Source organism: Nocardiopsis rhodophaea (assembly GCF_039530945.1).
Classification (GTDB): domain Bacteria; phylum Actinomycetota; class Actinomycetes; order Streptosporangiales; family Streptosporangiaceae; genus Nocardiopsis_C; species Nocardiopsis_C rhodophaea.
This window is the reverse complement of sequence record NZ_BAAAPC010000006.1, coordinates 203,421-261,091: the sequence shown is the minus strand read 5'-3', so window position 1 is coordinate 261,091 and position 57,671 is coordinate 203,421. Positions and strand designations below refer to the sequence as shown.

At 69.6% G+C, this 57,671-nt stretch carries 47 protein-coding genes and 2 tRNA genes (1 of these 49 only partly in view); 32 read left to right on the top strand and 17 right to left on the bottom strand.

Translation table 11 applies throughout. The features are described from left to right. The 5 genes from ABD259_RS09155 to ABD259_RS09135 all read left to right on the top strand — a co-directional run. Window positions 1–1,231, top strand: the end of a protein-coding gene (locus ABD259_RS09155) for a GTPase (RefSeq protein ID WP_344161462.1). 1,544 nt of this gene lie to the left of the window's left edge; only the last 1,231 of its 2,775 coding nucleotides appear in the window; its start codon lies beyond the left edge, outside the window; the stop codon is at window positions 1,229–1,231. Window positions 1,232–2,001: 770 nt separating this feature from the next. Then, a complete protein-coding gene (locus ABD259_RS09150; RefSeq protein WP_344104221.1) occupies window positions 2,002–3,345 on the top strand; it encodes a GGDEF domain-containing protein in 1,344 nt (447 codons plus the stop codon). Window positions 3,346–3,475: 130 nt separating this feature from the next. Then, entirely contained in the window at window positions 3,476–4,690 is a 1,215-nt protein-coding gene (locus ABD259_RS09145; protein ID WP_344161459.1) for a DUF4192 domain-containing protein, read from the top strand. Between the two features lie 39 nt (window positions 4,691–4,729). Continuing rightward, on the top strand, window positions 4,730–6,391 hold the full coding sequence (gene ettA, locus ABD259_RS09140; protein ID WP_344103981.1) for an energy-dependent translational throttle protein EttA: 1,662 nt from the start codon (window positions 4,730–4,732) through the stop codon (window positions 6,389–6,391). 143 nt (window positions 6,392–6,534) lie between these two features. After that, window positions 6,535–7,071: a globin gene (locus ABD259_RS09135; RefSeq protein WP_344161456.1), complete on the top strand. Its 537-nt coding sequence runs from the start codon at window positions 6,535–6,537 to the stop codon at window positions 7,069–7,071. A 46-nt stretch (window positions 7,072–7,117) separates the two neighbouring features. Here the strand turns inward: ABD259_RS09135 and ABD259_RS09130 are convergent, their stop codons facing one another. Both ABD259_RS09130 and ABD259_RS09125 read right to left on the bottom strand, forming a co-directional pair. Further along, window positions 7,118–7,576 (bottom strand): acyl-CoA thioesterase, encoded by a 459-nt coding sequence (locus ABD259_RS09130; RefSeq protein WP_344161453.1) that lies wholly within the window; start codon window positions 7,574–7,576, stop codon window positions 7,118–7,120. 168 nt (window positions 7,577–7,744) lie between these two features. Then, window positions 7,745–9,853, bottom strand: coding sequence for a prolyl oligopeptidase family serine peptidase (locus ABD259_RS09125; RefSeq protein ID WP_344161450.1), 2,109 nt, complete (start codon window positions 9,851–9,853; stop codon window positions 7,745–7,747). 360 nt (window positions 9,854–10,213) lie between these two features. Here ABD259_RS09125 and ABD259_RS09120 point away from each other — a divergent pair, with 360 nt between their 5' ends. Then, window positions 10,214–10,714 (top strand): HNH endonuclease, encoded by a 501-nt coding sequence (locus ABD259_RS09120; protein WP_344104224.1) that lies wholly within the window; start codon window positions 10,214–10,216, stop codon window positions 10,712–10,714. A 154-nt stretch (window positions 10,715–10,868) separates the two neighbouring features. Here ABD259_RS09120 and ABD259_RS09115 read toward each other — a convergent pair whose 3' ends face one another. Further along, window positions 10,869–11,630: an SDR family NAD(P)-dependent oxidoreductase gene (locus ABD259_RS09115; RefSeq protein ID WP_344161447.1), complete on the bottom strand. Its 762-nt coding sequence runs from the start codon at window positions 11,628–11,630 to the stop codon at window positions 10,869–10,871. Window positions 11,631–11,680: 50 nt separating this feature from the next. On the opposite strand from ABD259_RS09115, the gene ABD259_RS09110 reads away from it, so the two are divergent. Further along, entirely contained in the window at window positions 11,681–12,301 is a 621-nt protein-coding gene (locus ABD259_RS09110) for a MarR family winged helix-turn-helix transcriptional regulator (RefSeq protein ID WP_344103990.1), read from the top strand. A gap of 33 nt (window positions 12,302–12,334) precedes the next feature. Here ABD259_RS09110 and ilvD read toward each other — a convergent pair whose 3' ends face one another. Next, on the bottom strand, window positions 12,335–14,194 hold the full coding sequence (ilvD, locus tag ABD259_RS09105) for a dihydroxy-acid dehydratase (protein WP_344103992.1): 1,860 nt from the start codon (window positions 14,192–14,194) through the stop codon (window positions 12,335–12,337). Between the two features lie 335 nt (window positions 14,195–14,529). Beyond that, window positions 14,530–15,336, bottom strand: coding sequence for a nuclease-related domain-containing protein (locus ABD259_RS09100; protein ID WP_425573497.1), 807 nt, complete (start codon window positions 15,334–15,336; stop codon window positions 14,530–14,532). Between the two features lie 206 nt (window positions 15,337–15,542). Here ABD259_RS09100 and ABD259_RS09095 point away from each other — a divergent pair, with 206 nt between their 5' ends. After that, window positions 15,543–16,967: an amidase gene (locus ABD259_RS09095; RefSeq protein ID WP_344103995.1), complete on the top strand. Its 1,425-nt coding sequence runs from the start codon at window positions 15,543–15,545 to the stop codon at window positions 16,965–16,967. An 88-nt stretch (window positions 16,968–17,055) separates the two neighbouring features. Here the strand turns inward: ABD259_RS09095 and ABD259_RS09090 are convergent, their stop codons facing one another. After that, window positions 17,056–18,345 (bottom strand): MFS transporter, encoded by a 1,290-nt coding sequence (locus ABD259_RS09090; RefSeq protein ID WP_344161510.1) that lies wholly within the window; start codon window positions 18,343–18,345, stop codon window positions 17,056–17,058. Between the two features lie 210 nt (window positions 18,346–18,555). Between ABD259_RS09090 and malQ the strand changes: the two genes are divergently transcribed. Further along, complete coding sequence (gene malQ / locus ABD259_RS09085; protein WP_344161445.1) at window positions 18,556–20,646, top strand: 4-alpha-glucanotransferase; 2,091 nt, start codon at window positions 18,556–18,558, stop codon at window positions 20,644–20,646. A 155-nt stretch (window positions 20,647–20,801) separates the two neighbouring features. On the opposite strand, the gene pepN is transcribed toward malQ, so the two are convergent. Next, window positions 20,802–23,348 carry an aminopeptidase N gene (pepN, locus tag ABD259_RS09080; RefSeq protein WP_344161442.1) on the bottom strand — a complete coding sequence of 849 codons (2,547 nt, stop codon included), beginning with the start codon at window positions 23,346–23,348 and terminating at the stop codon, window positions 20,802–20,804. Between the two features lie 230 nt (window positions 23,349–23,578). On the opposite strand from pepN, the gene ABD259_RS09075 reads away from it, so the two are divergent. From ABD259_RS09075 to ABD259_RS09055, 5 genes are all read left to right on the top strand, one after another. Further along, window positions 23,579–24,187 carry a mycothiol-dependent nitroreductase Rv2466c family protein gene (locus ABD259_RS09075; protein ID WP_344104007.1) on the top strand — a complete coding sequence of 203 codons (609 nt, stop codon included), beginning with the start codon at window positions 23,579–23,581 and terminating at the stop codon, window positions 24,185–24,187. A gap of 162 nt (window positions 24,188–24,349) precedes the next feature. Further along, a complete protein-coding gene (locus tag ABD259_RS09070) occupies window positions 24,350–24,517 on the top strand; it encodes a hypothetical protein (RefSeq protein ID WP_344104009.1) in 168 nt (55 codons plus the stop codon). A 77-nt stretch (window positions 24,518–24,594) separates the two neighbouring features. Beyond that, window positions 24,595–26,016 carry an aldehyde dehydrogenase family protein gene (locus tag ABD259_RS09065; protein ID WP_344104011.1) on the top strand — a complete coding sequence of 474 codons (1,422 nt, stop codon included), beginning with the start codon at window positions 24,595–24,597 and terminating at the stop codon, window positions 26,014–26,016. A 117-nt stretch (window positions 26,017–26,133) separates the two neighbouring features. Further along, window positions 26,134–26,286 carry a hypothetical protein gene (locus tag ABD259_RS09060; protein ID WP_017620786.1) on the top strand — a complete coding sequence of 51 codons (153 nt, stop codon included), beginning with the start codon at window positions 26,134–26,136 and terminating at the stop codon, window positions 26,284–26,286. 352 nt (window positions 26,287–26,638) lie between these two features. Next, entirely contained in the window at window positions 26,639–27,106 is a 468-nt protein-coding gene (locus tag ABD259_RS09055; RefSeq protein ID WP_344104015.1) for a ribose-5-phosphate isomerase, read from the top strand. A gap of 490 nt (window positions 27,107–27,596) precedes the next feature. Here the strand turns inward: ABD259_RS09055 and ABD259_RS09050 are convergent, their stop codons facing one another. Next, entirely contained in the window at window positions 27,597–28,889 is a 1,293-nt protein-coding gene (locus tag ABD259_RS09050) for a GNAT family N-acetyltransferase (RefSeq protein WP_344104018.1), read from the bottom strand. Window positions 28,890–29,263: 374 nt separating this feature from the next. On the opposite strand from ABD259_RS09050, the gene ABD259_RS09045 reads away from it, so the two are divergent. From ABD259_RS09045 to ABD259_RS09030, 4 genes are all read left to right on the top strand, one after another. Beyond that, window positions 29,264–30,355 (top strand): PP2C family protein-serine/threonine phosphatase, encoded by a 1,092-nt coding sequence (locus ABD259_RS09045; RefSeq protein WP_344104229.1) that lies wholly within the window; start codon window positions 29,264–29,266, stop codon window positions 30,353–30,355. Between the two features lie 280 nt (window positions 30,356–30,635). Beyond that, window positions 30,636–31,976 carry a magnesium transporter gene (mgtE, locus tag ABD259_RS09040; RefSeq protein ID WP_344104020.1) on the top strand — a complete coding sequence of 447 codons (1,341 nt, stop codon included), beginning with the start codon at window positions 30,636–30,638 and terminating at the stop codon, window positions 31,974–31,976. Window positions 31,977–32,088: 112 nt separating this feature from the next. Continuing rightward, window positions 32,089–32,289, top strand: a complete 201-nt coding sequence (locus ABD259_RS09035) for an antitoxin (RefSeq protein WP_344104022.1) — start codon at window positions 32,089–32,091, stop codon at window positions 32,287–32,289. 156 nt (window positions 32,290–32,445) lie between these two features. Then, window positions 32,446–32,997, top strand: a complete 552-nt coding sequence (locus tag ABD259_RS09030; RefSeq protein WP_344104024.1) for a (2Fe-2S) ferredoxin domain-containing protein — start codon at window positions 32,446–32,448, stop codon at window positions 32,995–32,997. An 82-nt stretch (window positions 32,998–33,079) separates the two neighbouring features. Here the strand turns inward: ABD259_RS09030 and ABD259_RS09025 are convergent, their stop codons facing one another. The 5 genes from ABD259_RS09025 to ABD259_RS09005 all read right to left on the bottom strand — a co-directional run bounded on the left by ABD259_RS09025 (window position 33,080) and on the right by ABD259_RS09005 (window position 38,585). Then, a complete protein-coding gene (locus ABD259_RS09025; protein ID WP_344104026.1) occupies window positions 33,080–34,699 on the bottom strand; it encodes an MDR family MFS transporter in 1,620 nt (539 codons plus the stop codon). A 189-nt stretch (window positions 34,700–34,888) separates the two neighbouring features. After that, window positions 34,889–35,497 carry a TetR/AcrR family transcriptional regulator gene (locus tag ABD259_RS09020; protein WP_412759404.1) on the bottom strand — a complete coding sequence of 203 codons (609 nt, stop codon included), beginning with the start codon at window positions 35,495–35,497 and terminating at the stop codon, window positions 34,889–34,891. Between the two features lie 219 nt (window positions 35,498–35,716). Beyond that, a complete protein-coding gene (locus tag ABD259_RS09015; protein WP_344104231.1) occupies window positions 35,717–37,588 on the bottom strand; it encodes an ABC transporter ATP-binding protein in 1,872 nt (623 codons plus the stop codon). Between the two features lie 241 nt (window positions 37,589–37,829). Further along, window positions 37,830–38,333: an adenylyltransferase/cytidyltransferase family protein gene (locus tag ABD259_RS09010; RefSeq protein ID WP_344104031.1), complete on the bottom strand. Its 504-nt coding sequence runs from the start codon at window positions 38,331–38,333 to the stop codon at window positions 37,830–37,832. 178 nt (window positions 38,334–38,511) lie between these two features. Further along, window positions 38,512–38,585 (bottom strand) — tRNA-Gly (locus tag ABD259_RS09005). Between the two features lie 110 nt (window positions 38,586–38,695). Here ABD259_RS09005 and ABD259_RS09000 point away from each other — a divergent pair. The 5 genes from ABD259_RS09000 to clpX all read left to right on the top strand — a co-directional run bounded on the left by ABD259_RS09000 (window position 38,696) and on the right by clpX (window position 43,627). Beyond that, a tRNA-Pro gene (locus ABD259_RS09000) sits at window positions 38,696–38,770 on the top strand. Between the two features lie 300 nt (window positions 38,771–39,070). Next, entirely contained in the window at window positions 39,071–40,471 is a 1,401-nt protein-coding gene (tig, locus tag ABD259_RS08995; RefSeq protein ID WP_344104033.1) for a trigger factor, read from the top strand. A 331-nt stretch (window positions 40,472–40,802) separates the two neighbouring features. Beyond that, entirely contained in the window at window positions 40,803–41,366 is a 564-nt protein-coding gene (locus ABD259_RS08990) for a ClpP family protease (protein WP_344104233.1), read from the top strand. A 48-nt stretch (window positions 41,367–41,414) separates the two neighbouring features. Continuing rightward, complete coding sequence (locus ABD259_RS08985) at window positions 41,415–42,071, top strand: ATP-dependent Clp protease proteolytic subunit (RefSeq protein WP_344104035.1); 657 nt, start codon at window positions 41,415–41,417, stop codon at window positions 42,069–42,071. A gap of 284 nt (window positions 42,072–42,355) precedes the next feature. Further along, window positions 42,356–43,627: an ATP-dependent Clp protease ATP-binding subunit ClpX gene (gene clpX / locus ABD259_RS08980; protein ID WP_344104037.1), complete on the top strand. Its 1,272-nt coding sequence runs from the start codon at window positions 42,356–42,358 to the stop codon at window positions 43,625–43,627. Between the two features lie 93 nt (window positions 43,628–43,720). On the opposite strand, the gene ABD259_RS08975 is transcribed toward clpX, so the two are convergent. After that, entirely contained in the window at window positions 43,721–44,443 is a 723-nt protein-coding gene (locus ABD259_RS08975) for a DUF305 domain-containing protein (protein ID WP_344104039.1), read from the bottom strand. A 283-nt stretch (window positions 44,444–44,726) separates the two neighbouring features. Here ABD259_RS08975 and ABD259_RS08970 point away from each other — a divergent pair, with 283 nt between their 5' ends. Then, a complete protein-coding gene (locus tag ABD259_RS08970; RefSeq protein ID WP_344104042.1) occupies window positions 44,727–46,142 on the top strand; it encodes an LVIVD repeat-containing protein in 1,416 nt (471 codons plus the stop codon). Window positions 46,143–46,299: 157 nt separating this feature from the next. Here ABD259_RS08970 and ABD259_RS08965 read toward each other — a convergent pair whose 3' ends face one another. Continuing rightward, a complete protein-coding gene (locus ABD259_RS08965) occupies window positions 46,300–47,529 on the bottom strand; it encodes a hypothetical protein (protein WP_344161439.1) in 1,230 nt (409 codons plus the stop codon). Between the two features lie 144 nt (window positions 47,530–47,673). Here ABD259_RS08965 and ABD259_RS08960 point away from each other — a divergent pair, with 144 nt between their 5' ends. From ABD259_RS08960 to rodA, 8 genes are all read left to right on the top strand, one after another. Continuing rightward, window positions 47,674–49,023, top strand: coding sequence for a bifunctional folylpolyglutamate synthase/dihydrofolate synthase (locus ABD259_RS08960; RefSeq protein WP_344104046.1), 1,350 nt, complete (start codon window positions 47,674–47,676; stop codon window positions 49,021–49,023). Window positions 49,024–49,025: 2 nt separating this feature from the next. Then, complete coding sequence (locus ABD259_RS08955) at window positions 49,026–49,349, top strand: DUF4233 domain-containing protein (protein ID WP_344104049.1); 324 nt, start codon at window positions 49,026–49,028, stop codon at window positions 49,347–49,349. A gap of 360 nt (window positions 49,350–49,709) precedes the next feature. Then, window positions 49,710–50,120, top strand: a complete 411-nt coding sequence (gene ndk / locus ABD259_RS08950) for a nucleoside-diphosphate kinase (protein ID WP_344104052.1) — start codon at window positions 49,710–49,712, stop codon at window positions 50,118–50,120. 235 nt (window positions 50,121–50,355) lie between these two features. After that, the gene (locus ABD259_RS08945; protein WP_344104054.1) at window positions 50,356–51,390 is read left to right on the top strand and encodes a rod shape-determining protein; all 1,035 of its coding nucleotides are present in this window, start codon (window positions 50,356–50,358) and stop codon (window positions 51,388–51,390) included. Further along, a complete protein-coding gene (gene mreC, locus ABD259_RS08940) occupies window positions 51,387–52,328 on the top strand; it encodes a rod shape-determining protein MreC (protein WP_412759398.1) in 942 nt (313 codons plus the stop codon). Before ABD259_RS08945 ends, mreC begins: the two co-directional genes overlap by 4 nt. Next, window positions 52,325–52,858: a rod shape-determining protein MreD gene (gene mreD / locus ABD259_RS08935; protein ID WP_344104056.1), complete on the top strand. Its 534-nt coding sequence runs from the start codon at window positions 52,325–52,327 to the stop codon at window positions 52,856–52,858. Before mreC ends, mreD begins: the two co-directional genes overlap by 4 nt. Further along, a complete protein-coding gene (mrdA, locus tag ABD259_RS08930; protein ID WP_412759399.1) occupies window positions 52,855–55,038 on the top strand; it encodes a penicillin-binding protein 2 in 2,184 nt (727 codons plus the stop codon). Before mreD ends, mrdA begins: the two co-directional genes overlap by 4 nt. Before the next feature lie 88 nt (window positions 55,039–55,126). Beyond that, the gene (gene rodA / locus ABD259_RS08925; protein ID WP_344104058.1) at window positions 55,127–56,305 is read left to right on the top strand and encodes a rod shape-determining protein RodA; all 1,179 of its coding nucleotides are present in this window, start codon (window positions 55,127–55,129) and stop codon (window positions 56,303–56,305) included. 170 nt (window positions 56,306–56,475) lie between these two features. Here the strand turns inward: rodA and ABD259_RS08920 are convergent, their stop codons facing one another. Together ABD259_RS08920 and ABD259_RS08915 are read right to left on the bottom strand one after the other, a co-directional pair. Further along, the gene (locus tag ABD259_RS08920; protein ID WP_344104060.1) at window positions 56,476–57,012 is read right to left on the bottom strand and encodes a DUF4870 domain-containing protein; all 537 of its coding nucleotides are present in this window, start codon (window positions 57,010–57,012) and stop codon (window positions 56,476–56,478) included. A gap of 165 nt (window positions 57,013–57,177) precedes the next feature. Continuing rightward, a partial coding sequence (locus ABD259_RS08915; RefSeq protein ID WP_344161436.1) for a DUF4870 domain-containing protein occupies window positions 57,178–57,671 on the bottom strand: 494 nt, incomplete at its 5' end.

Below are 57,671 nucleotides of genomic sequence, written 5' to 3'. Positions count from 1 at the left end.
GCTGATCCTGCTCGACCTGCCGGACCACGACTCCGTCCGGGCCATGCACACCGCCGAGGCCGACCGCCTCATCGGCGCCGCCGACCTGCTGATCTGGGTCCTCGACCCGCAGAAGTACGCCGACGCCGCCGTGCACCACCGCTACCTCCGGGAGATGTCCGGATACGGCGCGGTCACGGTGGCGGTCCTCAACCAGGTCGACCGGGTCGAACACGACGAGCTTGAGGAGCTCCTCACCGATCTCCGTCGGCTGCTGGAGACCGAGTCCGGTGTGCAGCCGCGTGTGCTCACTACCTCCGTCCTCACCGGCCAGGGCATCCGTGGCCTGCGCGATCTCCTCATAGAGACCGTCACCGAGCGCCGGGCGCTGATCGACCGTCTCGTCGCCGACCTCGACCAGGTCATCGGGGGCTTCGAGCGCTACCAGGGCTCCACCGAGCCGCCGAGCGTTTCCGAGGCGGGGCGTCTGCGCCTGGTCACCGACCTGCTGGCGGCGAGCGGTGTCTCCGCCATCGCCGACACCACCGAGACCGCACACGAGCGCCGCGGATGCAGGCGTGTGGGCTGGCCGGTCACGCGGTGGGCGCGCAAACTCCGCCGGGACCCGCTGCGCGCGATCCGGATGGGGTTCCACAGCGACGACGACGAACGCGGCGTCGCCGGTCCCGTCGATGCCCACCAGGCCGAAATCGAGACCGCGACCGCCGAGATCGCCGACAGCGTCGGCGGCTCCCTGCCCGCGCCGTGGCCGAAGCGGTTGCGTGCCGCGGCCCGCAGCAACCTCCGCGACCTTCCGGTCGGCCTGGGCAACGCGATCAGCGAGACCGTCCCCGACCCCGCGGACACCCCGCTGTGGTGGCAGATCGTGCGGGTCGTGCAGTACACGCTGGTGGGCACGGCCGGAGCGGGTCTGGCCTGGATCGGCACGCTGCTCGCCAGCTGGATCGGGGGCGGCCTCACGGGCTTCGCCCTCCTGGACGACCCCACCTACCTCGGCCTGGCCGGTGCCGTGGCCGGAGCGACCCTCATCGTGGGGTGGCTGACCGATGTGGGCTGTCGCAACCTCGTGTCGGTCGCTGCCACCCAGCGGCGCGACCAGGTGGAGCGGGACAGTGCCGCGAAGGTCCGGGCCATCGCCGATGAGCTGATCATCGCGCCGCTGGAAGAGGAGCTGGGCCGCTACCGCGAGTACCGCGAGGCGCTCGGTACGGCCCTGACGAAGCACGACTGATCCGCCGCGATCCGCGGGGGAGGGGGAATGCGGTGCGTCGCGTCCCTGTCCGCACGGCGTGGCCCGCCGGCCCTCTCCTCCCGTACCGCCGGTCCGAGGCGGCCTCCCGCGACGGCCGCTCGGCATCCGAGGCCGCACCGTACGGCCATGGCGGCGCCGGGCGGGGCCGGACGGTCCGCCTGTCCGATGACGCGGGCTGTCAGACGCGCGCGGCACGTCACCGGGCCGACCGGTCCGGCCGGAATCACGCCGAGCTCTTGTGCTCCGAGGGATGGGCGCTCCGGGGCGCGGGGTAAAGGCGGCGACGAAGCACGGCGCCGGGCGGAGAAGCTTCTCCGCCCGGCGCCGTGCTTCGTCGAACCGCGATCAGACCCACTGGATTCCAGCGGACATAATCCCCCCAGTCTGTGTGCGGACTCCTGGTGACGCTGCCAGTGCGCTGCTGACGGATTGAGAGGAGCACTCGTGTCCGCCCGCGCCGTTGTTCGCCCGATTGTGGCCGGTTCGACCACAGCCCATGCGGTGCTGCCGCGTCGCGCTCGTTGCTCACGCTCCCGGAGCGCGACCGCCTGACCGTAATGGGTGGGCTGCAGCGTGCCTCAATCTAGCGGTTTTCTCACGCCAATACACAATCGGCGATTATGGTGTCACTGACTGTGATTCAATGTCGGGTCGTGACACCCTCCTCTTCCGTGTTCCCCGGGGGATCGAGGGTGGCGAAGGCCAGTGAGGCCATTCCGGGTGCACTGGTGGCGAGCGGGGGGATCGACGTGGCGGTGGTGGAGCGGATCGTTACCGACCGTGAGCGTTCCCGAGGATGCCAGGTGCGGCAATGGCCGGTCTTCCAACAGCCCCGCCCCCTGCTCGTCTTCATGGCGATGGTTCTGGCATGCGCGCTCTCCCTGATTGTGGTGGCGCTGGCCGTCACCCCCGCCCGCCGGGACGAGATGATCACCTTCTGCTCACTCGTGGTGTGCGCCGCGATCTGCGTGGAGGCGATGCGTCGACTGGGGACACCCAGCGGACTGACCCGCGATCTGCTGGGGGCCTGGTGGTTTCCGACGCTTCTGCTCCTCCCGCCGCTGTACTCCCTTATTATCCCCATTCCGGTCTATCTGCTGCTGCAATTCCGCATCCGAAGGACCGTACTCCACCGGCGCGTGTTCAACGCCGCGTCGGTGGCGCTGTCGGGCTTCATCGCCTCCTCCGTCTTCCACCTCGCCCTCACCGGCGACCTCGTCGGTCCGGCCGGGCTGCCGGGGGAGATCGGCCGGGAGATCCTCATAACGGGGTCGGGAGCGCTGCTCGCGGTCTTCTGCTGCGCCCTGTTCACCGTGCTGAACACGCTGACGATCGCGATGGCCGTTCACCTCAGCGCGTCCGACACCACTTGGCGCCGCCTGCTGTGGGACCGCGAGGCCGTCACCGTGGACAGTGTCGAGATGTGCGTCGGCCTCACCGTCGCGATCCTCTCCGGGCTGTCGGTCGTCCTCCTGCTCATCGCCGTACCACCGGTGATGCTGTTGCAGCGCAGTCTGCTGTACCAGCAGCTACAGGCGGCCGCCCGCACCGATCCCAAAACCGGGCTGCTCAACGCGGCGACATGGGAGCGCGAGGCCCGGGCCGAAGTGGGCCGCGCCGTGCAGGCGCGGCAGTCGGCGGCCGTGCTGGTCATCGACATCGACCACTTCAAGCGGGTCAATGACACCTACGGGCACCTGGTCGGCGACCACGTCCTGATGGGTGTGGCCTCCACCCTCGCCCATCAGCTACGCCAGGACGACATGATCGGCCGCTTCGGCGGTGAGGAGTTCGTCGTACTGCTGCCGGGGGCCGACATGGCCGAGGCGTGCAGGGTCGCGGAGCGGCTCCGGTCCAAGGTCGGCCGCAAAGTGGTGGCCGTCGGCGACCACAGTGTCGTTATCACCGTCTCGATCGGGGTGGCACTCCTCCGAACCCACGGCGATGACCTCGTCGATCTGCTCGCCGCCGCCGACCTCGCCCTCTACCGGGCGAAGAACGCCGGACGCGACCGCGTGTGCCTCCCCGCCGCGCGGCGGTTCCCGCGGGACCGGGAGCGCCGCCAGCCCCAGCTCCGGCCGCGCGGGGGCTGAGCAGGGGGGCGACGGCCGGCCTCTCCCCCCTCCTGCCCAGGGCGGAAGGGCGCACAACGATTAACCGCCTCCGTCCACAGCCGGACACCGCCTCTTGTGGCGGGATCCGGCGTACACCCACCGTGGGTGTATGGCTACCGACGACAGCCCGCACGTCCATGTCCCCGAGCAGACCACCCTCACCATCAGCGACCCCACCGACGTCATCGCGGCCGTCCCCTACCTCCTCGGCTTCCATCCCACTGACAGCATCGTCATCCTCGGAATCCGGGCCTGCGCCACCCACGTGCGCTGCCTGCTGCGCTGCGATCTCACCGACGAACTCGCCGAGCACGCCGCGGAATGGGCCGGGCAGCTCGCCGCCACGCTCGCCGAGGCCGGCTGCGGAAGCGTGATCGCGGTGGGCTACGGCTCCGCACGGCACATCACCCCGTGCGTGGACGCGTTACGCGCCAGGGCCCCCGCGGTCGGCGTGCCCGTGCGCGAGGCCCTGCGGGTGTCCGACGGCCGCTACTGGTCCTACGTCTGCGACTCCACGGAGTGCTGCCCGCACGACGGCGTCGCCTACGACGTCGCCACCTCCGCGGTGCCGGCCACCGCGGTCGTGGGCGGCCTCAGCGTCTGGCGCGACCGCGGCGTGATTGAGGAGTTCGTGGCGGCCGTCAACGGCCATCGCCGCGCCCAGATGGAGCGCGCCACGCTCGACGCCGAGGAGCGTGCCGCGCGGATGCGTCACCGCCTGCTGCCGTCCGGCGAGGCGGCCCTGCGCGCCGCGGTGCGCTCCGAGGGAGTACGCGTGGTTCGCGCGGCGGTCGGCGCCGCGCTGCGCGGCGACCTCGTCGACGCCCCCGAGCGCATCGCCTGGCTCGGGCTGCTGCTAGGGTCCATCCGGGTACGCGACGAGGCCTGGGCGCGCATCGACACCGCGCACCTCGATACCCACGTCGGACTGTGGCGGCAGGTGTTTCGGCATGTGCGTGCCGACTACAGCGCTGCCCCGGGGTCACTTCTGGCCTTCGCCGCCTGGCAGAGCGGCGATATCGCCCTGGCCGACGTCGTGTTGGACCGCGTGGAGGAGGCGGCGCCGCACTACACGATGGCGGCGCTGCTCCGCCGCGCCGTGCGTGGTGGGATGCCGCCGGAGAGATGGGAGCCGATGACCCCCGAGTGGCTGGAGGAGGTCGCGCCGCTCCGTGGTTCGGCGGTTCCGTTACCCGCTTCGGACCCAACGGTTCCAAAGCGTCCCATCGCCCCGACGGATCCGGAAACGACGCACGGCCCGGAGGAAGCGGCTGGCCGGCCGGACGGACCAGCGACAGACGGAGGCGAGGTGAATCCGCCGTGATGTCAAGGGCACCTGCGCCGACGCCCTAGGCTGGGGAGCATGCCGGAGTACATCTTTACCATGCGGAACGTGCGCAAGGCGCACGGCGACAAGGTCGTCTTGGACGACGTTTCGGGTTCCTTCCTGCCCGGCGCCAAGATCGGCGTTGTCGGGCCGAACGGCGCGGGCAAGTCCACCCTGTTGAAGGTCCTTGCGGGCGTCGAGCAGCCGTCCAACGGTGAGGCGCGACTGATGCCGGGGTTCAGCGTGGGCATGCTGGCCCAGGAGCCGCATCTCGACCCGGACAAGACGGTCCTGCAGAACGTCGAGGACGGCGTCGCCGAGACCAAGCGGATGCTGGACCGGTTCAACGAGATCGCCGAGAAGATGGCGACCGACTACTCCGACGGCCTCCTCGAAGAGATGGGAAAGCTGCAGGAGCAGCTCGACCACCGCAACGCCTGGGACCTCGACAGCCAGTTGGCGCAGGCGATGGACGCGCTGCGCTGCCCGCCGGCCGACTCCCCCGTCACCACCCTGTCCGGTGGCGAGAAGCGCCGCGTGGCGCTGTGCCGCCTGCTGCTGGAGCAGCCTGACATGCTGCTGCTCGACGAGCCCACCAACCACCTCGACGCCGAGAGTGTCCAGTGGCTGGAGCAGCACCTGGAGAACTACCCCGGGACGATCGTCGCGATCACCCACGACCGCTACTTCCTGGACCACGTCGCCACGTGGATCCTGGAGATCGACCGGGGGAAGCTCTACCCCTACGAGGGCAACTACACCACCTACCTCGACACCAAGGCCGCCCGTTTGAAGGTCGAGGGCCAGAAGGACGCCAAGCGGCAGAAGCGGATCAAGGAAGAGCTGGAGTGGGTCCGCTCCAACGCCAAGGCGCGCCAGACCAAGAGCAAGGCCCGCCTGCAGCGCTACGAGGAGATGGCGACCGAGGCCGCCAAGACCCGCAAGCTGGACTTCGAGGAGATCCAGATCCCTCCGGGTCCGCGCCTGGGCAGCACCGTGGTCGAGGTCAAGAACCTCAGCAAGGGTTTCGACGAGCAGCTGATCGAGAACCTGAGCTTCTCGCTGCCGCCCAACGGCATCGTCGGTGTCATCGGCCCGAACGGCGTCGGTAAGACGACCCTGTTCAAGATGATCGTCGGGGAGGAGACACCGGACGCCGGCACCATCACCGTCGGCGACACCGTGGAGATCTCCTACGTCGACCAGTACCGGAGCCGAATCGACCCTGACAAGAACATCTGGGAGGTGATCTCCGACGGCGAGACCTTCATCCAGGTCGGCAACGTCGAGATCCCCAGCCGCGCCTACGTCGCCGCGTTCGGCTTCAAGGGCTCCGAGCAGCAGAAGCCGGCCGGTGTGCTGTCCGGTGGTGAGCGCAACCGGGTGAACCTCGCGCTCACCCTTAAGCAGGGCGGCAACCTGCTGCTGCTGGACGAGCCCACCAACGACCTGGATGTCGAGACCCTGGGCTCGCTGGAGAACGCGCTGCTGGACTTCCCCGGCTGCGCCGTGATCACCAGCCACGACCGCTGGTTCCTGGACCGCGTCGCCACGCACATCCTCGCGTGGGAGGGCGAGTCCAACTGGTTCTGGTTCGAGGGCAACTTCGAGGCCTACGAGAAGAACAAGGTCGAGCGTCTCGGTCCGGAAGCCGCGCGCCCGCACGCGGTCACCCACCGCAAGCTCACCCGCGACTAATCATCGTCTGACCAGCGACGTCTCCGGCTCATGGCCCGGGTCCGCCTGTGGCGGCCCGGGCCGCGCCGTGTCTGCGGCCCCTTTTCCTCCGCGCGCTCGGCGGTCGCCACTCCGGCCGGAAGCACATAGGCTGTCGGGTGATTATGACTTCCGCGCGCGATGACCACATGAGCTTCTACGAGGCTGTCGGCGGCGAAGCGACCTTCGTCCGCCTCGTCCACCGCTTCTACGAGGGTGTCGCAGGCGACCCCGTGCTGCGGGCGATGTACCCGGAGGAGGATCTGGGCCCGGCCGAGGAACGGCTGCGCCTGTTCCTCATGCAGTACTGGGGCGGTCCGCGCACCTACAGCGAACAGCGGGGCCACCCGCGCCTCCGCATGCGGCACTTCCCCTTCACCATCGGCGCCCGCGAACGCGACCGCTGGCTGCACCACATGCGCGACGCCATGGACGACATCGCCCTGCCCGCCCCGCTCGACCGGCAAATGTGGGAGTACATGGTGATGGCGGCGCACAGCATGGTGAACGCCCCGGAAGCGAGCGCGGAACAGGCCCAGGCCGCTCACGTGGCCGACCCGACCTCGATCAGCGTCGAGCCCGCCGCCCAGAGTGGTGCCGAGTCCGACGCCAAGACCGGCGACGACGACGGGGACGAGCCCATCCGCATCTCCCTCGCCTAGCCGAGCCGGGACCCGTCGTCTTCCCCGGCCTCGCGCGAGGGCTGCCCTACTCCGCTGGGTGCAGGTACTGGCCGAGGTAGGCCCGCTCGTTGTCGTCGAGACGGCGGGGCGCCTGCGTCTCCAGGTCGTAGCCGACGATCACCGACGCCGCACGCGCGTAGACGTGGTCGTCGTCGAGGATCTCGTATTCCAGCCGGAAGCTGGCGTTGCGGATCTCCGACACCCACGTCTCCACCCGCACCGGTTCCGGGCGCAGCAGGATCGGGCGCAGGTAGTCGACCTCGTGCCGGGCGACCACCATGCCGCCGACCCGGGCGTCGCCGTCCTCCGCGTCCCACTTGAGAAACGCGATGCGCGCGTCCTCCAGATAGGTGAGCATCCGGACGTTATTGACGTGGTTCAGCGGGTCGAGGTCGGCGAAGCGGACGGTCGCGAGGTACACATGCCGCCGGGGACCGTCCCCCGGACGCTCTACCACGGGGGTCGCGGTCACGTGGTCGGTCACTGCTGTCATCCCTCCACCGATGTTTTAGGTTTCAACCTGGTGATTGTTTCAGCTCGACGGACGACAGCGAGGCCCGGCCTCCGGTGATCTCCCTCTCCCCCTCGCCCCGTGGAGCGCTGCCCCCGCCGACGCCTCGGGACACGGACCGCGCTGACCCCGTGGGACCGGTCAGGAACGGTCGTCCACCTTCAGCCCCGTGTAGTGCGCCAGGAACGCCAGCTGGTCGGCGCTGAGGCGGACGCTGCGGCTCACCGAGCGGGAGCTGTGTCCGACATCGGCCTCGCGGCGGAACAGGATCGGCTGTTCCGTCACGGGGGCGCTGGTCGCGTACTGGAGCTCCGCGCACATTTTCCGGGCGTGCAGCGGGTCCACGCGGGTGTCGTTGTCGAACACCGTGAACAGCGTCGCGGGGTAGCTCACGCCCTCGCGGACGTTGTGGTACGGCGAATAGTCCAGCAGCCAGGCGAACGCCTCGGGGTCGTCGGCGCTGCCGTACTCCACGTTCCACAGCTGCCCCAGCCCGAAGCGTTCGTAGCGGACCATGTCCAGCAGCGGGGCCGAGCACACGGCGGCGCCGAACAGTTCGGGGCGCTGCGTGATCGACGCTCCGACCAGCAGCCCGCCGTTGCTCCCGCCCATGACGGCCAGCTGGTCGGCGGTGGTCACCCCGGTGGCGATGAGGTGCTCGGCGGCGCTCGCGCAGTCGTCGAAGACGTTCTGCTTGCTCCCCAGCATGCCGCCGCGGTGCCACTCCTCGCCCTCCTCCAAGCCGCCCCGCAGGTTGGCGATCGCGTACACGCCCCCGGCCCGCACCCACGCCAGTGCCGTCGCGGTGTAGCCCGGGGTGAGGGAGATCGAGAAGCCTCCGTAGCCGTACAGGACGGCCGGACGCGGCCCATCCGCCTCCTCCGGCGGGGAGACCACCAGCATCCGCACGGCTGTTCCGTCGCGCGAGGTATAGGTGACCTGATCGGTCCGGACCTCCGGGAGGTCGAGGGTGCCCGGCGCGCTCTCCCAGAGCGACACCGCGCCCGTCCGCCCGTCGTAGTGGTGGACCGCGGACGGCGAGGTGGTGTCCGTGTAGCCGAACCACGCCTCATGCCCGCCCTCGGGGCGTTCGATCAGTCCGCCGACCGACCCGAGGCCGGGGAGCGGCAGCTCGCCGCGCCGCTCGCCGGAGGCGAGGTCGTGCACGCTGATCTCGCTGATGGCATGCCTCCGCCAGGCGACCAGCAGCTGCGCCGACGCCAACTCCGCACCGTCGAGGATCGCGATGTCGGTCAGAACGGCGTCGGGGTCGGTGTCGATGAGGGTGCGCCAGTGCTCGTAGTCGGGTGTGGCGGGGTCGGTCACACACAGGCGGCCGCGCGGCGCGTCGCGATCGGTGAACAGGTAGAGGCGCCCGTCCCGCCCCACGAAGGGGGAGACCTCGGCGTCGACCCCCTCCTGGATCGGGACGAACCGGGGCGCATCAGGGCCGGACTCCCCGAGGTCGGCGATCCACGCGTCGTTGCGCGAGGCCGTGCCCTTGACCGCGGTGAGTACCAGCCACCGCGCGTCCCTGCTCAGCGCCAGGCCGTAGTACTCGGCCTTGTCGCGGCCCTCCCCGAAGACAAGCACGTCCTCCTCCACCGGCGATCCCACGCGGTGCAGGTAGACACGGCGGTGGTACTGGTCCTCGCCCTCGGGGACCAGCTCGGGAGCCAGGCGGCGAATGTAGTAGAACGCCTCGCCTCCGGGCAGCCAGGCGATGGGGGAGTAGCGGCATCGGTCGATCGGGCCGTCGACGTCCTGTCCGGTGGCGACGTCCATGACGCGCAGCAGCGACTCCTCGTCGCCTCCCTCGGAGAGCTGATAGGCCGTCAGCCGTCCCTCGCGGTCGGGCCGCCAGGAGTCGAGCGTGGTCCCACCGCTGGGGTCCAGGGCCGTGGGGTCGATCAGCACCCGCTCGGTGTCGCCGCCCGGCTCTACGGTGTGCAGCACCCCGTGCTCCTGCTCGGCAATCCGGCGGGTGAAGAACCGCCGGTCCCCCCGCCACACCGGCGCGCCGACGTATCCGGCCCCCATCAACTCGTGGATGCGTTCGGCGAACCAGCCGCGTGTCGGCAGATCGGCCGCGACCTCGTTGAAGAGGGTGTCCTGGGCGGCGGCCCATTCCTTCGTCTGGGCGGAGTCCGCCTCCTCCAGCCAGCGGTAGGGATCACGGACGTCGCGGCCGTGCAGTGTCTCGCTGAGTTCGAGGCGCTCGGCAGCGGGGTAACGGCGTTCAGCAGGCATGACCGCACTCTATCCACACCGGCTCTCCCCGGTTCAGGCGTGGTTCACCGAGGGAATTCCACCGCCTCACCTGGAGGCGAGTTTCTCTGAGGTTTTCCCTGGCTCACGGTAATTGGGGTGGCGGTGAAGCACGTCGAGCAAGCAAACTGAATGCGGGACGTTACTCGGCGGGAACCACCCACGGGAGGTCCGTGTGGAAACGAGAACAGTACCGGTCACCCGACCGGTTCACAGGGAGGCTTCCTGGCTGGCCGATCGGCTGGCCGGGGAAGAGACAGGCAACTGGCCGGTCGGCGCACCGGCACCGGAGACGCGATGAGCACCGCACGCGGTACGGAGGGCGGCCCAGTCCACCGCCACGTGCTGCTTCTCAACGCGAGTTACGAACCTTTGACGACCCTACCGTTGCGGCGAGCGATACTTCTGGTGTTGCGGGAAAAAGCCGAAGTCGTGCACGGCGACACTGGAGGCGCCGTCCTGCACTCGGCGACCACGGCACTGTCGGTGCCGTCGGTGATCCGACTTCGGCGCTACATCCGCGTCCCCTACCGGAGACGCGTCCCCCTCACCCGCGCGGCGCTCATGCGTCGGGACGGGCACCACTGCGCCTACTGCGGGAAGCGGGCCGAAACCATCGACCATGTCATCCCGCGCAGCCGCGGTGGCGCCCACGTCTGGGAGAACGTCGTGGCGTCGTGCAAACCGTGTAACCACCGCAAAGCCGACCGCCTCCTCGACGAGCTGGGCTGGAAACTCAACGTGACCCCCGCAGTTCCCAGGGGCCTGCACTGGCGGCTCATCAACGGCGAACACCACGGCGACCCCCAATGGGCCCCGTACATGGCGAGAATGGCGGCCTAGCGGCCCCATCGGCGAGCCGAACAATACCAACCCGAGAAACGCCCCAGAGCCGCCACAGCCGACAGCGCCCACGACCGATGAGCATCCGGTCCGGTCGTGGGTACTGTCGGCGTGCGCCCGGGGGCGGGTTATCGGGTCACCTGGGGTGCCCGGGTCACCGACCGAGGTAGGCACCGCCGTTGACGTGCAGCACCTGGCCGGTGATGTGCCCCGCTTCGGGAGACGCCAGGAAGGTGACCAGAGCGGCGACATCGCCGGTGGTGCCAGGACGACCGGTGGCGGTGGCGGCGACGAGGCGCTCCTCGCGCTCCCCGCTGAGGTGGCCCTTGAAGAACTCGGTTCCGGAGATCAGCCCGGGGGACACCACGTTGGCCGTGATCCCCCGGGGCCCCAGTTCCCCAGCGAGGTCGATCGTCCAGGCCTCGATAGCGGCCTTGGCCGCTCCGTAGGAGGCGGCCCCCGTCCGTGCGGCGATGGAGCCGAGGGTGACCACGCGCCCGGCGGAGGCCAGCCGGGGACGCAGAGCCGCCGTAAGTAGGACCGCCGAGATCAGGTTCGCGTCGATGTTCCGCCGCCAGCTCGCCGCCAGTTCCGCCAGTCCCTCTCCGGTAGGGGGCGTTCCGCCGGCCGCGCCGGTGCCCCCGTTCGTCTGCTGTGGCTCGTCGAAGCCGGTGTTGCCGCCCGCGTTGTTGACCACGACATCGACTGTGTCCGGCAGGTGCGGCAGGGCCGCGGCCACCGCGGCCGGGTCGGTCACATCGCAGACCACCGGCTCGGCACCGATCCGCCCGGCGGCCCGCCGAAGCACCGCCTCGCGTCGGCCGAGGATCGTCACCTGGGCTCCGGAGGACGCGAAGCGCTCCGCTACCGCCAGGCCGATGCCGGTTCCGCCGCCGGACACCACGACACGTCTCACGCAAATCTCCTTTAGCGATGAAATAGATGCTTTAGCGGTAAAGTATCACTATGAACGCCGAACCCCCGCACCGGGATGAGGACCAACCGGCGCCCCTGTTGGGAAACGCCGTTGAGCCCGCTGAGGACGCGGTTGACCGCATCCAGCAGGCATGGCTGCGCGAACGGCCGGGCACCCCCGTTGGCTCCATCGGGGTCATCACCCGCATCTGGCAGGTGGCCAAGCTGCTCGACGACGACCGCAGGCGCACCATGGCTCGTCTGGGTATGGACTCCGCCACCCGCGACCTGCTCAGCACCCTGCGTCGCTCCGGCCCGCCCTACCGGCTGACCCCCACCCAGATCGCCCGCGCGGCGCTCGTCAGCCCCGGAGCGGTTTCGCTGCGTGTGGCCCGCGCAGAGGAGCAGGGGCTGGTCCGCCGGTTCAAGGGAGGGCCGGACGGGCGCAGCACGACCGTCGAACTCACCCCTGAGGGGCACGCCCTCATTGAGCGGACCGTCGATGACCTGCTGCGTCATGAGGAAACCCTGCTCGACGGCCTTACCGCCGACCAGCGTGAGCACCTCGCGGACCTGCTGCGCGTCCTCCTGGCCGATCTCACCGCGCGCGGCGCCGAACGGACGAGAAGCGCCCCACCGCGCGCGGATGGATCCGGTGCGGTGGGGCGCTGATGAGTCAGGCGAACGGTCGGTGAGCCGTGGGACTCATTCCACCTGGCTGACGTCGCGGGCGGCGCCTGTGGAGGCCGAGGTGGCCATGGCGGCGTAGGCGCGCAGGGCCGGGGTGACCGAGCGCTGGCGGTCCTTGGGGCGGAAGCGGCCCAGTTCCTTGAGGAGGCGCTCACGGCGGGCGTCGAGTTCCTCGGAGGGGACCTCCAGGGTGATGCCGCGGTTGGGGATGTCGATGCTGATGGTGTCGCCATCCTCTACCAGGGCGATGTCGCCGCCGGAGGCCGCCTCCGGGGAGGCGTGGCCGATGGACAGGCCCGAGGTGCCCCCGGAGAACCGGCCGTCGGTGATCAGGGCGCAGGCCTTGCCCAGGCCGCGGCCCTTGAGGAAGCTCGTCGGGTAGAGCATCTCCTGCATGCCGGGGCCGCCCTTGGGACCCTCGTAGCGGATGACGACGACGTCACCCGGCTCGACGCGCTTGCCGAGGATGCCGTCAACGGCGTCCTCTTGGCTCTCGAAGACCTTGGCCGGGCCGCTGAACGTCCACAGCTCCTCCTCGACCCCGGCCGTCTTGACGATGGCGCCGTCGGGGGCGAGGTTGCCGAAGAGGACCGCCAGCCCGCCGTCGGCGGTGTAGGCGTGGTCCACGGCGCGGATGCAGCCGTTCTCCCGGTCGGTGTCCAGGGTGTCCCAGCGGACGTCCTGGGAGTAGGCCTTGGTGGTGCGCTTGCCGCCCGGGGCGGCGTGGAACAGCTCTACGGCCTCGGGCAGTGTGCTGCCGGAGACGAGGTCCCAGTCGGCGATGAACTCGCCGATGGTGCGGCCGTGCACGGTGGGCAGTGAGGTGTCGAGCAGCCCGCCGCGTGCGAGTTCGCCGAGGATGGCCGGGATGCCGCCCGCCCGGTGGACGTCCTCGATGTGGTACTTCTCCGTGTTCGGCGCGACCTTGCACAGGCACGGCACGCGCCGGGAGAGCGCGTCGATCTCGGGCAGGCCGAAGTCCACGCCCGCCTCGGTGGCGGCGGCCAGCAGGTGCAGGATGGTGTTGGTCGAGCCGCCCATCGCGACGTCGAGGGCCATCGCGTTGCCGAACGCCTCCGGTGTGGCGATAGACAGCGGGAGCACCGAGGAGTCGTCCTCCTGGTAGTAGCGCCGCGCGGCGTCGACGACCACGCGGCCGGCGTCCTCGTACAGGCGCTTGCGGGCGACGTGTGTGGCCAGCACCGTGCCGTTGCCGGGAAGCGCCAGGCCGATGGCCTCGGTGAGGCAGTTCATCGAGTTGGCCGTGAACATGCCCGAGCAGGAGCCGCACGTGGGGCAGGCGGCCTCTTCCATCTCGTCGAGCTCGGCCTGCGAGACGCTCTCGTCGGCGGAGGCGACCATCGGGTTGATCAGGTCGAGCTTGCGGACCTTGGTGGCGGTGCCGTCGACGACCGTCACCTTGCCCGCCTCCATCGGACCGCCGGAGACGAACACCGTGGGGATGTTCAGCCGCATGGCCGCCAGCAGCATGCCGGGGGTGATCTTGTCGCAGTTGGACACGCACACCAGCGCGTCGGCGCAGTGGGCGTTGACCATGTACTCGACGGCGTCGGCGATCAGCTCGCGGCTGGGCAGCGAGTAGAGCATCCCGCCGTGGCCCATGGCGATGCCGTCGTCCACGGCGATGGTGTTGAACTCGCGGGGGACGCCGCCGGCCTCGCGTACGGCGCCCGCCACGACGTCGGCCACCTCGCGGAGGTGGACGTGGCCCGGCACGAACTGGGTGAAGCTGTTGGCGATGGCCACGATGGGCTTGCCGAAGTCTTCACGTTCGACGCCGGTCGCGCGCATGAGAGCGCGTGCACCGGCCATGTTCCTGCCGTGGGTGACCGTGCGTGAGCGAAGCGCGGGCATGGGGTGAGACTCCCGTCGATACGAGTGCTTCCCATTGATAGTAGCCGCGCGTGAGCAGTGCTCGCGTCTCGTTTTTGAAGATTTGGTGTCCGGATTATGAGACGAGGCGTGGGTGGAGCTCCTGGAAGGGCGGGGCTGGGCCGCTTGCGGGGGCCGTGGGGGGCGAGGTTCGTGCGTGGGGGCAGGCGGGAGAAATCAGGCGGGAAACGCGGGGCATAAGGGAGAGGGGCGGCGCTTTGCGCCGCCCCTCTCCGCCCGACCAGGGCCAGGGGATCGGGCCTGTTGAGGCTGCTCAGGGGCGCTACTGAGGGGGCCTCCCGGTGGGAGAGGCCCCCTCAGTAGCGCTGCGGAAGGACCTTGAGCGCCGCCTGGTAGATCTCCTCGATTTCGGTCTCGGTGAGGCGGTCCTTTCCGGTGCGCAGCCACTTGCGCACCTTGTTTCCCTGGATGATGTCGACTCCGCGCAGCCGATGGCTGTCCCATGGCATGCCCGGTCCGTAGATGGCCAGAGACGCGCGCACCCTGATCTCGCGGCCCAGCTCCTCGCTGATGAGCCGCTGGGCCACCAGGGCCTCCTCCAGGGCCTCGTCGATGCGCTCGTTCTTGGAGAACCGCCCGTGGTAGAGCTTTTCGAGCTTGTTGCGGAGCGGAAGCCGCTTGTCCCACGACTCGGAGTCGATTGCGAACGCGCCGCGTCGGCCGACGATGAAGTGGTCGATTTGCCCGTTGCCGCCGGGGATGCCGCGGGCGTGCAGGACCCGGTAGCCCACTTTCTGCATCACCCGGAGCTGGGCCTCGGTCTTGCGCTGCGCGGCCGAAGGCGTGCGCCATCGCGGCACCTCGGACTGGCGGCGCATGTGATGGACGATCATGCCGATGAGCGCGGCGGCACCGATGGTCACGCCGATCCGCCACTCGGACACGAGGAATCCGGCGGCCAAGCCGATCACGACAGCGGCGCCGCCACGAATCGCCCATCGTCTCGTCGACTCCCCGGCCAGGAGTGAGCCATATGTTCTCGACGCGACGTCTTTGAGGCCGGGGGAATTTCGAAAACGACTGCCGTCGGATGTGACGAAGGGGGACGCGTAGGTCGGTCCCGGGCTCTGCTCGCCCTCTTTGACTCTGGTTGCCGATTCCACAGAGGAAAGAGTAGGTCCATCCAGATGCGAGTCACAGTCCATTGAATCTCACACTTTTCTTCCCTGGGGCGAGGCGTTTCTCACGTGTTCAGGGAGGCGCGGCGGGGAATGTTTACTCTTTATCGGCGACATCTCTAGAGAGGTGTGCGCTTCCGCGCACCGAAGCCGTCGTCCCGCTCCCGGCACGGTATCGCTACGCTCAGCCCATGACGGAGATGCACGACCTCACGGCGATCGAGCTGGCCCGAGCCGTTCGCAACCGCGAGCTGTCGCCGACGGAGATCGCTGATCATTACCTGGCGCGGATCGACCGGCACGACACGCGCCTCGGGGCCTTTATTACGGTCATTCAGGAATCGGCGAGGGAGCAGGCCCGGAAGGCGGAGAAGCGGGTGCTCCAGGACGCGCCCGAAAACCTGCCCCCGCTGCTCGGCGTGCCCGTCCCGATCAAGGACCTGGACCCCCTCACCGGAGTCCGGCACACCTACGGTTCCCAGGCTTTCACCGACAACACGGCCGATGGCGACGCAGCCGTCGTCGGCCAGCTCCGTGCTGCGGGCGCGGTCTTCCCCGGAAAGACCAACACCCCCGAGTTCGGTTCGCCCTGCTACACGGAGAACGACGTCGCCCCGCCCGCGCGCACGCCGTGGGACCTCACGCTCTCGGCCGGAGGGTCGAGCGGCGGGGCCGCGGCCGCCGTGGCCGGAGGGCTGGCCCCCGTCGCCCACGGCAGCGACGGGGGCGGCTCGATCCGCATCCCCGCCAGTGCGTGTGGGATCTTCGGGCTCAAGCCCACACGCGGCCGCATCAGCGCGGCACCGTTCGCGCCCGATCTCATCGGACTGGCCACCGCCGGCCCCCTCACCCGGACCGTGGCCGACGCCGCGCTGCTGCTCGACGTCATGTCGGTCAACCTGCCCGGTGACTACTACACCGCCCCGCCGCTCCCCGAAGGGGAGACGTTCCTCGACCACGCCCGGCGCGATCCCGGACGGCTGCGCATCGCCCGGTTCCGCGCGCCGGCGGTCCCCGGCGTCGACGTCCACCCCGATGTGATCGCCGCCTACGAGTCGGCGACGCGGCTGCTCGTGCAGCTCGGCCACGACGTCGAGGAGATCGACCCGCCCTTCGGCCCCGGTCTGCTCGACCTGTTCAGCACCGTGTGGGCGGTCATGGCACTGACCCTTCCGGTGCCCGCGGAGCGGGAACAGCACCTGCGGCCCATCAACCGCTGGCTGCGCGAGCGGGCGCGCTCCCTCTCGGCGTACGACTACGCGCGGGCCGCCATCGGCCTGCAGCAGCGCGTCCGCGCCGCCCTGCCGCGGATGCTCCCCTACGACGCCGTGTTGACCCCGACGCTTGCGCTGCCCCCCGTACCGGTCGGCCACTTCGACGCCGACCCGGCCGAGGAGTTCGCGCGCATGACCGCGTTTACCCCCTTCACCTCGATGTTCAACATCACCGGCCAGCCCTCGGTCAGCATCCCCCTGTACTGGACCGAGCGGGAGCTGCCCATCGGCGTCATGCTCAGCGGGCAGATGGGCGGCGAGCCGACACTGCTCTCGCTGTCGGCGCAGTTGGAGGCGGCGCGGCCGTGGGCCGGGCGCACGCCCCAGATCTGGCGCGAGTGAGGGAAAGGCGCGACCGCCAGTGCGGCGCACACGTCCCTCCGGGGGATGAGGGAGGGCGGCATGGGCGGTGTCCCCGCGCTGCGCCCGCTCAGCGCACGTCCGGCTCTCCGGCCACCTCGCCCTCGTGTCCTGACGTGCCGCGGCCGGCGGCTGCCGCGCCGTCCCGCTCCCCGCGCTCCCCGTGGGGCGCGGGGATGAACGGGCTGATCACGGCGGCGAGGACGACCGCCACGGCCGCCCCCGCGGCCCCTGCCGCCACACCGCTCCAGTCCATGAGCGCCCCCATCACCGGGGCGGCGGACGCCGCCCCGGTGGTCTGGGCCGTGGTCATCCACCCGAAAGCCTCGGCCCGCCGGTTCGGAGGGGCGATGTCGCTGAGCCGCCCCATCACCGCCGCCAGGGTGGGGGCGATGGCAAGGCCGGAGACGAACAGAACGGGGAGGATCAGCAGCGGCGTCGGCAGGTGTGTCAGCGGCGGGAGGAACGGCACCAGCAGGACGACCCCCACCGCGGCGCCGAAGAACCGGCGGGACAGGTGAGGGGTGCCGGGGAGAGCGCCCGCGACCAGGCCCCCGACCAGGGAACCGGCCGCCCAGACCCCGGCCAGCACCATGGCCAATCCGGGGCTGCTGCGCTCGTTGGCCCACGCGACCATGACCAGGTCCACGCCGATGAGTCCGACGACCACCAGGAGCATCATGGGCAGGAACAGCGCCATCCAGCCAGAGCACAGCAGCGAGAGGCGCGGTCCCGGCGCGGGGGAGGTCTCGTCCCCGGAGCCCGCTACCGCCTCGACGACCCCGGCGCGGCGCAGTGCCACCATGAAACCGAGCGAGCCGGTCAGCGCGGTCGCCGCCAGGAGAAGAAGCGCCACGCGCGCGTTGGCCATCGCCACCGCCCCCGCCGCGAGCATAGGCCCGAAGACGAACAACAGCTCCTGCGTGGTCGCCTCCGCCGCATAGACGGCCCGGAGGTCGCGGCCGGTGGTGAGGCGCGGCCACATCGCGCGCACGATCTGGTTGGCCGGGGGAGTGAAGAGCCCGCTGGCCAGCGCGATCGGGACCGCCGCCCACCACAGGCGGGCGGGCAGCACAGCGATCAGGGTCAGCCCGAGGGCGTAGACGATCCCGCAGACGAGGACGATGCGATCGGCGGCGCCCCGATCGGCCATGCGCCCGCGGATCGGCGCGACGAGAGCGGTGCCCACGATGAGCAGGCCGAGGATCAGCCCCGCCTTGGTGTAGGACCCGGTCCACTCGGCGACCAGGAACGTGATCGCGATCGGCTGGCCCGGCATGTACAGGCGGGACGCCAACGACCAGAGCAGGAGGGAGGAGACGTGGGGGAGCGCGAAGAGCCGGCGATAGGACTGGAGCACCATCCGATTATGCACACCATTGTCAGGATCATGGGTCGAATATCCGGTCGCATACCTGTTTCGGCCATCCGCCCCGAAAAGCGAGGTTTTGATAACTGGTGAGGCAGGAGGGCCACAGGGGCCGCGGCGCCGCATTCCGGCGGGCCGAACGCGCGTTCAGGGTATGGCGAAGCCGTGACAGAAGCGCCGTGTAGGGCATCATCAGTTCTTGTGAGGGATGCGGAGCTGGCCCGGTTGGCCGAGGAGCACGGCGTAGCGACGGTGTACGAGGACTGGCGTGGCCGGAGCGTGCACGTCGGGGTCGACACACTCCGGCACGTCCTGACCGCGCTCGGCGTCGATGTGTCGGATCCGCGGGCCGCGCTCGAAGCGCACTGGGCCGTGCAAGAACGCCGCCTGCTGCCCCCCGCGGTCGTCGTCCGCGAGGGACACCTCCCACGGTTCCCGCGGCCCGACGGCGTCCGCACCTGGGTGGAGCTCGACAGCGGCGAGCACGCCGAGATTGATCCGGGGCTCCCGCTCGGCGTCCACCGGATCCACGCCGAACGCGCCCCGGGCGCCGCGAACGGCGGCCGCGACGGCACCGTCACCCAGAGCGCCCCGATGCTGGTCGTCCCCGACCGGCTGGCGCTCCCGCCCGCCCTGCGCGACCAGCGCGCCTGGGGCCTGATGGTCCAGCTGTACTCGCTGCGCTCCCGCGCCTCCTGGTCCATGGGGGACCTGCGCGACCTCGCCGAACTCGCCGACTGGAGCGCGCGCGACCTGGGCGCCGATTTCACCGTCATCAACCCGGTGCATGCCACCGAGCCGGGGCCGCCCATCGAACCCTCGCCCTACCTGCCGGTCAGCCGCCGCTACGCCAGCCCCCTCTACATCCGTATCGAGGACATCCCGGAGTACACGCGGCTCGAATCCGCCCAGCGTGAGGGCATTCAACGGCTCGCCCGCCCGCTGCGCGAACGCGGTCGCACCGCCGACCTCCTCGACCGCGACAGCGTCTGGGAGGCCAAACGCGCCGCCCTGCTCGCCCTGTTCAACGTCCGCCGGACCGCGGCCCGGGAAGCCGCGTACCAGGCCTTCCTGGAGCGCGAGGGCGCTTCCCTGGTCGAGTACGCCACCTGGTGCGCCCTGGCCGAGCAGTACGGCTCCGACTACCGCGACTGGCCGGAGCGGCTGCGCGACGTGACCTCGCACACCGTCGGCAAGGAGGCACTGCGCCGCTGGCCCGACATCGAGTTCCACCGCTGGCTGCAGTGGATCCTCGACGACCAGCTGGCCGCCGCGCAGGCCGGTGCGAGCGCCGCGGGCATGTCCGTCGGCATCGTGCACGACCTGGCGATCGGCGTGCGCGACGGCGGGGCCGACGCGTGGATGTATCGCGACGCCCTCGTCACCGGCGTCACGGTGGGCGCGCCCCCTGACGCGTTCAACCAGCAGGGCCAGGACTGGGCGCAGCCGCCCTGGCACCCTGTTCGCCTGGCCGAACAGGGCTACGCCCCCTTCCGGCAGGTCCTCCGCCAGGCGATGCGCCACGCCGGCGGCGTCCGCGCCGATCACGTCATGGGCCTGTTCCGGCTGTGGTGGGTCCCGGAAGGGGCCTCGCCCGACCAGGGCACCTACGTCCGCTACGACCACGAGGGCATGGTGGGCGCCCTGGCCCTGACCGCCAAGGAGACCGACTCGGTGGTGATCGGCGAAGACCTCGGAACGGTGCAGCCCTGGGTGCGGGACCACCTCGCCGAACGCGGCATCCTGGGCACGTCGGTGCTGTGGTTCGAGCGCGACACCAAGGGGAACCCGCGCCGCCCCGAGGACTGGCGGCCGGAGTGCCTGGCGACCGTCGCCACCCACGACCTGCCGCCCGTGGCCTCGTTCCTGTCAGCCGAACACGTCGAGCTGCGCGACCGCCTCGGCCTGCTGCGCCGCCCGGTCAAGGAGGAGCGCGCCGACGCCGAGGAGCAGGTGGCCGTATGGCGGGCGATGCTCATCGAGCTCGGCCTGCTGGCGTCCGACACCGACCCGGTCTCCTGCCCGGCGGAGGTCGTGGTGGCCCTGCACGCCTATCTCGCCCGCACCCCGGCGCGGATGATCGGGATCGCGCTGACGGACGTGGTGGGCGACCGTCGTATGCAGAACCAGCCGGGCACCAGCACCGAGTACCCCAACTGGCGCATCCCGTTGACCAGCGCCGAGGGCGAGCCGATCCTGCTCGACGAACTCATCGCCGACCCCCAGCTGTGCGCGCAGGTCCGACGTGCCCTGCGCCCGCTCACCGAGGACTGGTGCGCGCCGCGCAGTTGAGCGCCCGGCACGGCGGCCGGCACCGCCGACCCTCCGTTGACCTCGGCGATATCGACGGAAATCCGGCGAGTATTCCGTCGCTACCGCCGAGACCAACGGAGGGGGCGGCGCCAAAGCCGTGGAACGCGGATCGGAGGTGTGCTCCGATCGATCCCCTAGCTCTGGGCGTCGCGGCGCTGCGCCTTCAGCGCGCGCCCGACACCGGCGCGGCCCTCGATCAGCAGGCGGCGCAGAGCGGGGGCGGGGTCCTCGCTCTCGATGTAGGCGTCGGTCCGGCGCAGCGTCTCCTCCTCGATGAGGTTGCCCGGGTAGGCGCCCTCGGCGAAGGACTGGGCGAACTCACCCGTCCAGTTCTTCCACGCCTCGGCGAGCAGACCGAAGTAAGCGTCCACATACGGCCGGTAGAGCTCGCGGTGCGCCGGTTCGTTGAAACCGCTCAGGGTCGCCCGGAACTCCGCGTTGGCCATCTCGGTGGCGGACTGGATCCGCTCCCAGGCCGCGGCCTTGGCGTCGGGCGTCGGGATCGCCGCGCGGCACCCGGCCGCGTGCCGCTCGCCCGTCGCGGTCGGGTCGGCCTCCAGCTCGGCCGCGATCTCCTTCTCGCCGGCCTGGCCGCCGACGACCAGGCGGCGCAGCAGCCGCCAGCGCAGGTCGGTGTCGATCGTCAGGCCCTCGACCGTGATGGCGCCGTCCAGCAGCCCGCTCAGCAGCGAGAGGTGCTCGCTGTCGACGGCCGCGTCGGCGAACGCGTGGGTGTAGGCCAGCTGCAGGTCGCTCCCGGGCTCGGCCGAGGTCAGCAGGTCGCGCAGCCGCGCCGCGAGCCGGTTGAAGCCGGTCTCGCGCCACTCCGGGGCGACGTAGCTGTGCAGCGCCGCGACCGCCTGCCGCAGCAGCGTCTGCGCCACGGAGACGTCCTTCACCCCGCTGATACCGGAGATGACCAGCTCGACATAGTCGCGGGCCGCCATCTCGGCGTCGCGGGCCATGTCCCAGGCCGCCGAGTAGCACAGGGCACGCGGCAGCGACCCCTGGATCTCCCCGACGCCCTCCACGACGGTGCGCAGCGAACGCTCGTCGAGGCGGATCTTGGTGAACGTCAGGTCGTCGTCGTTGATCAGGACCAGGTCCGGCTGGACCTCGCCGACGAGGTCCGGGACCTCGGTCCGGGCGCCAGAGACGTCGAGCTCGACGCGGCGGCGGCGCACGATGCCCGCGTCGGTGCGGTCGTAGAGGCCGATGGCCAGCCGGTGGGAGCGCAGGGTCGGGTAGTCGGGCGCGGCCTCCTGCAGCACCGTGAAGGAGGTGAAGGCGCCCTCCTCGTCCACACTGAACTCCGGGCGCATGGTGTTCACGCCCGCCGTCTCCAGCCATTCGCGCGACCACGCGGCCAGGTCCCGCCCTGAGGCCTCCTCCAGCTTCACCAGCAGGTCACGCAGCTCGGTGTTGCCCCAGGCGTGCTCCTTGAAGTACTCGCGGACCCCGGCGAAGAACGCGTCCACGCCGACGTAGGCCACGAGCTGCTTGAGCACCGAGGCGCCCTTGGCGTAGGTGATGCCGTCGAAGTTGACCTCGACCGCCTGCATATCCGGGATGTCCGCGGCGATCGGGTGGGTCGACGGCAGCTGGTCCTGGCGCAGCGCCCACGCCTTCTCCACGTTGGCGAACGTGGTCCAGGCGTCCTTCCAGCGGGTGGCCTCGGCCTGGCAGTAGACGCTGGCGAAGGTCGCGAAGGACTCGTTCAGCCACAGGTCGTCCCACCAGCGCATGGTGACGAGGTCGCCGAACCACATGTGCGCCATCTCGTGCAGGATCGTCTCGGCACGGCGCTCGTAGTGGGCGTCGGTGACCCGGGAGCGGAAGACGTAGTCCTCCAGGAAGGTCACCGCACCCGCGTTCTCCATGGCGCCCGCGTTGAACTCCGGCACGAACAGCTGGTCGTACTTGCCGAACGGGTACCGCAGGCCAAACAGGCCGTGGTAGAAGTCGAAGCCCTGCTTGGTGACCTCCAGGATCGCGTCCGCGTCGAGGTGCTCGGCCAGGGACTTCCGGCAGTAGACGCCCAGCGGGATGCCGTCGTGCTCGTCGCGCACCACGTGGTACGGGCCGGCGATCAGCGCGGTGATGTAGGTGGACATCGGCTCGGTCGCCGGGAAGTGCCAGCGCGTCTTCGGACCGCCGGCGCTGTCCTCGACCACCTCGCGCGCGACGTCGGGCGCGCTGTTGGAAACCACCTCGAAGTCGGCGGGGGCGAGCACGGTCAGCTCGAACTTCGCCTTGAGGTCGGGCTGGTCGAAGCAGGTGTACATGCGGTGCGCGTCGGACGTCTCGAACTGCGTGTACAGGTAGACGCTCGCGTCGACCGGGTCGACGAACCGGTGCAGTCCCTCGCCCGTGCGCATGTAGGCGGCGTCGGCGACCACCCGCAGCTCGTTGGTGGCGGCCAGGTCGGGCAGCCTGATGCGCCCGTCCCGGACCACCGTCGCGGTGTCCAGTTCCCGCCCGTTGAGCACGACGGAACGCACCTGCGGGGCGACCAAGTCGATGAACGTTTCGGCACCCGGCTCAGAGCAGTCGAAGCGCACCACGGTGCCGGACCGGAAGGTCTCCTCGCCCGTCGTGAGGTCGAGCTCCACGTCATACGAGGCCACGTCGAGGATCCGAGCGCGCTCACGTGCCTCGTCGCGTGTCAGGTTGCCCGCCACGTTCACTCCCTTCACGGCCGCCGTCTTCGCCGGCCGGAGATGATGACCGCCCGCGTCGCGGATCCGCGTGCAGCGGGCCGTCCCTTGAGTTGTCGTCGTCCTAGATCCTGCCACGCCTGTCCCCGGAATGCGGAACCAGGAGTCGGGGTTGCGAGAGGGGAAAGGAGAATCGCGCGTCCGAGCGCGTGGGACGGGCGGGCACGTGGCCGAACTTTCACGGAGGAATACGGATGAGTACGGAACCGACGCCAGTGGACTTCTGGTTCGACCCTGTGTGCCCGTGGGCGTGGCTGGCGTCGCGGTGGCTGCTGGAAGTGGAGCGGATCCGCCCCGTGCGGGCCCGCTGGCACGTGATGAGCCTGTCGGTGCTCAACGAGGACAAGGAGGTCCCCGACGAGTACAGGCAGATGCTGGGCGACGCGTGGAGACCGGTCCGCCTCGCCATCGCGGCCGAACAGCGGTTCGGCAACGACGTCCTGGGCCCCCTCTACACGGCGCTGGGCACCCGCTTCCACCTCAAGAACGACCGGTCCGACGCGGCGATCAAGGACGCCCTGGCCGAGGTGGGGCTGCCCGAGGACCTGATGGGCGCCATGGACACCCCGGACTACGATGAGGCCGTCCGCCGGTCGCACCACGACGGTATGGACCGCGTGGGCCAGGAGGTCGGCACCCCGGTCATCTCGGTCGAGGGGATCTCGTTCTTCGGCCCCGTCGTGTCGCCCGCTCCCAAGGGCGAAGAAGCCGGGAAACTGTGGGACGGTGTCCTGCTGGTCGCGGGGACCGACGGCTTCTTCGAGCTCAAGCGCAGCCGGACGCGCGACCCCATCTTCGACTGACACGCGTCCATGCGGACCGATACCGGCCACCACGGAACCACCGAGGGGTGAGGCCCGTTCGTGGGACGGGGGGTGTCCGCCCGGCGCGGCGTCGGCGCCGCACACGGCGGGCGCCCGCGCCGACAGCGGCACCGCACAGCACGGAAGGCACGAAGGAAGACAATGAGCACACCCGAGGACGAGCGTCCGGTCGACCTGTTCGACGACGCCCTGGAGATCCTGCCCGACACCACCAGCGACGAGCGCGGTCCCGGGTGGGGCGAGTACGTCTCCGATACTGACGACGACACCGCCCGGCTGCTGGAGGACCGTCCCCCGCACTGGGGCTGAACGGCGCGGGTCATCTTCCGGGGCGGCACTGTGCCGCCGCCGGGATGACCCGCCCGTAATGGGGGAAGGTGGATCGCATGCGATCCCTGTACCTCAACGGCGCCTGGACCGGATCGGTCTCCTCCGAGGCCATCGACGTCGTCAATCCCGCGACGGAAGACGTCATCGCCACGGTCCCGGCCGGGCACCCCGACGATGTCGACCAGGCGGTGGCCGCGGCCACCGACGCCTTCGTCCCCTGGTCCGCGCTCCCCGTCATCGAGCGCCGCGCCCATCTGGCCCGCGCCCTGGACCTGCTCCGGGAGCGCGCTGACGACCTCGCCGCCCTTATCGTGACCGACCTGGGCGCCCCGCTCACGCTGGCCTCCCGGGTGCACACCCGAGTGCCGCTGGTGATGTTCGAGACCTTCCTCGACGTCGCCGGCGAGGTGGGCGAGCGCTACTTCACCGGGGAGAAGGTCGATACTTCGCTGGTCGTCCGCGAACCGGTCGGCGTGGTCGGCGCTATCACCCCGTGGAACTACCCCCTGCTCCAGGTCGTGCTCAAGGTGGTCCCCGCGCTGCTGGCCGGGAACACCGTCGTGCTCAAGCCGAGTGAGGTCGCCCCGCTCAGCGCCTCCTTCCTCGCCGAAGCCTTCGACGACTCCGGGCTGCCGCCCGGCGTGTTCAACCTCGTCTCCGGCGCCGGCCCGGTCGTCGGCGAGGCGATCGCCGCCCACCCCGCGATCGACATGGTCTCCTTCACCGGTTCCACCCGCGCCGGGAGGAGGGTGGGCGAGCTGGCCGCCGCGACCGTCAAGAAGGTCGCGCTGGAACTCGGTGGGAAGTCCCCCAACGTGATCCTGGCCGGTGCCGATCTGGGCGCCGCCGTCAAGCGGGGCGTCGCCGACGTCATGCGCAACAGTGGGCAGAGCTGCGACGCCCTGACCCGCATGCTCGTCCCGCGATCCCGCTACGACGAGGCGGTGGGGCTGGCGGCGGACGCCACCGCGAAGTACGTTCCGGGCGACCCCCTCGACGCGGGCACGCGCCTCGGCCCGCTGGTCTCCGCGGCGCAGCGCAAGCGCGTCCGGGACTACATCACAGTCGGCGTGGAGGAGGGAGCGCGGTTGGTCACCGGCGGGGCCGAGCCCCCGGAGGGCATCGAGCGCGGCTACTACGTGCGGCCGACGGTCTTCGCCGATGTCGGCAACGATATGCGGATCGCACGCGAGGAGATCTTCGGCCCCGTCCTCGCGCTGATCCCCTGCGAATCCGAGGAGGAGGCCGTGGAGATCGCCAACGACACCGACTACGGGCTCGCGGCCGCGGTCTGGGCCGCCGACACCGAGCACGGTCTGGCCGTCGCCCGGCGGCTGCGCGCCGGGCAGGTCGCGGTGAACGGAGGACGCTTCAACCCGCGCGCGCCCTTCGGCGGCTTCAAGCGGTCCGGCGTCGGACGCGAGTGGGGGCTCCACGGCCTTGATGAGTTCTGCGAGGTCAAAGCCATCCAGCTGTAGGCCGCCCGGCACGGCTGGGACTGGGGCGGGCCAAAGGAGGGTCATGTCCGCTTTGACCACGGCCTATGGCAAGATCTGGTAAGGAATGTCAGGTCCTTCAGCAGCCGAGGTAGCACATTGAGCAGCAAGCCCCAGGAGTCCAAGGCCAGCCCGCTGGGCAAGGACGTCAAGTTCATGGTCATCGCGAACATCACCGCGATCGGGTCGATGGCCCTGTTCGCGGCGATGGGGCTGAGCATCGCCCACGCGGCCACCGGCGTCGGCTTCTAGGAACCCGGCGACCGGCGAGCACGCCAGCGCCGAGGCCTCCGACCAACGGACTCCCAGTGCCCGCCTCCCGTTACCGGGAGGCGGGCACTGCGCGTTACGGCCATCGACAGCGCTCCCCGGCCGGCCGACGCCGGATGCGTCCCACTTCCGCGCGGCGATCACGGCGGCCGTCCTCGATTCGGCCCGTTTCGGTCGGCCAAACGCCGTGATCACCTCCAGCAAAGGGCAGGGACACCGCGTGTCCCTGCCGCTCTGCCCACCGCACCGGGGAGCGTGGCGGAGAGAATCCTTGACGTCGGCCCGGCCCCCTCCCGCGCGCACGTGTACCCCGCTGACCTGCCACACTGGTGCCGTGCGTGTATACCTTGGATCCGATCATGCAGGCTTCGAACTCAAAGAGCACCTGGTCTCCTGGCTGAAAGAGCGGGGACACGAAGTGGTGGACGCCGGGCCGGCCGTCTACGACGCGGTGGACGACTACCCGCCGTTCGTGCTGCGCGCTGCCGAGGGCGTCGCCGCCGACCCGGGCTCCCTCGGCATCGTCATCGGCGGCTCGGGCAACGGCGAGCAGATCGCCGCGAACAAGGTCAGGGGCGTCCGCGCCGCGCTGGCGTGGAGCGACGCCACCGCGACGCTGGCGCGCGAGCACAACGACGCCAACGTGATCAGCATTGGCGCCCGGATGCACTCGCAGGAGGAGGCCACCCGCCTCGTCGAGCTCTTCCTGGCCACGCCCTACAGCGGGGAAGAGCGCCACACCCGCCGTATCACCATGCTCTCCGAATACGAGCGGACCGGCGAGCTGCCACCGCTGCCGTAGCGCGACACGCCGCCGGTCGCCCGTGCGGCGCGCCCGGCCCTATGACGCCCCCGTCGTTCACCGCCGACGGCGCGACCGGCGCCGTCGGCGGCCGCGTTTGCGCGGTCTGGGCGGCGGGGGAACGCGCAGGGGATCGAACGCCGCGGGGGCGGGAGGACGGTCCGGCCCGGTCGCAGATTGCGGGGATCCGGCGGGCGGCTCGAAGGATCCGCGGCGCTGCCGGTGCGCGGGTCCCTCGTGCCCTCCGTCGCCCCCGACCGGGCCGGAGTCCGCGTGGTCCGGGAGGACCTCCGCCGGAGGCGGGTCGCGGTCCGGGCGCGGACGCGACACGTCCCGTGCCCGCATCGCCGCGGACAGGGTGACGTGCGTGCGCGCCATGTGCGGATCTCCCCGCTTCACGAGCTGGTTCGAAGGTTTCTTCCGGTCACGCTCCTGCCCGTGACGGTAATACGCGCCGACGCCGGTGAAAAGCCCCCGCAGGGCGCGGATACTAGAAGATCACCCCGCAGAACGGCTGCTCCGATCGGCTCAGCGCGGTGTCGAGGCGGTCGACGGCGCCCGGGGTCTCCTCGGTGAGGAGTCCGGCCGTGCGGTAGGCCCCCAGGGCGGTCCCGCCGAGGTAGGCGGCGCCGAGCCAGCTGACGTTCAGCCGGATGTCGGGTTCGGCGTCGGTCGCCGTACACCGGGCGGCCTCGGTGTCGGCCGTCAGCCGCCACCGCCCGGCGTTCCACGGTGCGGTGGTATCGCTCACCTCTAGGACGACGTCCACCGGCGCGGCGTAGCCGCGCTGCTCCAGGGCGGCGGCCACGTCGACCAACCGGATCCACAGTCCGTTGGTGAGCTGCCGGTGGATGCGCTGGGGGTCGGTCACCAGGTGCAGCAGCGGGTCGTCCGGCGCGACCAGCTCGGCTCTGACCGTTGACACCAGGTCCCGGGTGAGCGCGTACTCCCAGAGCAGGGCGTGAGCCGCCGGTGCCGTCGCGGTCAGTTCGGCGACGTCGAGCCGCCCGTCGGGCGTGCCGTGGTCGGTCCACCGGTTGGCAATGCGGTACAGGAGGTAGCCGAGCGGGCCCGCGTCGTCCTCGGCGATCGCGCACCGGTAGGCGCTGGCGCCGCCGCGCCGTTCGGGCTCGTCCGCTAGGACCACCTTCCACCAGCGCTCGTCGCGCTGGAAGTCGCCCACCCGATGCGTCGCGGCGGTTCGGTGCACGGTGGCCAGTTCCTTGGCGGCGTCTCCGGGGGTGGTCAGCCGCAGGCGCAGGGCGGGGTCGCGCGGGATGTCGCGGCGCAGGTTCACCTCGTGGGTGGGGACGGTGACCGCGTACGCCCGGGAAGCCGGTCCGTGGCCGAACCGCCCGTAGATCGCCCCCTCGCTGGCGAAGAGGGCGGCCACGTTCTCGCCGCGCTCCCGGATGTCGGCGAGCTGGCGGCGCATGAGCGCGGTGAGGACGCCGCGGCGGCGGTGGGTGGGCCACACCCCGACCGCGGAGAGCCCGGCGACCGGCCGCGGCCCGCCCGGCAGCGTCATCTCCAGCGAGTGGGCGATGCTGGTGCCGACCATCTGGGAGCCGTCGAAGGCGGCCAGGCTACGGTCGAATTCCATCAGGCCGCGGTAGAGCTCGCTCCTGGCTTCGGTGAGGTCACCGGCGAGCAGGGCCTCGCCGAGGATGCTGTGGAACGCCGGGAGTTCGTCGGGGGTGATGGCACGGACGCGCCAGTCCGACCCGGCCGAAGAATCAGAGGACGACGTGGAGTGGGACCCCTCAGGGCGGGAGTGCGACATGGTTCCTGTCCCTATCACCCGGAGCGATGGCCGGGCGAGCGAATTTCTCGGCGCGGTATCACCCTGGCCCCGCGCGGACCCGCCTCGCTGCGTTCGGCGCGATCACGCCGTAGATTGTGAACTGTCCGGAGCGAGGATTCATGATCGGCCGGGCCGACGATTTTCCAACGATTCGATGGCGGCCCCCGGAGGACGCCTGACGGCGGGGTCCTTCTCCGGCCATACTTGAACATGCGTAGTTCTGCCTGGAGATCCGGAGTGACATGCGGCGGGTATCGGACCGTCCACTCGACGGGGCCGCGGCGGGCCCGCCGCACGGTCGGTGCCCCCGCGCGGGTTCCCCGTCTTTTCGTGCGCCGGCGGTGACCATCCCCATGTCGGTCCGGCTGGCGCGCCAGGTTCGCTCGCTGTGGCAGCGCGCGGTCGCCTTTCTCCGGCGCAAGGTGCTGTTCCGCTACCGGCTGGTGCTCATCACCCTGGTGGCGCTCGCCGTCGGCATCGGGGTCGGCGCGGTCTGGGGGCCGCCCGGGTGGTTTCCCCCCAGCGCGGTGATCCTCACCGTGCTGGCCGGCGGACTCCTGCTCAAGCGCAAGAGTCTGGCGTTCCTCCTCGCCGTGGTCGCCGCGGTGCTGCTGTTCACCGGGTTCGCCCTGGACTTCGGGCACGTGGGGCCGGGCCTGCTGGTGACGATCGGCGTCACCGCGGTGGTGGCCTACCTGCTGTCGGGCGTGCGCGAGCGGCTGGGCATGCAGGGGCTCAGCGGCGAGAAGATGCTGTTGGAACTGCGCGACCGACTGCGCGACCAGGGACGGCTCCCCGACCTCCCGCAGGGGTGGGGCGCCACCGCCGTCCTCCGCCAGGCCGGCGGTTCCTCGTTCGGCGGTGACTTCGTCGTCTCCAGGCGCCACGGCGACCAGCTGGAGATCGCCGTGGTCGACGTGTCCGGCAAGGGTGTGGACGCGGGGACGCGCGCCCTGCTGCTCTCCGGCGCCTTCAGCGGCCTCCTCAGCGCCGTCCCCAGCAGCGAGTTCCTCACGCACTGCAACGATCACCTGACCCGCACCGCGCTCGGTGAGGGCTTCGTCACCGCCGTCCACCTCAGCCTCGACCTGGTCACCGGCGACTACCTCATCACCTCGGCCGGACACCCGCCCGCGGTCCACTTCGACCGCGGCACCGGTGCGTGGTCCGCCACCGAGGCCAAGGGGGTGGTCCTCGGCGTCATCCCGGGGATGACGTTCGCTCCCGTCGAGGGGCGGCTGCGGCCGGGAGGCGCCATCATGCTCTACACCGACGGCCTCATCGAAACCCCTGGTGAGGACCTCGACTCCGGGGTCGACCGCCTGCTGGGTGTGTCGAGCCGACTGGTGGCCGCCGGTTTCGGCACCGGCGCGGAAGAAGTTGTGGACACGCTCAGCGAGGGCAAGAACGACGACATCGCCCTCGTCGTGATCTGGCGGTCCTGACTCGCCTCACCCCACCGACACGCCATCGGCGCGTCCGATACGCGGTGGCGGAGGCACACCGTGTAGCCCGCTACAGGTAGGGTTTCGGTTGATCCCTGGGCTTCAACGAGCGTCCGCATGGCCTGAACGCTCGGCGACCGTGTGCCCACGGGGCCGGGTCCACACGGCGGTGCGCCGCATTCGGGTCTTTTTCCACACGCCCACCCCCCGTGCCCTGCGTCGCACGGACCCGCCGGTCCGGCCCGGGGCAGGGTCGCGTTATGACAAGGGGGTGCTCAGCATGGCTGACGATATCGGCGAAGACCTCATCGACATGATCGCCGAAAACGACCTGACCGGCATTCGACTCTGGTTGGCCGAGCATCCGCCCTACGAGATCGCCGACGAGCTGGAGCGGATGGACGCCCGCTACATGATCGTGCCGTTCCGACTGCTCGACAAGGACCGGGAACTGGAGGTCTTCGAGGAGCTCGACCCCGTCCACCAGCACGAGATCCTGGTCGGCCTGCGCGACTCCGCGTTCCACGAGCTGCTGGAGGAGATGGACCCCGACGACCGGGCGCGGCTCATCGGCGAGGCCCCGGCCAAGATCGCCACCCGGGCGCTGGCCGGACTCAGCCCGGCCGAACGCAAGATGACCGCGGCGCTTCTCGGCTACCCCGAGGAGTCGGTCGGCCGGTACATGACGCCGGAGACGGTGATCCTCCACCGCGACCTCACCGTGGGCCGCGCACTGGAGGTGGTCCGGGCCAAGGGCGCCGACGCCGAGACCATCTACATCCTGCCCGTGGTCGACGACGGCCGTCGGCTGGCCGGGATCGTGCAGCTCAGCGACCTCATCGTGAGCGACGACGAGAGCCTGCTCAAGGACATCGTGGACATCTTCGTGCCGCGGGTAAGCGCCACCGACCCCGCTGAAGGCGCCGCGCGCCTGATGCAGGAGGCTAACCTCGTCGCCATGCCGGTGGTCGACTCCGAGGAGCGCTTCGTCGGCCTGCTCACCTTCGACGACGCCCTGGAAGTGATCGAGGCCGCCGACTCCGAGGACATCGCCCGCCAGTCCGCGGCCAGCCCCGTCGCCGGACACTACGTGTCGGTCACGGTGCCCCGCCTGGCACGCTCCCGGGCGGTCTGGCTCCTGCTTCTCATCGTCGCCTCCACGCTCACCGTCTCCGTCCTGAGCCATTTCGAGGCGACCCTGGAAGAGGTGACCGCGCTGGCCCTGTTCATCCCCATGCTGACCGGCACCGGCGGCAACGTGGGCTCGCAGTCGGCGACCGCGATCGTGCGCGCCCTGGCCGTCGGTGAGGTCCGCGTCCGCGACCTGCCCGGGGTGGCCTGGAAAGAGTGCAGGGTCGGGTTCCTGCTCGGCTGCGCTCTCGCCCTCATCGCGATGACCGTCGGCTGGATGGTGGTCCCCGGCGGGGTCGCCGTCGCGGTGGCGCTGTCGGTCATTGCCGTGTGTACCTGGGCGGCGGTGATCGGCAGCACGATGCCGCTGCTGGCGGGCCGCTCCGGCGTGGACCCGGCCGTGGTCTCGGCGCCGCTGGTCACCACGCTCGTGGACGCCACCGGCCTGCTCATCTACTTCACCATGGCCCGGGTGATCCTGGGTATCTGACCCCCGGCCGGCCCCGCGCCGGGCCGCCCCCGTGGTTCGGGCGTCGGCGCGACGGGTATGGCCAGGACGGTGCCGAGAGCACCGATCCCGGACCGATGAGGGGTGGGAGCGTATGTCCGGTCTCAAAGACGCCATGGACAAGCTCAAGAAGGCGGCGAGCAAGAATCGCGACAAGGTCGATCGGGGGGTCGACGCCGCTGCCGAGGCCGCTAAGAAGAAGACCCAGGGCAAGTACGACGACCAGATCGACACGGCCGCCGAAAAGGGCAAGGACTTCATGGAGGACCAGACCCGCGACGACCGCGATCGCTGACGTCGCCGTGCCCGTGCCCCGGTTCCCGCGGACCGGGGCACACTGCTGTCCCCTGGGTTGTCCCGGCGGCGCCCGATTGCGCACGTTATGAACTGCGACGATACGGTGTGGAGCAGTCAATGGGCATTGCCCCCGATACAGGAGGTACGACCAGCGGTGTCCCCGTCAGGGAAGCCGTGCCAACTCGTGGTGTGCCGCGGGTGCTGCTGTGGCACAAAGAAGAAGCGTCCGGGCGTCGACCACAAGGGGCAGTTGGAGCGGCTGAGCGGGTTCGAGGACCACGAGGGGCGCCGGGTCCCGGTCCGGGTGAGTAAGTGCCTCGGAATCTGCTTCAAGGCCAACGTGGTGGTCGTACAGCCCTCGGCCCAGGGGCGTGCCGGAGGGGGCCGGCCGGTCTGGCTCGGTGAGTTCACCGAGGACCGGCTCATCGACGACCTCGACGACTGGATCTTCGAGGGCGGGCCCGGCATCGCGCCGCTGCCGGATTCCCTGGAACCCCACCTGACCTCCAAGAACGCGAAGAAGCCGAAGAAGGCGAAGCTGGGCAAGAAGGCCAAGAAGGCGGCGGCGGAAGCGGACGGGGCCACGCGGAAGGGCGCGGACGAGGCACGGCCCGGCGGTGAGAAGGGCAAGAAAAAGAAGAAGGCCAAGAAGGCCAAGAAGGCGGAAAAGTCCGCCAAGGCCGAGAAGAAGGCCAAGAACACGTAGCCGAGAGGCGTGGGACGGGCCGCGTGCCCAGTGGGTCCGTCCCACGCCGGTCCGGGGTGTCGCCGGAAGCGGGCGCGCGCCGTCAGTCGGCGGCGGCCGCGGCCTCCGGCCCGTTCCCGCCGCCCGAGGTCCCGACCTCCGTCGACAGCGGCTTCTCGATCAGGAAGAACGACAGCACGAAACCGACGACCGCCACCGGTAGGGCGTAGTAGAAGATCGGCGCCAGCGCCCCGGCAAACGCGTGCACGATGAACTCCCGCAGTTGGTCGGGAAGGCCCTGGAGCATGTCCGGTGTCATCGAGCTGATGCCGGCCTCACCGCCCTGCGTCGGCAGGTGACCGGTCGCCTGCGGGGGAAGTTCGGCCATCCGGTCGTTCAGCCGGCCGACGAAGATTGACCCGAAGACGGCGATGCCGAACGACGCGCCGATCTGCCGGAAGTAGTTGTTGGCCGACGTCGCCGTTCCCAGGTCCTGCGGCGGCGCGGTGTTCTGCACGATCAGTACGAGGTTCTGCAGCACCATGCCCACACCCAGGCCGAGCAGCAGCATGCCGCTCGCGTTGTACGCATACGGCGTGTCCGCGTCCATGCCGCCGAGCAGGATCAGGCCCACGATCACCACGCCCGTGCCAATGATCGGCCAGATCTTGTATTTACCGGTGCTCGCGATCCTCCGGCCGGTGCCGATGGTGGCGACCAGCATGCCGACGACCATGGGGATCATCAGCAGGCCGGAGACGGTCGCGCTGACGCCGTTCACCATCTGCAGGAACGTGGGCAGGTAGGACACCGTGGAGAACATCGCGATGCCGACGCTGACGCCGATCAGGGCGGTCAGGACGAAGTCGCGGTCGTTAAAGAGGCGCAGGGGGATGATCGGCTCGGCGGCGCGGCGCTCGGCGGCGACGAACAGCACCGCGGCGACCACGGCGCCGACGCCCAGACCGATGATCACCGGGCTGTTCCAGTCGTAGGTGCTCCCGCCCCAGCTGGTGAGCAGCACGACGCAGACGCTGGCCGCAGCGAGGAGCACCGTGCCCAGGTAGTCGAGTTTGGGCTTGGGACCGCCGCGGCGCGGCAGCTGGAGCACGGTGGAGGTGACGACGAGCGCCAGGGCGCCCAGCGGCAGGTTGATGTAGAAGATCCAGCGCCAGTCGAGCTGGTCGGTGAACAGCCCACCGAGCAGCGGTCCGGCGATGGAGGAGAACCCGAACACGCCGCCGATGGCGCCCATGTAGCGGCCGCGCTCCCGCGCGGAGACGACCTCGGCGATGATCGACTGGGCGCTGATCATCAGACCGCCGCCGCCGATGCCCTGCAGGGCGCGGAACAGGATGAGCTGGTTCATGTCCTGGGCCACGCCGCACAGCACCGAACCGATCAGGAACACGACGATGGCGAACTGGAAGACGACCTTGCGCCCGAACAGGTCGCCCGCCTTTCCGTAGATCGGCAGCCCGACCGTGGCGGCCAGCATGTAGGCGGTGATGACCCAGGACAGGTGGTCCAGCCCGTTGAGCTCACCCACGATGGTGGGCAGGGCGGTGGTGACGATGGTCTGGTCCAGGGCGCCGAGCAGCATCGTCAGCATGACGCCCAGGAAAACCCAGCGGATCTGCTTCTTGGTGAGCGGACCGGCGGACGCCTCGGCCGCGGCTGCGGACTGGTCGGGCGGCTGGTCGGCCGCGTGGGTCGATGTCATCGAAGTGGTGCTCGCTTCCCCAGTCGCCTTCCTTCGCCGAGGCCGTGCTGGCGCGTAAGGCAGGACCGGACATGTGTGGATACCGGTGCGTGGCCGCGCCGGTGGTCTGCGGGTGGGCGGGGTGGTGGTGGACGGGGGTCCTGTGGGGGGGACTGGGGACGGTCACCGCCACCCTTTCAATGTGCGTCCTCAGGGGTCTTCGCGGGCCAAGGCGCGCCGCAGCATGGCGAAGACCTCGTCGGACATTGCTCGGATGTTCTCCGGCCCCTCCTGGCCGGACCAGGTGGACCGTTTCATCGTGAAGCGGATCGCGGCCGCGGCCACGGTCGAGAGGAGCTGGGGCCGCAGATCATCCGGTTTGTCGCCGAGGCGTGCGGCGAGGGCCTCGGCCACGCTCTGCTCCATCTCGTGGAACGTGGCCATGACGCGGGGGATGAGCTGCGGTTCCAGCTCGATGAGGCGCTTGCGCTGCCGCAGGTCTTCGAGCAGGGGCAGGGCCTCCTGGTCGTCGAGGATCGGCGAGAGGAGGAAGACCTTGAGGTCCTCGACCAGGTCGCCGGTGGGTCCCCCCTCGACGAACACCCGCCGCGCCTCCTCTCCGGGGCTCGGCGGCCCGTCTCCGATGAGCGCGTCCTCCTTGCCAGCGAAGTAGTTGAAGAACGTCCGGGTCGAGACGTCGGCGGCTGCGGCGATGTCGTCCACGGTGACGTGCTCCAAGCCGCGCTCGATCGCCAGCTGGACCGCCGCGCGCTGTAGCGCACGGCGGGTCGCGCGCTTCTTGCGCTCGCGGAGCCCCACCGCCCTCACCTCCATCGTCTGGAACGATATTTTTGCACTAAATGCAAATTTTCCAAAGGCGCATTGACGCGTGATCTGCATCTCGCTGGCGACCGCGGCCCGTCCCCACGGCTCGACCCGGCACCGGGAGAGACGAGCGGACCGGCGGGACCGCGCCGACAGGGATCGGCCGATCGCGGCCACGAGGAGGGCGGCCCGGAGGAGGGCCGCCCGTCGCCCTCAGGTTCGGGTCTTCTCCTGGGAGGCGAACTGGGTGCGGTACAGGGCCGTGTACAGGCCGCCCTGGCCCAGCAGCTGCTCATGCGTGCCGCGCTCCAGGATCCGGCCGTCTTCGAGCACCAGGATCTGGTCGGCCTCGCGGACCGTCGCGAGGCGGTGCGCGATCACCAGCGAGGTTCGGCCGGCCAGCGCGGTCCGTAGCGCCTCCTGCACCGCCGCTTCGGACTCGGAGTCCAAGTGCGCGGTGGCCTCGTCCAGTACCACCACCGACGGGGCCTTCAGCAGCAGCCGGGCGATGGCCAGGCGCTGCTTCTCGCCGCCCGAGAGCCGGTACCCGCGGTCGCCCACCATCGTGTCGAGCCCGTCGGGCAGCGTCTCCAGCAGCCGCCCGAGCTGAGCCGCGCGCATCGCCTCGATGAGCTCCTCAACAGTGGCCTCCGGGCGCGCGTAGCGCAGGTTGCTGCCCACGGTGTCGTGGAAGAGCTGGGCGTCCTGGGTGACGACGCCGACGGCCTCGCGCAGCGACCGCTTACTGGCCTCGCGCAGGTCCACCCCGCCGATGCGCACCGCGCCCTGCGTCGGGTCGTACAACCGCGCGACCAGGTGGGTCAGGGTGGTCTTGCCGGCGCCCGACGGCCCCACCAGCGCGACCAGCTGCCCCGGTTCGGCGGTGAAGGAGACGTCGCTGAGCACCTGCGTGTCCTCCAGGGTCTCGGTCCGCGGCGTGAGCTCCAGCGACGCCAGGGAGGACTCGTCGGCCCCCGGGTAGCGGAACGACACCCCCTCGAACTGCACCGACAGCCGCCCCTGTGGCAGGTCGACGGCGTTGGGGTGCTCCTCGATCATCGGCTTGAGGTCGAGGATCTCGAAGACCCGGTCGAAGCTGACCAGCGCGGTCATGATGTCCACGTGCACGTTCGACAGGGCCGTGACTGGGGCGTAGAGGCGCGCGAGCAGCGTGGTCAGGGCCACCAGCGTGCCCAGCTCGAACGCACCGTCGATGACCAGGTTCCCGCCGACCCCGTAGACCACGGCCGTGGCCAGCGCGGTGATCAGTCCGAGCAGGGTGAACAGCAGACCGACGAACACCGCCTGGGTGACCCCGATGTCGCGCACCCGCCCCGCCCGTTCGGCGAATCCGGCGGACTCCTCCTCGGGGCGGCCGTAGAGCTTGACCAGCATCGCGCCGCCGACATTGAAGCGCTCGGTCATCAGCGAGCTCATCTCGGCGTTCATGTTCATACCGTCCCGCGAGATGCCGGCGACCCGGCGGCCGATGAGCTTGGCCGGCAGCACGAACACCGGGATGAGCAGCAGCGCGAGCAGCGTGATCCGCCAGGAGAGCAGCATCATCGTGGTGACCACGGCGACCGTGCTGATCAGGTTGGACACCACCGATTGCAGGACCGAGGTGATGGCGCGCTGCGCGCCCACCACATCGGTGTTCAGCCGACTGATCAGCGACCCGGTCTGGGTGCGGGTGAAAAACGCCATCGGCATCCGCTGCACGTGCGTGAAGACCTGCGTGCGCAGCAGGTAGATGACGCCCTCGCCGATGCGCGACGACAGCCAGCGCGACGTCAGGCTCAGCGCCGCCTCCAGCAGGGCCAGCCCGGCGACGGCCAGGGCCAGCCAGGTGACGAGGTCTGAGTCCCCGTGGGCGACACCGTGGTCGATGATGGCCTTGAGCAGCAGCGGGTTGGCGACCACGATGGCCGCGCTCACCGACGTTGTGACGAGGAAGAACAGGATGGTTCGCCAGTGCGGGCGGGTGTAGGAGATGATCCGGCGGACGATGCCCGCGGGCAGCCGGGTCCGCGCGGCGCTGCCGTCGTTGACCAGGGTCCGGTACAGAGGCGGGCCACCCATCATCATCCGTGCTTCTCCACCTTCCGTCTGCGCGGCCCGTCGACAGCGTGGCCGCTCCGGGTCGGGGCGGGTTTTGCCCCCGCGCGCGACCACCCCTGTCCGCTCCCGCACCCGCACCGGGATTCTCACGCGGCGGGGATGCAGAAGTCCTCACTTCTCAGGACGTATCCACCGCATCCGGCCTAACACCAGCGGACCCCTGCTGCTTCCCTCGCGTCGGTGCGGCGGATCGCTCGACAGCGCGTTACAGCGAGCGCGCCAGGCGGCCGAGCGCGGCCGTTGTCGACCGTCCCGGGGTCAGGGGGAGCTCCCACGCCTCGGCACCCAGGGCCGCTGCTCCGCGCCGCTTGGCCTCGGTATAGGTGTCGCCCGCGGTGAACGCCAGGGCGGCGGGGTCAAGCGGGCGCAGCAGCTCCGCGTAGGTTTCCCAGTCGGCGGTCTCGGGCGGGCCGGAGATGATGAACACACCGTCGACACACGCGAGGGCGTCGAGCATCTCCGCGCGCTCGACATCGGGGTTCACCGGGCGTCCCGGTCCCTTCCACGCCCGCACGCGCTCATCGTCCTCGACGCCCACCACCAGGGGCAGGCCGCGGTCGCGGATGGCCGAAAGAAAACGCACGTGCCCGACATGGAGGACATCGAAGACACCGGTCGCCACGGCGGGCGACACCTCGGCGACGGGATCGGAGAACCACCGCGACACCAGTCCGGGCACACGTGCGAACAGCGGATCGGAACTCGTCATCGACTCAACTTTCGCAACCGGCGCGAACGACCTTCTGGGCCGCCGTGCCGACGGCGCCCGCATCGACAACGTACCCCGCGCCCCCGAATATTCCGCGGAAAGCCCCCCGTGTAAGGGCCGCGAAACGCGTCAGGGCCAGGCAACCGGAACGCTCCGGCTCGCCTGGCCCTGGGCCACGTGGAGCGGGCGACGGGAATCGAACCCGCACGACCAGCTTGGAAGGCTGGAGTTCTACCATTGAACTACGCCCGCATGGCGTCAGCTCGTCAGAGTTTCCTCTAGACTCGTGGAGCCGACGGGGACAACATTACCGTCTCCGTGGGGCTGCTTGTACACATTCGATGGGTACGGGCACGAGTCAACGGGGTGTAGCGCAGCTTGGTTAGCGCGCATGCTTTGGGAGCATGAGGCCGCGGGTTCGAATCCCGCCACCCCGACGAAAAGCGGCTCATGGCACATCGGACGCGTCCGTCCGGCTGCCGTCAGCGCCGGCGCGCCTGCCCTAGACTTGGCGTGAGCAGCGATAAGAACCGCGAACAAGACCCCGCCTCTCGGCAGGTCCCACTGCTCGCCTTCGCAGCCCACGGTCGTCGGCGTATGCCGTACCGTGGCCGGAAGGCATTATGTGGAGTCCGCTCCCCGTCCGCACGGGGATGGTCCCAGTGGCCGCACGACAGCGTGCCTGTTCGAGCCGGGTCGTCCCGGAAAACAAGCCGGAAATCTAGGAGTACCGCCCCGTGAAGACCGATGTCGAGGAGCTCAGCCCGACCCGGGTCAAGCTGACCGTCGAGGTTCCCTTCGAGGAACTCGAGCATGCCTTCGACGAGACTTACAAGTCGCTCGCTAAGCAGGTCCGGATCAAGGGCTTCCGCCCGGGGAAGGCGCCCGCCCGGCTGATCGACCGCTACGTCGGGCGCGGAGCGGTGATCAGCGAAGCGGTGAACCACGCCGTTCCCGAGCTCTACAACGAGGCCATCCAGAAGGAGGAGATCTTCGCGCTCGGCCAGCCCGAGGTGGAGGTCACCAAGCTGGAGGACAACGAGGAGATCGCCTTCACCGCCGAGGTCGACGTCCGGCCGAAGTTCGAGGTGACCGACTACGAGGGCATCGAGGTCACCGTCGACGACGCCACGGTCACCGACGAGCAGGTCGAAGACCAGCTGGCGAACCTGCGGGAGCGCTTCTCCACCCTCGTCGGTGTGGACCGCCCGGCCGAGGTCGGCGACCACGTCTCCATCGACCTGTCCGCCGCCATCGACGGTGAGAAGCTGGACGACGTCCAGGCCAGCGGCCTGTCCTACGAGGTCGGCACCAACACCATGCTGGACGGCCTCGACGACGCCATCCAGGGCCTGTCCGAGGGCGAGTCCACGACCTTCGCGACCAAGCTGGTCGGCGGAGAGTACGAGGGCAAGGACGCCGAGGTCACCGTCACGGTGCACAGCATCAAGGTGAAGGAGCTCCCCGAGCTCGACGACGAGTTCGCCCAGCTGGCGAGCGAGTTCGACACCATCCAGGAGCTGCGCGACGACGTCCGCAACCGCCTGGAGCAGAACCGCCGCCTGCAGCAGCTCTCCCAGGGCCGCGACCGCGCGCTGGAGAAGCTGGTCGACTCGATCGATATCCCGCTGCCCGACGCCGTCATCGAGGACGAGGTCAAGCGCCGCCGCGAGAGCCTGGAGGCGCAGCTCCAGCAGAGCGGCCTGACCAAGGAGTCCTACCTTGAGTCCCAGGAGCAGAGCGAGGAGGAGTTCGAGGAGGAGCTGACCAAGGGCGCCACCTCCGCGGTGAAGGCCGGGTTCATCCTCGACCAGCTCGCGCTGCAGGAGGAGCTCTCCGCCGACAACAACGAGCTGAGCCAGTACGTGGTGGAGCAGGCCCAGCGCATGGGCGTCTCCCCGGACCAGCTGGCCCAGCACCTGGTGGAGTCCAACCAGATCCGCGTCGCCTACACCGAGGTGGTCCGCGCCAAGGCCATGGACCTGGTCCTGGAGAAGGCCAAGATCACCGACGAGTCCGGCAACGTGGTCGAGCAGGAGACCGAGGCCGACGAGGCTGAGGAATCCGAGGAGGCCGCCGCGGACTCCGCTGAGGCCGAGGCCCCCGCGGCCGACGCCGAGAAGAAGGACGCGGAGTAGACCACAGCGCAGGCCGTCATCGCCTGATCTGGCGGCGACGGGGCGGCCACCGGCCGCTTCCCGCGCCGGCAGCCATGGGCGAGCCCCGCTCCCACCCCGTGAGGGGCGGGAGCGGGGCTCGTTCGCTTAGGGCCGCAAAGCCCAGGTGGCGGGGATGAGACCTGCGCTCAAAGCGAACAGGAAAGCGATCCGTGCGAGCACGCGTCCGAACCGCGTTAGTGTCGCAAGCGTCGCAACCGTTTCGAATCCGGAGCAGGTGACGAGAGTGCCGCCGACCTTCAATGAGTCCATGCGAATCGACGCCCGTACGCCCGAGTCGCCGCTTCCCCCGATGTTCGAGCAGACGTCCCAGCGCCTGCTGCGTGAGCGCATCATCTTCCTCGGCCAGCAGGTCGACGACGAGATCGCGAACCGCATCGTGGGTGAGCTGCTACTGCTGTCCGCCGAGGACCGGCAGAGGGACATCACGCTTTACATCAATTCACCTGGTGGTTCGGTTTACGCCGGCATGGCCATTTACGACGTCATGCAGTACATCCCCAACGACGTCCGCACCGTGGGCATGGGGATGGCCGCCTCGATGGGCCAGATGCTGCTCTGCGCAGGTACCGCCGGCAAGCGCTACGCGCTGCCGCACACCCGCGTCATGATGCACCAGCCGTCCGGGGGTATCGGGGGTACCGCCTCCGACATCCGGATTCTGGCCGATCAGCTTCTTTACATCAAGAAGATGTTCCTGGAGCGCATCTCGCTGCACACCGGGCAGACCCAGGAGCAGATCGAGAAGGACGCTGACCGCGACCGCTGGTTCACCGCCCAGGAGGCCAAGGAGTACGGCTTCATCGACGAGGTGCTCGAAGGCACCCTCGACGTGACCGGTATACAGGGCCGTTGATCGGTGAGTCCAGTCGGCATGGATAGGCGTTTTTGGGAAGGCCCGAACATGAGCGAGTACAACCTCAGCCCGGCCGGCGGTATGGCGCCGGCGGGTCCGCAGAGCCGCTACGTGCTGCCGTCGTACGTTGAGCGCACGTCGTACGGCGTCAAGGAGATGAATCCGTACAACAAACTCTTCGAGGAGCGGATCATCTTCGTCGGGGTGCAGATCGACGACACCTCGGCCAACGACATCATGGCGCAGCTGCTCACCCTTGAGCAGATCGACGGCGAGCGCGACATCCAGATGTACATCAACTCGCCGGGCGGGTCGTTCACGGCGCTGATGGCCATCTACGACACCATGCAGTTCGTCCGCCCCGATGTGCAGACGGTGTGCATCGGCCAGGCCGCCTCGGCCGCGGCCGTGCTGCTCGCCGGCGGCACCAAGGGCAAGCGGGGCTGCCTGCCCAACGCGCGGATCCTGATCCACCAGCCCGCGACCGAGGGCACGTTCGGCCCGGCCAGCGACATCGAGATCCAGGCCAACGAGATCATGCGGATCCGCGAGCAGCTGGAGAACACGCTGGCCAAGCACACCGACCGCACGCAGGAGCAGATCTCCCGCGACATCGAGCGGGACAAGATCCTCACCGCGGAGGACGCCAAGGAGTACGGGATCGTCGACTTCGTGCTCCCGTACCGCAAGACCTCCCTGAAGTAGGGTCGACCCACGGGCGTTGAACGTCGACGTGGACCGGTGAATCCGACACTGGTCGGGCACCGTGTGGTGAAGCCGGTCCACTTCTTCGCCTAGTCTCGACAAGAGCGACGCACAGATCGTCCTGACCATCACTCCGCCGGGAGCGCATATCCTGCAAAAGCGGTAGCTTGCTTTTACTACAGGGCACGCCATCCGCGTGGGATGCGCCGGGAGCGCGGGACGCGTTCCCCCGTATTGCGGGCGGGGACGATGGCGGGGCGGCCTACGTTTTAAGGAGAAGCTGGGTGGCACGCATCGGCGACGGTGGAGACCTGCTGAAGTGCTCGTTCTGTGGCAAGAGCCAGAAGCAGGTGAAGAAGCTCATTGCCGGCCCCGGCGTCTACATCTGCGATGAATGCATTGATCTGTGCAATGAGATCATCGAAGAGGAACTCGCCGACGCCACCGAGCTCACCTGGGACAGCCTTCCCAAGCCGCGGGAGATCTACGAGTTCCTCGACTCGTATGTCATCGGCCAGGAACAGGCGAAGAAGGCGCTGTCGGTCGCGGTTTACAACCATTACAAACGCGTCCGCTCCGAGGGCGACCGCCCCCGCGACGAGGATGTGGAGATCGCCAAGTCCAACATCCTGCTCCTGGGCCCCACCGGCTCCGGCAAGACACTGCTGGCCCAAACCCTGGCTAAGATCCTCAACGTCCCCTTCGCCATCGCCGACGCCACCGCCCTCACCGAGGCCGGGTACGTCGGCGAGGACGTCGAGAACATCCTCCTCAAGCTGATCCAGGCGGCCGACTACGACGTCAAGAAGGCCGAGACCGGGATCATCTACATCGACGAGGTCGACAAGGTCGCCCGCAAGAGCGAGAACCCGTCGATCACCCGCGACGTCTCCGGCGAGGGCGTGCAGCAGGCGCTACTGAAGATCCTTGAGGGCACCACCGCCAGCGTCCCGCCGCAGGGCGGGCGCAAGCACCCGCACCAGGAGTTCATCCAGATCGACACCACGAACGTGCTCTTCATCTGCGGTGGTGCGTTCGCCGGTCTGGAGAAGATCATCGAGTCGCGGGTCGGGCGCCAGGGCATGGGCTTCAATGCCGTGATCCGGCCCAAGATCGAGCAGTCCGAGGACCAGTTCTCCGAGGTCATGCCCGAGGATCTGCTGAAGTTCGGGATGATCCCGGAGTTCGTGGGGCGCCTGCCGGTCATCACCAGCGTGCACAACCTCGACCGCGCCGCGCTCATCCGCATCCTCACCGAGCCGCGCAACGCCCTGGTCAAGCAGTACCAGCGGCTGTTCGAGCTGGACAACGTCGAGCTGGAGTTCAGCGACGACGCCCTGGACGCCATCGCCGAGCAGGGCATCATCCGCGGTACCGGCGCTCGCGGCCTGCGGGCCATCATCGAGGAGGTTCTGCTCTCGGTGATGTACGAGGTGCCCAGCCGCGAGGATGTCGGCCAGGTGATCATCACCCGCGAGGCCGTGCTGGAGCACGTGAATCCCACCATCGTCCCCCGCGCCGAGGCCGGGCCGGAGCGCGAGGAGAAAAGCGCCTAGGGCGTCCCCGCGCCCCGACCCTGTACGTACCAACGGCCGCCGGTTCCGCCGACGGCCGTCAGTGTGTTCCGGGGAGGGCGGGGAGAGCCGACGCTATCGGACAGCTTCGCGCATCCGCTTGATCTCGGCGTTCTGTTCGGCGATGACGTCGCCGGCGAACTTCAGTACGGCCGTGTTCTTGCCGTCGATGCTGATGTCCTCGGCCATGTCGATGCCGCCCTGGTGGTGGGCGATCATCAGCTCGGTGAACAACGCGTCGAACTCCGTGCCCGTGGCCCTGCCCAGGTCGTCCATCTGCTTCTGGGTGGCCATGCCGGGCATCTGGGAGTGGTCGAGGTTCGTGGGGCAGGTGACGTCGCCCCCGTGGTGGGACCCGCCGCCGTTCTGCCCGTCCTCGTCGTCGTTGTTGAGACCGCAGTAGTTGTGGTGGTTGGGGTTCTCGCGGGCGGGGGCGTAGACGTGCTCCTCCAACCACCCCTCCATGAACTCGATCTCCGCGGCCTGGGCGGCGGCGATGCGGTCGGCGATCTTCGTGATCGCCTCGCCCTCGGCCCGCTCCTCGGCCAGGTCGGACATCTCCAGGGCCTGGCCGTGGTGTTCGATCATCTGCCGCATGAAGTCAACGTCGGCCTCGTTGTGTCCGGTCTCCTTGGCGGCGTTCGCCAGGCGCTCCGCAGAGGCGGGGGTGGGCGAATCGCCGGGGGCGCCGGGGTCCAGGGCGGGCGGGCCGTCCGCGGCGTCCTGACCGGATCCGGAGCAGGCCGTCGCTCCCGCGAGCACCAGGGCGGCTCCCGCCGCCAGCATCCAACGCCGCACAGACGGCTCCTTCCGGTTCGGGCCGGATCACGCGCGGCCCTGATCGATGTCGAGCAACCTTGCGCGGCCGCACCGGCCGTCCCGGGAGTTTCTACTCGTCCGATGCGTGATTTGTCCAGTATCCCGGTGGTTCGCCCCAGGTAACGGTTGTGTGATCGTTCTCCGGGTGATGGGTAGCAAATTGTCCAGACTTGGTCGGAGGATGCGGCAACTCTGTACAACAAGCCGGAGGATTATGTAGTTTTCTCATATTTCGGCGTGCATCGGAATAAAAGGAGTCCAGATGCTCATATCCCCCACGCCATCCACGAGAAGGGGCGCACGGTCACACACCAGACGCACCCTTCTCACCTTCGCCGGAGCCGCGTCCCTGGTCCTGGGGGCGGCGGCCGCCCCCGCCGCGGCCCTCGACAGCCCGGGCGCTGACGACGTCGAGACCAGCGACAACGTCACCCACGTGGCGAACTTCCCCAAGCCGTCCCCGGTGGACAACACCAACTCCGACCTCGCGTTCACCGGCGATTACGCGATCTCTGGAAACTACGACGGCTTCGTCATCTACGACATCTCCACCCCCGAGTCCCCGAAGATCGTCAGCACCGTGCTCTGCGAGGGCGGCCAGGGCGACGTCACCGTCAGCGGCGACCTGCTGTATTTCTCCGTCGACTACCCGCGGACGGGCGAGGAGTGCGGCGCGGCGCAGAGCTCCCCGGCGGACCCGAACGCCTTCGAAGGCATGCGGATATTCGACATTTCTGACAAGTCGGCGCCGAAGTACGTCTCCGCCGTGCGGACCGACTGCGGCTCACACACCAACACGCTGGTGCCGGGCAAGGACGGCACCACCGACTACATTTACGTGTCCTCCTACGCGCCCTCCGACCGGTACCCGAACTGCCAGAGGCCGCACGACAAGATCACGATTATCGAGGTCGACAAGGACGACCCAGCCTCGGCGGCGATCGTGAACGAGCCGGTGCTCTTCCCGGACGGCGGCAACCACGACCAGCCCGGCCTACTGCGGCCGACCGAGGGCTGCCACGACCTCACCAGCTACCCGTCGAAGGACATCGCCGCTGGTGCCTGCATGGGCGACGGCATCCTCATGGACATCAGCGACCCGGTGAACCCCGTGGTGACCGAACGCGTGCGGGACGGCAACTTCGCGTTCTGGCACTCGGCGACCTTCACCAACGACGCCAGGACCGTCCTGTTCCACGACGAGCTCGGCGGCGGAGGTGCGGCCACCTGCAACGAGCGCATCGGCCCCAACCGCGGCGCCGACGCGATCTACTCCCTTAATGGCGGCGAACTCGACTTCGAGGGCTACTACAAGATTCCGCGCCACCAGACCGACACCGAGAACTGCGTGGCGCACAACGGCTCCCTGATCCCCGTTCCGGGCCAGAACTTCTTCGTGCAGGCCTGGTACCAAGGCGGCGTCTCCCTCATCGACTTCAATAACCCGAGCGCCCCCAAGGAGATCGGCTACTTCGACCGCGGTCCGATCAACGAGAACAGGATCACGAGCGGCGGCAGCTGGTCGGCGTACTACTACAACGGCTACATCTACTCCAACGAGATCGCCCGAGGCTTCGACGTCCTCAAGGTCGACGACCGGCGGCTCAAGCCGGCCGAGAAGGTCACCTACGAGGAGTTCAACCCGCAGAGCCAGCCGCGCTACAAGCCCAGCCGCTAGAGGGCCCGGAGCAGACCGCGCGCGGATACCTGGTCAGCCCACGAGACCGCTGACAGGTCGGTGGCCCGCGATCCCTCGGGGGTCGCGGGCCACCGTGTGCCCGGGTGCCGGCTCGCCGCCCGCCCGCTTTATTCGGGCGCTGCCGCGGACGGAGCACTCAGGCCGAGAACAACCGGTCGGTCTCGGCGTCGATGACCTCCAGAACGCGGCCGGTGAAATACACCGTGCCCAGGACCAGCACGTAGGCGCCCATGGCGGTGATGTCGGCCGGGGCCAGTGTTTCGGCCTCGATGACGTTCCACGCGGCCGGACGAGCGTGCTCGAAGCGCAGGTGTTCCTCGGGCAGCCGAGCGAACGTCACGGGGATGGAACCGAGCTCGGCGATGGCGCCGTCGACATCCTTGTGGTCGGGGAAGCAGATCAGCGCGTGGTCGACACGCGGCCACACCCGCCGTGCGTGCTCCAGCGCCGCCTGGATACCGGCACGGTTGATCGCCGAGTCGATGAGCAGCTCAGTGCCGCCGAGCGTGTGCCGGGACAGTCGCGCGGGCAGCCGCAGCGTGGACAGCACCTGGTTCACCCGTTCGGGGCGGGCCGGTTCCCGCCCCAGGACCGCCAGCATCCGCTGCGCGGCCGCACAGCCCAGCTCCGCCGACGCCGCCGACAGACCGGGCGGGAGCACCTCCGGCGACGGTCCCGCACCCGACCCGGGGTACACCACGTCGGGCCGCACCCGACCCGACGTCACCTCGGCCACGGCGTGATCCACCACCTTGGCCACCTCCTCGGTCTGCGCCAGCCGGACGAACCCCTCGGTCCGCTCTCCGGCGACGAGCGCCTTCTCCCGGGCGATCTCGGCCACGGTGTCCCCCAGCAGGCCGACGTGTTCGGCGAACACCTTGGCCATCGCCACCACCAGCGGCTCCAGGAGCCGCAGCTCGTCCCGGTGCCCGCCAATCCCCGCCTCGACGACGCAGACGTCGGCGCCGCGGCGCTCCGCCTCCAACAGGCCCGCGGTCATGAACAGCGCGTTGGGGGAGAGGTAGCCGTCCTCCGACGGCGGCCCCAGACGCTCCCGGGCCGTCTCGATGCGCTGGGCAACGGCGTCCAGCGCCGCCTCGTCGATCGCCACCCCGTTGAACCGGACGCGTTCCCGGTGACTGCGGAAACTCGGGCCCGTGACCGTTACCACGTTCAGCCCCGCGGCCGCCAGGCAGGCCGACGCGTAGGTGGCGGTGGTCCCCTTCCCCTTGGACCCCACGACCCCCAGCACGGGGGGTCCGGAGACATCCAGCTCACGCCGCAGGTCCAGGGCGCGGGACAGGCTGCGGTGGTAGCCCTGGCGCTTGAGGCGCCATTCGGCGAAGAAGGTCTCGAAGCTCGGCATGCCCCTAGTAGTACAACACCGCGGCGCTCCCCCCGACACACGTTCGACCAGCGCCGACCGGCGCGGCGGTGCGCTTTGGCGTGCGTGTCCGGCCGTGCGAATGAGTAGGCTGAAGGGCGTGCAGACCCCGACCCATCTTCCGTCGTGAGTAGCAAGAGCGCCCACGAGCGCTACACCCAGGTCATGGCCGAGATCACCGCTCGGCGCGTCGAGACCGACATCGAGCCGTCGACCGACCGCATACGGGCCCTTCTCGACCTGCTCGGCGAGCCGCAGCGCGCCTATCGCAGCATCCACCTGACGGGGACGAACGGCAAGACGTCCACCGCGCGGATGATCGACGCGCTCCTGCGCGAGCGTCAGCTGCGCGTCGGCCGCTACACCAGCCCGCACCTGCGGACCATGCGCGAGCGGATCGTCATCGACGGCGAGCCCATCTCCGAAGAGTTGTTCGTCGCCGCCTACGACGACATCCGGCCGTACGTCGAGATGATCGACGCCGACTCCGACGTGCCGCTGTCGTTCTTCGAGGTGCTCACCGCCATGGCCTACGCCGTGTTCGCGGACACCCCGGTGGACGTGGCCGTCGTCGAGGTCGGCATGGGCGGCAGCTGGGACGCCACCAACGTGATCGACGCCGACGTCGCCGTCGTCACCCCCATCGCCATCGACCACACCGAGTTCCTCCCCGACACCGTCGAGGGCATCGCCGAGGAGAAGGCCGGGATCATCAAGCCCGGCTCGGTCGCGGTCCTGGCCCAGCAGCAGCTGCCGGCCGCGGAGGTGCTGCTGCGGCACGCCGCGGAGACCGGGGCCCAGGTGGCCCGGGAGGGGATGGAGTTCGGCGTCGTACAGCGCGAGGTGGCGGTGGGTGGCCAGCAGCTCTCGGTGAAGGGTCTGCGGGGCGGCTACGAGGGGATCTTCCTGCCGTTGTTCGGCGCCTACCAGGCCGGGAACGCGGCCGTGGCCATCGCGGCCGTCGAGGCGTTCGCCGCGCCGGCCGAGGGCGACGAGCGGCTTGACCCGGAGCTTGTGACCACCGCTCTGTCCGGGGTGGAGTCCCCGGGCCGCCTGGAGGTCGTGCGTACCAGCCCCACCGTGCTGGTGGACGCCGCGCACAACCCGGCGGGGATGGCGGCGTCAGCGGAGACGCTGCGGGAGGCCTTCGGGTTCACCCGCCTGGTGGGGGTCGTCGCGATCATGGAGGACAAGGATGTCGAGGGCATCCTGGAGCCGCTCGAACCACTGCTCACCGAGGTTGTGGTCACCCGAAACTCTTCTCCGCGCAGCCTTAGCCCCGAAGGGCTGCGGAGTGTCGCGGAGCCGATCTTCGGAGCCGAGCGGGTGCACGTGGCCCAGCGGCTCGACGACGCCATCGACATGGGCGTCACCCTGACCGAGGAGACGGGTGAGTTCGGCGGCACGGGTGTCCTGATCAGCGGGTCGGTCGTGACCGCCGGGGACGCTCTCCACCTCATCAAGGGGGAGCGGTAGCCATGCGGACGATCTGCGCGGTTGTGCTCGCATTCGAGGTTATCGTCATCGGCCTGGCCATCCCGGTGGCCATCCAGGTCGGCGGGTACTCCCCGGCAGTGGCCGGCGGTGTGTGGGGCGGACTGGCCGCCGCCGCGCTGGTACTCGCCGCGCTACAGCGGTTCCGCTGGGGCTTCTACGCCGCCTGCGTACTCCAGGCGGCCTTTCTGGCCAGCGGTTTTCTCGTTCCGGGTCTGGCCGTGCTGGGTGTGATCTTCGTGGGACTGTGGATCGCCGGCGTACTGCTCGGCCGGCGTACCGACGCGAACGCGATCGAGCGAGCGTAGGCGTCGGCACCGCGTGCCGGAGGCTGTTGTGTGTCGGCGGTGGAGTGAGTGAGGAGTGTGAGCGCGGGGGAGGTGCCTGCGCGAACGCGATCGAGCGAGCGTAGGCGTCGGCACCGCGTGCCGGAGGCTGTTGTGTGTCGGCGGTGGAGTGAGTGAGGAGTGTGAGCGCGGGGGAGGTGCCCCCGTCTTCCGAATCCCTTGCGTACTCACCCGTTCCGCCTCGGAATGGGTTGGTAAGGCGATAGGGTTACGGATGGCCGGGTCGGCGGTCGTCGCAGCTCTTTTCCCTATTTCGGGCGCGCGGTGTCCTCCTGCCGAGTCCCCGCCGATCATCAGCTAGCAGCCGAGGAGAGAAGTACCGTGGAGCGCACCCTTGTCCTGATCAAACCCGATGGCGTTCGCCGCAACATCATCGGGGAGGTCATCAGCCGCATCGAGCGCCGTGGCCTCAAGATCATCGCGATGGACCTGCGCACGCTGACGCCCGATGTCGCCAAGACGCACTACGAAGAGCACGCTGAGCGTCCGTTCTTCGAGTCGCTCGTCGAGTTCATCACCGGCGGCCCGCTGGTTGCCATGGTGGTCGAGGGCGAGCGCGCCGTCGAGGCTTTCCGCGCACTGGCCGGCGCCACCGACCCCGTCGCGGCCAGCCCCGGAACCATCCGCGGTGACTTCGCGCTGGAGGTCCAGCAGAACATCGTGCACGGCTCCGACTCCACCTACTCGGCGGAGCGCGAGATCAAGTTGTTCTTCCCTGACCTGGCCGCCTGATCGATTCCGACGCCGGGGATCCCGCGCCGGGCACCACCCGGCGCTTTCTGTTCCTTGCCGGGCTGTGGCCAGGCATTTTCTGTCCTTGACAGCCCCATCAATTCGGTGTGTTTAGCGTAACCATCGAAGTGCCGAGCGTTACGATACGAGTACTGAATCCGCTTCGTGCAGGAACGAGACCGTATTGGCCGCCCCATGGGTGCAGCACCTGATTTGGTGCCGCTGAGGACGATTCATGACCAACAATCTCGCCTTTCTCGGCCGTGACATGGCGGTCGACCTCGGGACCGCGAACACCCTGGTGTACGTGCGTGGACGAGGCATCGTGCTGAACGAGCCCTCGGTCGTCGCGCTGAACACCTCCACGGGAAAGATCGTCGCGGTCGGCATCGAGGCGAAACAGATGATCGGGCGGACACCCAGTAACATCACGGCCGTCCGGCCGCTCAAAGACGGCGTCATTGCCGACTTCGAGATCACCGAGCGCATGTTGCGCTATTTCATCCAGAAGATCCACCGCAGACGGCATTTCGCCAAGCCGCGCGTGATTGTGGCGGTGCCGAGTGGGATCACCTCCGTGGAGCACCGGGCCGTCAAAGAAGCCGGATACCAGGCCGGGGCACGCCGCGTGTACATCATCGAGGAGCCCATGGCCGCCGCCATCGGCGCGGGGCTCCCGGTCCACGAGCCCACGGGCAACATGGTTGTCGATATCGGCGGCGGTACCACCGAGGTGGCGGTTATCTCCATGGGAGGCATCGTGACCTCCCAGTCCATCCGGGTGGGCGGCGACGAGCTCGACGAGGCCATCATGACCTTCGTCAAGAAGGAGCACTCCCTGATGATCGGGGAGCGGACCGCCGAGGAGATCAAGCTCGCCATCGGCTCGGCCTATCCCACCGGAACCGAGGAACTGCACGCCGAGGTACGCGGGCGCGACCTGATCAGCGGGCTGCCCAAGACCGTGGTCCTCTCGGCCGTCGAGATCCGTCAGGCCATCGAGGAGCCGGTCACCGCGATCATCGACGCGGTGCGGACCTCGCTCGACAAATGCCCGCCCGAGCTGTCGGGCGACATCATGGACCGGGGAATCGCCGTCGCGGGCGGAGGCGCCCTGTTACGGGGGCTGGAGGACCGGCTGCGCCACGAGACCGGCATGCCCATCCATCTCGCTGAGAACGCCCTCGACTCGGTGGCCATCGGGTCGGGTACCTGCGTCGAGAACTACGAGCGCCTCAGCCAGGTGCTGGTCCCGGAACGGCGGCGGTGAGGGTGGGGCGCGGCACCTCACGGTCGCGGCTCGCTCTGCTCCTCGCCCTCGCCCTCGCCCTGCTCATCCTCGATGCCCGCGACGAGGAAAACCCCGTCTCTACCGCCGCCCGCGCGGCGGGCGACGCTGTCTTCGCGCCGGTCTCCGCCGGTGTCTCCATCGTCGGCGCGCCGTTCCAGGGCACCTACCGGGCGCTCGTGGCGGCGCCGGGCGCCCACGAGCGGATCGCCGAGCTTGAGGCCGAGAACGCCAGGCTGTCCGCCGCCTTGGCCGACCGCAAGCGCGACGATCGCCGAGCCGAGGATCTGGAGCGGCTGCTCGGCCTGTCCGGTCTCGGGGGCTACGAGATCGTCCCAGCGCAGGCGGTGACCCAGGTGACGTCCCGTGGCCTGGCCTCGGCCGTCACGATCGATGTCGGCACCCGCGACGGCGTCCACCCCGACATGACCGTGCTCAACGGCGACGGCTTGGTCGGCCGCGTGACCCGCGCGGGGAAGGAAACCTCCACGGTCCTCCTGCTCACCGACGCCGACTCGGCTGTCGGCGCACGGCTCGAAGGATCTCAGAGGATCGGCGTGGCCGAGGGCGGCTCGCGGAGCATCGGCGACAGCGTTCCGCTCAGATTCGAGCTGATGGACGCGGACGCGCAGGTGCGCGAGGGGGACAGGATCGTCACCCTGGGATCGCACGATGGCGCGCCCTATGCTCCCGGCGTCCCCATCGGAACGGTGACCAAGGTGCGCGACACACCGGGCGCTCTCAGCCGCATCGCGGACGTCGCCCCGGCCGCGGACGTCGCCGCTCTGGACATCGTCGGCGTGGTCGTCGCCGGGCCCGAGAAGGATCCGCGGGACTCGGTGCTCCCCCCGTCACCGGAGCAGCGGCCGGACGCGGCCAAGCGCCCGCAGGAGGTCATCTCATCTGGGGAGGCGCGATGAAGCCGCTGGTGACGACCCTGCTCCTCATCACAGCGGTGCTGGCCCAGGCCGCGGTCGTGAACCGGCTGCCGCTGCCGTGGGGCATCGGCCCGGACCTGGTGGTGCTCGTGGTCGTGGCGGTGGCCCTAGCCACCACACCGATGACGGGCGCGGTGATCGGTTTCACCGCCGGACTGGCCATGGATGTGCTCCCCCCGGCCGACCACGAGCTGGGTCGCTACGCGTTCGTGCTCTGTCTCGCCGGGTACCTCGTCGGATACGCGCCGTCCTTCGGCGTTCGCTCCTACCCGGCGGCCGCTCTGGCGGCGTTCGGGGTGGCGACCGGCTACTCCCTCATTGGGCTCCTGATCGGCGACCCCCGCGTCACGCTCGCCGGCGCCGCCTCCGCCATCCTGCTCAGCGTGGCCATGACGATGCTGGTGAGCCCGCTGGTGATGCACCCCGTCGGTCGGATCATGCGCCACCTGTCCCGTGACGACTTCGCCTCCATCGCCGGAGCGCCCTGGGCAGCGGGGAGTCTGCGCCGATGAGACGCCGCTGGAAGAGCTGGCACCTCCGCAAGCGGAGGCCGGCGTCGAACTATGCCCCACGCCGCCCGCCCGGCGTGATCACCATGCTGATCGCCCAGCTCCTGGTGTATTCCCTGTTCGCGGTGTTAGTCGGGCGCATGTGGTACCTCCAGGTACCGATGAACGACCACTACCGCGACCTCGCGGTGGCCAACCACTCACAGAAGCTCATCGTTCCGGCCACGCGCGGGCAGATCCTGGACGCGTCCGGGCGCCCCCTCGTGCGCAACCGCACCGAGCTGGTCGTCTCCGCTGACTACCACGCGCTGCAGGCCCAGAAGGACAACGGCGCGGCGGTCCTGCGCAAGGTTGCCAAGGTCCTGGAGGAGTCGGAGGAGGAGCTCCGGAAGCGCGTCCGGCTCTGCGGCCCGGAGGTGAGCCGGCCGTGCTGGCCGGGCTCGCCCTACCAGCCGGTGACGCTGGCCGAGGGGGTCGAACCCAAGGTGGCGCTGCAGATCCTGGAGCGGCAGGAGGACTTCCCCGGCATTACCGCCCAGCAGCACGCCGTCCGCGAGTACCCCCATGGCGAGCGTGCCGCCCAGGTGCTCGGCTACCTGCAACCGGTCACCCAGGAGGAGCTGGAGGCGCGTGAGGAGCTGCGCGTCCAGTTCAGCGGGGTCGACCATGTCGGACGCGATGGGCTGGAGGCAGAGTACGATTCCCAGCTGCGCGGCAACGCCGGGGTCCGGACCCTCGGAGTGAACAGCAAGGGCCGCATCATCGGTGTGTTGGACGAGACGTCGCCCCAGCCCGGTATGCATCTGGTGACGCACCTCGATGAACGGGTCCAGGCGGTCACCGAGAAGGCGCTGAAGCGGGGGATGAAGCGCGCTCGCACCCTCGGCCGGGGGTATGTGGCCGACTCCGCGGCGGCCGTGGTGCTCAACATCCGCAACGGCGGGGTGATCGCCATGGCGAGCATGCCGACCTACGACCCCGAAGTGTGGAATGGCGGCATCGACCAGGACGACTACGACAGGATGCTGAGCAAAGACGCCGGGGAGCCGTTGATATCCCGGGCGTTGCAGGGCCAGTACCCGCCCGGCTCGACCTTCAAGGTCTCCTCTCTGTCGGCCGCGGTGCGCAACGGCGCCTCGCTCAACGGCACCTACTCCTGTCCGGGCTCCATCAGCGTCGGCAACCGCTCCTTCAGCAACTACGCCGGGAAGGGGCACGGCAGCATCAGCCTGCACCGCGCGATCGTGGTCTCCTGCAACACCGTCTTCTACAAGTTCGGCTACGACATGTGGCGGGAGGACGGCGGTGTGGAAGGGACGAAGAACCCCAAGGAGGTCATGGCGAACACGGCGCGCGACTTCGGTTTCGACGAGCCCACCGGCATCGACCTGCCGAACGAGAGCTCCGGCCGCATCCCCGACCGGCAGTGGAAACGCGAGTTCTGGCAGGCCACGCGCGAGCAGAAGTGCAAGCGTGCGAAGACGGGCTACCCCGAGGTCGATAACCCGTCCCGCGCCGCCTACCTCAAGAAGCTGGCCAGGGAGCACTGCGAGATCGGCTACCAGTGGCGCGCGGGTGAGGCGGTGAACTTCGCCATCGGGCAGGGCGACGTGCTCGTCACCCCTCTGCAGCTGGCCAACGCCTACGCCGCCATCGCCAACGACGGCACCCAGTACGAGCCGCGGGTGGGCAAGGCGTTCGTCTCCGCCGACGGCAAGCAGACCAAGGAGATCCCGCCGAAGAAGGCCGGAGAGCTCAACGTCGACGACCGGACCCTGAAGTACCTCCAAAAGGCGCTGACCCAGGTGCCCAAGAAGGGAACGGCGGCGGGCGCCTTCGACGGCTTCCCGCAGGACGAGGTGTCCATCGCGGGCAAGACGGGGTCGGCCACCATCGTCGGGAAGAAGACCACCTCCTGGTTCGCCTCCTACGCCCCGGCCGATGACCCGCAGTTCGCCGTGGTCGTGCTGGTCTCCCAGGGCGGTACCGGCGGTACCACCTCCGCGCCCATCGCCCGGGAGATCTACGAGGGGATCTACGGCTTCGCCCCGTCCGAGGGCGGCGACGAGGAGGACGGCGAGGGCGGCACGAAGAAGGTCGAACCCGCGTTGCCCGGCGGGAAGCCTCCCTCGGAGCTGCCCGAAATCCGCCCCGACGGGATCATCGCCGCGTCGGGCGAGTGACCGTGCGGAGTCGAGGGGGCGGCAAGGAACCGATGGCTGAAGGACAGCGAACCGCGCACCACACCGGTCACGAGCGGCAGGACACGCGATGATTCCCTACACCAGCCCGCACCTGCCCCACCCGAGCCTGAGTGGGCGGGTCGGCGGCCTCATCGCCTCGGGGAGACCGCGCCGCTTCGACTGGGTCCTGCTGGCGGCCGTCCTGGCGCTTTCCGCGATCGGGGTGCTCCTGGTCGGCGCCGCGACCTATGACCCGGCTGACCCGGAGGGCGCCCTCGGCTATGTGGAGCGCCAGCTCCTCCACATCGCCGTGGGCGCGGTGCTGTGCCTGCTGATCGCCGCGGTCGACTACCGGACGCCCCGCGCCTACGCCCCGATCGTGTACGTGGCCTCCCTGATCGGCCTGGTGGTGGTCCTCACCCCGCTGGGTGAGACCATCAACGGCTCCCAGGGGTGGATCGTCATCTTCGGGTTCCAGGCCCAGCCCGGTGAGTTCGCCAAGGTGGGGCTGCTGCTCGCCATCGCCATGCTGCTGGGCGAGCCCCGCGACGGAGAGCACGCCCCCACCACCCGCGACGTGGTGTTCAGTCTGATCGTGCTGTCGGTCCCACTGGCCCTCATCGCGTTCCAGCCCGACCTCGGCACCGATCTGGTCATCGGCGCCATCTTCCTCGGCATGCTCGCGCTGTCGGGAGCGCCCCTGCGCTGGGTCGTCGGACTGCTGTGCTGCGGCGCGCTCGCGGCGTTCAGCATGTGGTGGTTCGAACTGCTCAAGCCCTATCAGCTGGACCGTGTCGCCACCATGATCGACCCCAGCGCCGACCCGCAGGGCGCCGGGTACAACGCGAACCAGGCGATGATCGCGATCGGGTCCGGCGGGTTCAACGGCACCGGCCTGTTCCAGGGGGAGCAGACCAGTGGCCGGTTCGTCCCCGAGCAGCACACGGACTTCATCTTCACGGTGGCCGCCGAGGAGCTGGGATTCATCGGCGGCATGGCGGTCATTGGCCTGCTGACGCTGATCATCCAGCGCATTCTGCGGGTGGCCGCCGGGTGCTCCCAGCCCTACGCGCGACTCGTCTGCGTCGGTGTGGCCACCTGGTTCGCCTTCCAGAGCTTCATCAATATCGGGATGACCCTGGGCGTCGCACCGGTCACCGGACTGCCGCTGCCCTTCGTGTCCTACGGCGGCACCGCCACCGTCGCCCACCTCATCGCCATCGGGCTGGTGGTCAGCATCCACGCCCGCGACCGCGGATTCGACTGACGCGGACGCGACAGAGCGAGCGCTGGCGTGGATGCCGTCGCCGAGGGCCGGGTCGCTTCGGCGGTTGAGGCAGCGAGGAGGGTGAGCGGGCAGACAGCACTGACACCCCACCGGGGAGGGTGCGGGCGCCCCGGGGCGCCCGCACCCTCCGAAGACGCTATCGGCGTCGGTCACTCCAGGATCGGCACGCTGACGGGGTAGGAGTACCACTCGCCCTTGTTCGCGGCCACAGCCGCCACGATCCCCATGATGATCGAGGCGACCCAGACCGCGAAGAGGGTGAAGACGCCGATAAGGACCAACGTCAGCACCCACGAGACGACGGAGCCGATGAACACCAGGATCTGGAAGTTCACCGCTTGGGCGGCATGGTGCCGGACGAACGGCGACTCGTCCTTCTTCACCAGGTAGAGCACCAGCGGTACGAGGAAGCTCAGGAAGACGCCGCCGAGGTGGGCGAGCAGCGCCATGGTGCGCTCGTCCGGGGTGGACGCTCCGCCGGGCTGCTGCTGATAGGGCTGGTGGTACTGCCCGAAGTAAGGCTGCTGCGGGTAGGGCGGCTGCCCCATGCCCGGGGGCATGCCCGGAGCGCCCTGCGGGGGGCCGTAGCCCGGCTCACCGCCGGGCGGGGGAGAGTACCCGCCAGGGTGGTTGTAGGGGGTGTTCTGCCCGTCGTCCGGCGGGCCGGGCGGATACGGGTTGCTCATGGTCTCCTCCGATTACTGCCGGCCGAACCGGTCGATATGACACATCCGCCTTTCGCCACGGTAGCCCCGGTACGGGTGTGGCGTGCGAGTACGGGTGTCCTCCACCGATGAGACGCCGCGGTGGGCGGGCCGGTTCCGGACTGCCCACCGCGGCTCCTCGGACCTCTACTTCACTATCCGGATCGCCAGGGGGTAGCGGTACCAGGCGCCCTTGTTGGCACCGAGGGCGCCCAGCACCCCGAACACGATGGCCAGCGCCCAGAAGACCGCGATCAGCACCGAGCCGATCCACGACTGGTCGGGGTAGAAGACACCGAGCCCCAGGAACACGATCCAGGACAGCGCGTAGGGGATGAGCAGCGTCAGCTGGAAGTTGAGCGCCTCACTCGCGTGGTGCCGGACATAAGCCGAGTGGGTCTTCTTCACCTGGAAGACGATCAGGGCGGGCAGCCAGCCGAGACAGGCCATGATGAGGCCGGAGAGGTGCGCGATCATCGCCCACGTGGTGTCGTCCGCGGCGCCCGGCTGTTGCGCAAAGCCGGGCTGCGGGAACTGCTGCTGGTCGTAGCCCATTCCCGGCTGGAGCGGCTGCCCGAAGGCGGGCTGTTGGGGCTGCTGCTGGGGGTGGTGCGGGGGGTAGGGCTGCGGTTGCTCGTAGC

Coding starts and splice junctions, on each gene's coding strand:
- ABD259_RS09035 (WP_344104022.1), top strand. CDS start 32,089: ATGTCCGGTCTCAAAGACGCCATGGACAAGCTCAAGAAGGCGGCGAGC.
- mgtE (WP_344104020.1), top strand. CDS start 30,636: ATGGCTGACGATATCGGCGAAGACCTCATCGACATGATCGCCGAAAAC.
- ABD259_RS08920 (WP_344104060.1), bottom strand. CDS start 57,012: ATGAGCAACCCGTATCCGCCCGGCCCGCCGGACGACGGGCAGAACACC.
- ABD259_RS09070 (WP_344104009.1), top strand. CDS start 24,350: ATGAGCACACCCGAGGACGAGCGTCCGGTCGACCTGTTCGACGACGCC.
- ABD259_RS09135 (WP_344161456.1), top strand. CDS start 6,535: ATGACTTCCGCGCGCGATGACCACATGAGCTTCTACGAGGCTGTCGGC.
- rodA (WP_344104058.1), top strand. CDS start 55,127: ATGATTCCCTACACCAGCCCGCACCTGCCCCACCCGAGCCTGAGTGGG.
- ABD259_RS08945 (WP_344104054.1), top strand. CDS start 50,356: ATGACCAACAATCTCGCCTTTCTCGGCCGTGACATGGCGGTCGACCTC.
- ABD259_RS08970 (WP_344104042.1), top strand. CDS start 44,727: ATGCTCATATCCCCCACGCCATCCACGAGAAGGGGCGCACGGTCACAC.
- ABD259_RS08985 (WP_344104035.1), top strand. CDS start 41,415: ATGAGCGAGTACAACCTCAGCCCGGCCGGCGGTATGGCGCCGGCGGGT.
- ABD259_RS08965 (WP_344161439.1), bottom strand. CDS start 47,529: ATGCCGAGCTTCGAGACCTTCTTCGCCGAATGGCGCCTCAAGCGCCAG.
- ABD259_RS09050 (WP_344104018.1), bottom strand. CDS start 28,889: ATGTCGCACTCCCGCCCTGAGGGGTCCCACTCCACGTCGTCCTCTGAT.
- ABD259_RS09025 (WP_344104026.1), bottom strand. CDS start 34,699: ATGACATCGACCCACGCGGCCGACCAGCCGCCCGACCAGTCCGCAGCC.
- ABD259_RS09075 (WP_344104007.1), top strand. CDS start 23,579: ATGAGTACGGAACCGACGCCAGTGGACTTCTGGTTCGACCCTGTGTGC.
- ABD259_RS09110 (WP_344103990.1), top strand. CDS start 11,681: ATGAACGCCGAACCCCCGCACCGGGATGAGGACCAACCGGCGCCCCTG.
- mrdA (WP_412759399.1), top strand. CDS start 52,855: ATGAGACGCCGCTGGAAGAGCTGGCACCTCCGCAAGCGGAGGCCGGCG.
- ABD259_RS09065 (WP_344104011.1), top strand. CDS start 24,595: ATGCGATCCCTGTACCTCAACGGCGCCTGGACCGGATCGGTCTCCTCC.
- ABD259_RS09095 (WP_344103995.1), top strand. CDS start 15,543: ATGACGGAGATGCACGACCTCACGGCGATCGAGCTGGCCCGAGCCGTT.
- ettA (WP_344103981.1), top strand. CDS start 4,730: ATGCCGGAGTACATCTTTACCATGCGGAACGTGCGCAAGGCGCACGGC.
- ABD259_RS09045 (WP_344104229.1), top strand. CDS start 29,264: ATGTCGGTCCGGCTGGCGCGCCAGGTTCGCTCGCTGTGGCAGCGCGCG.
- ABD259_RS09010 (WP_344104031.1), bottom strand. CDS start 38,333: ATGACGAGTTCCGATCCGCTGTTCGCACGTGTGCCCGGACTGGTGTCG.
- ABD259_RS09145 (WP_344161459.1), top strand. CDS start 3,476: ATGGCTACCGACGACAGCCCGCACGTCCATGTCCCCGAGCAGACCACC.
- ABD259_RS08955 (WP_344104049.1), top strand. CDS start 49,026: ATGCGGACGATCTGCGCGGTTGTGCTCGCATTCGAGGTTATCGTCATC.
- ABD259_RS09125 (WP_344161450.1), bottom strand. CDS start 9,853: ATGCCTGCTGAACGCCGTTACCCCGCTGCCGAGCGCCTCGAACTCAGC.
- ABD259_RS09015 (WP_344104231.1), bottom strand. CDS start 37,588: ATGATGGGTGGCCCGCCTCTGTACCGGACCCTGGTCAACGACGGCAGC.
- ilvD (WP_344103992.1), bottom strand. CDS start 14,194: ATGCCCGCGCTTCGCTCACGCACGGTCACCCACGGCAGGAACATGGCC.
- ABD259_RS08990 (WP_344104233.1), top strand. CDS start 40,803: ATGTTCGAGCAGACGTCCCAGCGCCTGCTGCGTGAGCGCATCATCTTC.
- mreD (WP_344104056.1), top strand. CDS start 52,325: ATGAAGCCGCTGGTGACGACCCTGCTCCTCATCACAGCGGTGCTGGCC.